Here is a 42,455-nt window from a genome sequence, read left to right on the forward strand (position 1 = left end):
AAACGCGCCCCTCGCAGCCGTCAACGCCATGATTTATATGCGAAATATCACGATTACGACAGCGAAATCAGCGACTTACTTGGAGAATGTGGGATGACAAGGCTTATTGCGCACCATTTACCGCCGATACCGGCGTGGTGGTCAAACAGGATACGACCGGCCCGACCGAAGGCGCAATCGCCGCGCAGGTCAAAAGCGGAAAGCCCGCCTGGGACGTCGTGGATACCGATCCCTTCTCGGCGCAGGCGCTGGGTCGTCAAGGCATGATCGAGCCGATCGATTATACCATCGTCGACAAGTCCAAGATGCGCGAAGGCTTCAGCTGGGAATATGGCGCCTCGAGCTTTTTCTACAGCTATATCATTGCCTATGATGCGGCGAAATTCGGGGACGATCCGCCCAAGGGCATGGCCGATTTCTTTGATCTCGAAAAATATCCCGGCAAGCGCGGCATGTATAAATGGGGCGCCGGCATGTGGGAGGCGCTGCTGATCGCTGATGGCGTGAAGCCGGAAGAACTCTATCCGCTGGATATCGAACGGGCGCATAAGAAACTTGCCGCGTTCAAGGAAAATGTCGCCTCGTTCTGGGGCGGCGGGGCCGAGTTCCAGTCGCTGCTGCTGAATGGTGATGCGTCGATGGTGCTTATCTGGTCCACGCGGTCCCGGATCCTCGAAGAGGATAGCGGCGGTGACATCAAGACGACCTGGGCTCAGGGGTTCCTTGCGCCCGGTGCCTTTGCTGTGGTCAAGGGCAATCCGGCCGGTCCGAAGCTTGCGATGGAATTCATTGCATCCGCGCAGGATCCCGAACGTCAGCTGGTGATGTTCAAGGAATTCGGCCATGGGCCCGCGAACCCCGCGACGGACGCCCTGCTTCCGCCCGAGCTCAAGGCTTATAACCCGGTCGATCCCGAAAATGCGGCACAGCAGATCGCGCTGGATATGGCCTGGTATGATGAGCATTACAGCGCCGCGCTTGATGCCTATCTGAAGGTCATTTCGGCCTAATTTTCCCCATATAGCTCGTCCCGGATCCGGGACGAGCCCTTCCTGATAGGAGGCAATCGTGTTCCGGCTACAACGTTCAAGCTGGTTACTGGCGCCGATGCTGGCCTTTATGGTCGTCGCATACCTTGCGCCATTTCTGGGTGTCGTCAGCTGGAGTGTCACGCTGCCCGAGCCTGGCTTTGGGCAGTACAAGGCGGCCCTGACCGATCCGCTGGTTCAATCCGTATTCCTGCGCACCCTGCGCATTTGCGGCGCCGTGGCGGTCCTGTCGGTTCTTGGCGCATATCTGATCACCCTGATCTGGGTCAGAGGCACGCCTCGTCAGCGCCTGGCAATCGAGCTTTGCATCCTCGTCCCGTTCTGGATTTCGGTGCTGACGCGCGCCTTTGGCTGGCTGGCTCTGCTTTCAAATCACGGGATCATCAACAGCACGCTCATGTCCCTTGGCCTGATCAGCGAGCCGCTTGAGCTGGTGCGCAATCAGTTCGGGGTCATCGTCGGTATGACGCATTTTCTGATCCCCTTCGCGGTGTTCCCGCTTGCGACCAGCATGCGCAATATCGATGAGCGCGTCATGTTGGCGGCGCGCGGGCTTGGCGCCAGCCGGACCCGGATCTTTTGGCAGGTGTTCCTTCCGATGACCTCGTCGGGCGTGGTCGGCGCCCTGATCCTTGTGTTCGTCTTTGCCCTGGGCTTCTTCGTGACGCCATCGCTGCTTGGTGGCGGTCGCAGCGTGATGGCGGCGGAACTGGTCTATCTGCGTGTGTTCCAAAGTCCCGATTGGGGCCTCGCCTCGGCGATCAGCGTGATCATGATGGTCTGCATCACGGCATTGCTGATGCTGATCATGCGGCAGGACCGCGTGGGAGGTGGAAAATGAAGATGGTCAAACCCAGCACGCTGACCCTGACGCTGGCCATTCTGGTCGCGATCTTTCTGGTGATGCCGCTATTTGCCGTCATTCCGGTGTCCTTTACGCCAAAGCGCTTTCTCAGCCTGCCTGACGGAGAGTGGTCCTTGCGCCATTACCGCGCGCTGATCGAGAACCCGGAATGGCTGCAAAGCGCGCTCACCTCCATTTCCATCGGCGTTGTCAGCGCGCTGGTGGCGACGGGCATCGCGCTTTTGTTCTGCATCGGCATGTGGATTTCGCAGCCGCGCTATCGTGGGCTTTTGACCGGGATCGCGCTGTTGCCGATGGTCGCGCCGCCTGTCGTTTCGGCCCTGACGCTTTATTTCTTCCTGATCACCCTGGGCAAGATCAACAGCGTCATCGCCTATGATGCCTGGGGGGGCGTCGTGCTGTCCCATGCGGTGATGATCGCGCCCTATGCGGTCGTGATCATCACGGTCGCATTGTCTCAGGTGGATCGGCGCATCGACCTTGCCGCGCGCGGCATGGGCGCCACGCTGACCCAAAGGGTGGTCCGCGTGATCCTGCCCAATATCAAGTTCGGGATCGCATCCGCCCTGCTCATGACATTCATCCTGTCATGGGAAGAAATCGGGGTCTCGCTCTTTGTGACCTCGGTCAATGTCGTGACGCTGCCAAGATTGATGTGGATGGGCCTTCGCGACAATATCGACCCTGCCATCGCCGCTGTTTCGGTTGTGCTGATTTTCCTGGTTGTGGTTGTTATCGTGACGAAAACCTTGTGGGGTTACAGGCGCTCAAACGGGTCGGTTTAGCCCGCCGCAGTTCGGCGTGAACGGGATGGCCTTGCCGCAGGCAGGGGCGTCCCGGACCGCGCCGGCCGCTTGTTCAGGCGGGGTTTCCCGTCAAGGCGGCGGCGCGCCACGACATCGGGCCGGGCAGGGATTGCGACGCGGCGCCTCGGTGTCGCGTCGCATCTGCGTGCCCCCCGATGGGCCGGTGGTGCCGGACCCGCGGCCTCTGTCCGCGGTTGGGCTTGCAACATGGCCGGACCCGCGTCAGGTAAGCCCTGGCCGGAACGCTGTGGCAAAGGCCGCGGGCGATCATTAACTTCGTTGCACAGAGGTGCAAAGACGCACAGGAGGTCGGTTTGCGACAGGAACGGCGCAGCTTTTGCAGGGAAACGCCCGAACAGCGACGCGAGGATCTCATATCCGCCACGCTTGAGGTCATCAGCGCCGGCGGCGCAAAAGCGGCGAGTGTCCGCAACATCGCCGCACAGGCCAATGTGACAATGGGGCTGATCCGGCACTATTTCTGCAGCAAGGAGGACCTCATCAATGCCGCCTATGAGGTCTATCTGACCCGGATCATCGATCTGGCCATGTCGCCGGATCAGTTGATCGAACTGCCGGCCCGCGTCAGGTTGCGCAAGCTGATCGAGGCGAATTTCACCGAGCCGGTGTTGTTGCCGCAGTCGATGACGCTCTGGGTGGCCTTTATCGAAATGACCGGCCAGATCCCCGAGATGGCCCGGATTTACGCCCGCATCTATACCGAGGCCCGCAGCCGGCTGGAGCGGCTGATCGGAGAGGTGCTGAGCGAGGCGGGGCGCGAACCCGCCCCGGAGGAATGCCTGACCATGGCCATCGCCTGTAACGCGGTCATCAACGGACTGTGGATCGAGGCGGTGCGGATGCCGCCCGCGCCCGAGGAAAACATGTACGCGCCGGTGGGGTTGGTGGCGATCTCGTCGATTGTCGGCGTCGATCTGTGCGCGCCCGACGGACAGTGATCCGGTGATCGGGCAGGGCGCTGATCTCTGACAGGTCTTGTCCCCCGACCGGATTCGCACCCGTTCCCTGACATCCTGCGGGCGGCGATCTGGCCGTCTTTGGCGAAATCGGCGCCGTTGACCGAATAGCATTCCTCCCGCCGCGAGCGTCCGCTCAAGGCCATGCGTCGCCACGCCCGTCAAGAACGGGCGCGCTGCGCGAACGGTGGTGCCACCGTTGAAATTTCCATCCACAATCGCAGCCTTTCGATGACCGATCCGCCCGGGCCGCAAGGGGCGGGGATCGCCGCTGTCATCCCTGTGTCGTCGATACGGAACACCTGCCCGGACCCATCAATCCGCCGCCCGCCGATGCCGGGTTGTCGTTTTTATGCGACCGAATAATAAAGCTTGCGAAGTTTGTTATTCGATCGCATAACAATGTCAGAAACGCGCTTGTATTTGGGGGATGGGGATGCATTTCGCGCTGACGGAAGAACAGGAAATGATCGCGGGCACGGTCCGCGCCTTTGTCGAAAACGAGATCTATCCCCACGAGGCCGAGGTCGAACGGACCGGCATGGTCGATCCCGCCGTGGCCGAGGATATCAAGCGCAAATGCAAGGATCTGGGCTTTTACGCCTGCAACTTCCCCGAAGAGGTCGGCGGGGCCGGGCTGGGCCATGTGGATTTCGCCATCGTTGAGCGCGAGCTGGGTCGCGGTTCGATGGCGCTCGCGCATTTCTTTGGCCGTCCGCAAAACATCCTGATGGCCTGTCAGGGCGACCAGATTGAGCGTTACCTGTTGCCCGCCGTGCGGGGCGAACGCATGGACGCGCTGGCCATGACCGAGCCGGATGCCGGCTCGGACGTGCGGGGGATGAAATGCACCGCCCGGCGCGACGGCGGCGACTGGATCGTCAACGGCACCAAGCATTTCATTTCCGGTGCCGAACATGCCGATTTCATCATCGTCTTCGTCGCCACCGGCGAGGATCAGACCGCGCATGGCCCGAAGAAACGCATCACCGCCTTTCTGGTCGATCGCGGCACGCCGGGCTTTGAAATCGCGCCCGGCTACAACTCGGTCAGCCATCGCGGCTATAAGAACATGATCCTGCGGTTCGAGGATTGCCGCCTGCCCGACGCGCAGGTGCTGGGCGAGGTCGATGGCGGGTTCGAGGTGATGAACACCTGGCTTTACGCCACCCGCATCACCGTCGCCACCAATTCGGTCGGCCGGGCGCGGCGCTGTTTCGATTATGCGCTGAACTATGCCGCCGAGCGCAAGCAGTTCGGCCAGCCCATCGGCAAGAATCAGGGCGTCAGCTTTCAACTGGCCGACATGATCACCGAAATCGACGCGGCCGAATTCCTGACCTTCAACGCCGCCTGGCGTCTGGATCAGGGCCTGCCCGCCAACCGCGAGATTGCCAGCGCCAAGGTCTATGCGTCCGAGATGCTGGCCCGCGTCACCGACCGCACCTTGCAGATCTTTGGCGGCATGGGGCTGATGGATGATTTTCCCATCGAACGCTTCTGGCGCGATGCCCGGGTCGAGCGGATCTGGGACGGCACCTCCGAAATCCAACGTCACATCATCAGCCGCGAACTGCTACGGCCTCTGGGGGCATAATGCGTAAACTCGATCGTCTTTTCCGGCCGAAATCGATTGCGATTTTCGGCGGCGGCTGGTCCACGAGTGTGGTCCAGCAATGCCAGAAAATGGGATTCAAGGGCGATATCTGGCCTGTTCACCCCAAGCTGACCGAAATGGCCGGGCTGCCCTGCTATGCCAGCGTGGCTGACCTGCCCGGTGCGCCGGATGCCAGCTTCATCGGCGTCAACCGCAACGCCACGATTGATATCGTGCGCGATCTGTCGGCGCGCGGTGCGGGCGGCGCGGTCTGTTTTGCCTCGGGTTTTCGCGAGGTGGCGGACGGGGCCGAGTTGCAGGACCAGCTGATCGAGGCCGCCGGCGACATGCCGATCCTTGGCCCGAACTGCTATGGTTTCATCAACTATGTCGAGGGCGCGCTTTTGTGGCCCGACCAGCATGGCGGTCGTCCGGTCGAACGCGGGGCGGCGATCATCGCGCAATCCTCGAACATCGCGATCAACCTGACCATGCAGCGCCGCGGCCTGCCGCTGGCTTATGTGATGACCGTCGGCAATCAGGCCCAGACCAGCCTTGCCAATATGATCGACGCGCTGATCGACGACCCGGCGGTGACCTCGATCGGCCTTTATATCGAGGGTCTGGGCGATATCGCGGCCCTGGAAGGCGCGCTGCGCCGTGCCCATGAAAAGCGCATCCCCGTGGTGGCGCTGAAAAGCGGCCGGTCCGAGGCCGCGCAGGCGATGACCCTGTCGCATACCGCATCGCTGGCCGGCGCGGATGAATTGGTGTCCGAGTTCCTGGCGCGGATGAATGTCGCCCGCGTCAAGTCGCTCGACGAGATGGTCGAGACGCTGAAGCTTGTGCATGTGCTGGGGCCCTCCAAGGACTTTACCGTCGGTTCGCTGGGCGTGTCGGGGGGCGAGGCGTCGCTGATCGGCGATCTGATCGAGGATACCGATCTGGTCCTGCGCCCGCTGACCTCTGACGAGGCCGCCAAGGTCAAGGCCACGCTGCACGACATGGTCACGATCTCGAACCCGCTGGATTATCATACCTTTAGCTGGCACGATCCGGCCGCGCTGGAAAAGACATATGCGGCGATGATGTCATGCGATTACGGCCTGACCATCCTGATCTTTGACACACCGCGCAGCGACCGGTGCGAGGATAATGGCAGCGCCGCCGCCACCGAGGCCGCCATTCGCGCGGCGCAGGCCACGGGCGGGCGGCTGGCGATGATTTCGTCGCTGCCGGAAAACACCACCGAGGAACTGGCCGAGCGGCTGGTCAGCCTGGGCATCGCGCCGCTTTGCGGTTTGCAGACGGGGGTGAAGGCCGCCGAATATGCCGCCCGGATCGGGCAGGGCTTTCAGAAGCCGTTGCCTCAACCGGTCCTCTTGCCGGCGGATGGCGGCGCGGCCGGCACGCTGGAGGTGGTGAACGAATACGACTCCAAGCGCCTGCTTAAGGCCGCGGGCATCCAGATCCCGGAAAGCCAACTGGTGCAGACCGTCGACGAGGCCGTCGCCGCCGGCGAAAAGCTGGGCTATCCCGTCGTTCTGAAAGCGGTCAGTTCGGATCTGGCGCACAAGACCGAAATGGGCGCGGTCAAGCTGAACCTGCGCGATGCGGACCAGTTGCGTGACGCGGCGCAGATGCTGTCGGCCTTTGGCGTGCCGATGATGGTCGAACGCATGGTTCAGGGCGGCGTGGCCGAGCTGATCCTGGGCGTTGTCCGCGATGCGCAATTCGGCCCCTACCTGACCGTCGGTCTGGGCGGGATCATGGTCGAGCTGTTCAAGGATGCGCGGGTCATGCTGTTGCCCGTGGACCGCGAGGCGGTGCGCGCCGCGCTGATGTCGCTGAAAACCGCGCCGCTGCTGACCGGTTTCCGGGGCCGCCCGGCCGCCGATCTTGAGGCGGTGATCGACGCCGTGATCGCGCTGGCCGGTTTCGTGCAGGCCAATGCGGCCACCATCGAAGAAATCGACGTCAACCCCCTGATCGTCTGTGAAAAAGGCGCTTTCGCCGCAGACGCGCTTATCCGCAGAAGGAGCCTGTGACATGTCGGACCCGGTCAAGACCCATCGCAACGGTGCGATTTTCGAGATCACGCTGGACCGCCCCAAGGCCAACGCGATCGACGTCACCAGCAGCCATCGCCTGGGCGAGGTCTTCGCCCAGTTCCGCGATGACCCCACGCTGCGCGTGGCGATCCTGACCGGCGGCGGGTCGAAATTCTTTTCGGCCGGCTGGGATCTGAACGAGGCGGCCGAGGTCGGCGGATCCGGCTTTGCGGGCGATTACGGGCAGGGCGGCGTCTTTGGCTTTCCCGAATTGCCGGGGCTGGAAAAGCCGGTGATCTGCGCCGTCAACGGCTATGCCATCGGTTCGGGATTCGAGGCGATGCTGGGCGCCGATCTGGTCGTCGCGTCGGAAACCGCACAGATGTGGCTGCCCGAAACCCAGCTGGGCTTTGCGCCCGATGTCGGCACCTTCCGGCTGCCCAAGGTGCTGCCGCCGGTGATCGCCAATGAAATCCTTTACGCCGGGCGCCGCCTGAGCGCGGCCGAGGCAGCGGGGCTTGGCCTGATCAACCGCGTCGTGCCCGCCGATGCGCTGATGGATGCGGCGCGCGACATGGCTGCGACCATCGTGCGCTCGGCCCCGCTGGCCGTTGCCGCCGTGAAACAGACCATTCGGATGCAGGCCAATATGACCGTGGCCCAATGCTATGCCGCCGTCCGCAATGGCGATTTTCCGATGTTTGCCCGGATGATGGAAAGCGCCGACGCGCTGGAAGGTCCGAATGCCGCCATCCAAGGCCGTGAACCCGTTTGGAAGGGGAAATGAAATGAAGGCTCTTGTCGTATCCGCCACGCCCGAACCGCAATCCTTCGTCGCGTCGATGGCCCGAACCTCATGCGAGGTTCTGGAACGCAAAGGCTACGAAGTCGCGACCTCGAACCTTTATCAGATGAACTGGAATCCCGTCGCCAGCGCCGATGATTTCGGCCGGCGCGCCAATCCGAACTATCTGACCTATGCGCTGGAACAGCGGAACGGCGTTCAGACCCAGACCATCGCGCAGGATATCCAGCAAGAGCTGGACAAGCTGATGGCGGCCGATCTTCTGGTGCTGAACTTTCCGATCTACTGGTTCTCGACCCCGGCCATTCTGAAAGGCTGGATCGACCGGGTGCTGGTTTCGGGCACCGCCTATGGCGGCAAGCGCATCTATGACAAGGGCGGGTTGACGGGGAAAAAGGCCCTTGTCGGCGCGGCCCTTGGCGGTCGTCCGCATATGTTCGCGCCGGACGGCATCCATGGCCCGGTCCATGACATGCTGCGGCACCTCTTGCGCGGGACGCTGGGCTATTGCGGCATGGGTGTGCCGCAGCCGTTCTTTGCCTGGCATGTCCCCTATATCACGCCCGAGGCCCGCGACGAGATGATGGCCGATTACATTGCCCATCTGGAATCGGTCGAGGATCTGCCTTTGATGGAGTTTCCGCATATGGCGGATTTTTCCGAAACGATGGAGCCGATCAGAAAGCAATGAATGACTGTTCCGATGGTCGGGCGCCGTGCTTGCGGCGCCGATCATCGGATGTCACCGATGGGGTGGATATGTCGATGGGCTGGCCGGTTTCTGTCCCCCGGTCAGATACCGGCAGAACGGTTCCATCGCCGCCACCCTATGGCGGGCCGGTATCGCCAGCCATGTGAATTGGGGGTCGTGGCACATCCGCGCCCCCCAAACCCGCCCTGGAATTTCGCATTCAGGCCCGGCATCAAGGTCGCGCCCGTCTTTGCCCGCATTTAAACAAGACCGGCCAGATGCAGGGCGATCCCACCGAGTGCGGCGGCGGCAAGCAATGTCACCATGCCGATATTCAGCCGGAATACCGCGATCAGCGCCAGCACCGAAAGCGCCGCCGCGACCGGGTCGACCGATCCCGGCACCGGCAGTTCCAGCGATAGCGGCCCAAGCGTGACCTGCGCGACCTCACGCCAGATGACATGGATGGCGAACCAGATCGCCAGATTCAGGATGACCCCCACCACCGCCGCCGTCACCGCGCTCAGCGCGGCCGCCAATGCCTTGTTGGCGCGCAGCCCCTCCATGAAGGGGGCGCCAAGAAAGATCCAGGCAAAGCAGGGCGCAAAGGTGACCCATGTCGTAAACAATCCGCCGACCGTGCCCGCCAGCATCGGCATGGCCCAGCCCGCCTCGCGGAACGCGCCCATGAAGCCAACGAATTGCAGCACCATGATCAGCGGCCCGGGCGTGGTCTCGGCCATGCCCAACCCGTCCAGCATTTCGCCCGGGCGCAACCAGCCATAGGTGCCGACCGCCTCTTGCGCGACCCAGGCCAGCACCGCATAGGCGCCGCCAAATGTCAGCACCGCAAGCTTTGAGAAATAGGTGGCGATCTCGGTAAAGACGCTGTCGGGCACAAGCCAGACCAGCCCCGCCACCGGCAACAGCCACAGGATCAGCGCGACCGCCCCGGCGCGGAACGCCGCCCTTCGCGCCGCACCCGAAAGCGGCCCGCCTTCGCGGCCCAAAAGCGTCTGGGCGTCGTCGACATGCGTGCCGCCCGACCTGCCATGCCCGCCGCCGCCGCGAAACGCCGCCAGACCGGCCCTTGCGCCCAGCCAGCCGATCATCGCGGCCAACGCCACGATCAATGGAAACGGCGCGCCAAAGGCAAAGATCGCGACAAAGGATCCGGCGGCGATGGCGCGCATGGCGTTGTTTTTCAACGCCCGCCCGCCGACCCGCACCACCGCCTGTAGAACGATCGCCAGAACCGCGGCCTTCAACCCGAAAAACAGGGCCGATACGAAACCCACATCGCCATAGGCGGCATAGATCCAGCTCAGCCCCATGATCGCCAGCACCCCGGGCAGGATAAAGAGCCCGCCCGCCACCAGCGCCCCCCGCACGCCATGCATCAGCCAGCCGATATAGGTCGCCAGCTGCTGGGCCTCGGGGCCGGGAAGCAGCATGCAGAAGTTCAGCGCATGCAGAAAGCGGTCATCGCCCAGCCATCTGCGTTCCTCGACCAGGGTGCGATGCATGACCGCGATCTGTCCGGCCGGGCCGCCAAAGGACAAAAGGGCGATGCGCGCCCAGATCCGCGCGGCCTCGGAAAGGGACGGGAATGCGGCCGGCCGGTTGCCGGGTTCCGTGTGCGGTGTCCCGGTGCGGGTCGTCGATTGCGGGGCGGGCATGGGCACTCCTGTTCTTGAAGGCAGGAACAGCACAGGCCTGCGCCCGCCCGAAATGCAGACAGCGCCGGCCTTGCCCGCAGCATGTCCCGGTTTCCCGGGACCCTGTCAAGGCGAAGCGCCGGCAGGGCGAACCGGGCCTGTGAGGCGCCGCGCCGCATGCGAGGCGCGCCGGATGAAAGACAGCACCCCACGGCGGGGAGGGCAATGCCGAAATCGCCGGCGCTGTCACGGTTGCTGGAAAGCCTCCTGGGCATGACGGCTTCAGCGTTGCCGGAACAATCAAACCGTATCCAGATAAAGCTCGACCGTTTCCTCGTCTGACAGCTCGGCCATATAGTGCAGTTCCTGCCGCTTGGTCATGACGAAATTCTCGATCAGATGTGCGGGGAAGATCCGTCTGATCTGTGGGCTGGTGGCAAAGGTCTCGATCGCTTCGCCCCAGCTGGTCGGCAATTGCGCCAGCCCCTGTTCATAGGCGTTTCCGGTGATCGGGGGCGGGGGCTCGGTGCCGTCCTCGATGCCGTTCAGCGCCGCGCCCAGTACTGCCGCGACTGTCAGATAGGGGTTCACGTCGCCACCCGCCACGCGATGTTCGATCCGCCGCGCCTTGGGCCCCGAGGCCGGGATGCGGATCGCCGAGGTGCGGTTCTCATAGGCCCAGCCGATGCCGGTGGGGGCATGGGAATCGGGCACCAGCCGGTCATAGCTGTTCTCATGGGGCGCAAAAAGCAGGGTCGAGCCGGGCATCGCATCCAGACAGCCGGCCACCGCATGGCGCAGCGCCGCCGATCCCTCATCGCCGCCATTGTCAAAGATATTGTTGCCATCCCGGTCCAGCACCGAGAAATGCATATGCATCCCCGAGCCGTTCCAGTGCTCATAGGGCTTGGCCATGAAGGAACCGGCAAAGCCGAATTGCCGCGCCAGCCCCTTGATCAACAGCTTGAAAAGCCAGGCATCGTCCGCCGCCTTCAGCGGATCGGCCTGATGCATCAGGTTGATTTCGAACTGACCAAGCGCGGCCTCGGAAATGGCGGTGTCGGCGGGAATGTCCATCGCCTCGCAGGCATCGTAAAGCGAGGTGAAAAAGCGGTCGAACGCGTCCAGCGCCCGCAGCGACAGGGTCTCGGCCCCGGTGCGGCGCTTGCCCGAACGCGGGCTCGGGGGCACGCGCAACTGTCCGCCGCTGTCATCGATCAGAAAGAATTCCAGCTCGGTCGCGACCACCGGGGTCAGGCCGGCGGCCTTGTAGCGGTCGACGACGCGGGCCAGCGCCTGACGGGGATCGCCCTCATAGGGACGGCCATCGGGGTGAAACATCCATAGCGGCAAAAGCCCGGTCGGCGCCTCAAGCCAGGGCATGGGCATGAAGCCCCGCTCGGTCGGCAGCAACAGCCCGTCCGGGTCGCCCGCCTCAAAGACCAGCGGGCTGTTTTCGATATCCTCGCCCCAGATGTCCATGTTCAGGACCGAGAACGGGAATTTCGTGCCCTCGGTCAACAGCTTTTCGGCAAAGCGGGCGGGGATACGCTTGCCCCGGGCGACGCCGTTCAGATCGGCGGCGGCCACGCGGATGGTTTTGACTTCGGGATGCTCGTGCAGCCAGTCCATGGATCACCTGACAAGATTGGGACGATAGCGCAGCTTTTTCGCGGCCCCCGGCAAATGGCGGTTCAACCGCGCATTCATGACCCCGAAAATCGCGATCAGGCATAGCGTGACCAGGATGAAATAGCCCGCGACGATCGGATAGGCGACAAAGGGGTTGAAGGTCTTGTCGGCGAAATAGCTGGCGTAATAAAGGCTGTCGCCCTGTTGCCGAAAGGCGGGAAATCCCGAAAAGAACACCAGCGTCGTGGCGTGGAACAGAAAGATTGCCTCATTGGTATAGGCGGGCCAGGCCAGCCGCATCGCGGTGGGCCAGATGATGCGGCGATACCGGGTCCAGCCGGACATGCCATAGGCGTCCGCGGCCTCGATCTCGCCCTTGGGCAGGTTGCGCAGCGCGCCATAAAAGATCTCGGCCGAATAGGCGGCGGTGTTCAGGATCAGGACCAGAAGCGCGCCGGCCCAGGCCTTGGTCATCCAGCTTGTCTGGACGGTGATGCCGAAAATGTCGATGCCGGCGCGTGGCAGCATGACCAGCGTTTCATAGGCCAGAAAGAACTGGATGAAGAGCGGGCTGCCCCGAAAGACAAAGATGAACCATTCGGCGGGTTTGCGCAGCAGCGGGTTGCGCGACATCTTGGCCACGGCCAGCGCATTGGCCAGGAAAAAGCCGAAAAACAGCGCCAGCGCCCCGAAATAGATGTTCCAGATCAGCCCCGAACCGATCAGTGTGATCTGTTCGCAAAGCGTGAATTCGCTGCGCGGCAACAGCTTTTCGCCAATGCCCAGCGACCGCAGGCCGTAATCCTGAATGGTTTGCAGGCACTGGCTCATGTCGCGGCCTTTCGCATGGCCTCGCCGGCGGCGGTGGCCTGACCGGCGGACAGGCGGGCGCGGATGCGGTCGAAGATGCGTTCCGATCCCCAGGTCATCAGCAGATAAAAGATCAGGATCGCCAGGAAATAGTACAGCCGCCAGTCGGGATGGGGATAGGCATAGGCGCTTGTCTTGGCGCCGCCCAGCTCGCGCGCCCAATAGACGATGTCCTCGACCCCCAGAATGAACAACAGCGGCGTGGCCTTGATCAGGATCATCCACAGATTGGCAAGGCCGGGCAGGGCATAGGTCCACATCTGCGGGATCAGGATGCGCCGGCTGACCTGTCGGGGGGACATGCCATATGCTTCGGCGGTTTCCAGCTGCGCGCGCGGCACCGCGTTCATGGCGCCGTAAAGCACATTGGCAGCAAAGGCGCCAAAGACGATGGAAAAGGCCACCACGGCCAGAAAGATGCCATAGCTTTGATGGACCCATTCCGGGGCCGAGGACAGCGGCAGCTTGGCCTGCGCACAGACCAGAAACTCATTGCCCTGTCGGATCGGCACCGAGGGTTCGCAATAGGCCTTGGCGCGCAGCCATTCGAAGCCCTGATCCAGTGCGATGGGCACGAACAGGAAAAAGATGATGTCGGGAACGCCCCGCACCATCGAGGTATAGATGCGCCCGAACCATCGCAGCGGCGCAAAACGCGACCGCGAGGCCAGCGCGCCGCCAAAGCCGAACAGCAAGGCGATCGGCGCGGTAATCGCCAAAAGCAACAGCACCGTGCCGAAGGACAGATAGAACAGGATATGCTTGCCCGAGGTCAGGTAGCACATCAGCCATGAAAGCCCCTGAAGGCTGCCGGGGTCGGCGCATTGTTCAAGCATGGGTCACCCTGAATGCCGCCCGGCCGGAACCGGGCGGCGCATGATCACAACACCGGACCGATCAGAAGACCAGCGCGTCGTCGCCGAACCATTTCTTGATCATGGTGTTCAGCGTGCCATCGTCTTTCATGGACTGGATGGCGGTGTCGAACTTGGCTTTCAGCTCGGTATCGGATTTGCGCATGCCGATGGCGATGCCTTCGCCGATCACGACCTTGTCCTTGCCATTGACCCAGACCAGCTGGCCATTCGATTCCGTGACATAGGGCGACAGGAAATCCTTGTCGGCAAAGACGGCATCGGCCTCGCCGTTGCGGACGGCGGCGATGGTTTCCTCGCCGGTGGCGAATTCCGAAAGCGTGGCGCCGCTTTCCGCGACGAACCCGGCCTGAATGGTGTTGATCTGGGCGGCGACGACGCCCTCGATATTGGCGTCGGCGCTGGCGGCGGCATAGGCCGAAAGCGGCGGCGGCGTATAGGGCAGGCTGAATTCGATCGCCTTCTTGCGCTCGTCCGAGATGTTCATGCCGGCCATGATCGCGTCATAGTTCGAGCTGACGAGGTTGGGGATGATCGAATCCCAATCATTGGTCACCCAGGTGCATTCCAGCGCCGCGCGCTTGCACAGCTCGTCGCCCAGCTCGATTTCAAAGCCGGTGACCTTGCCGCTGTCATCCACGAAGTTGAACGGAGGATAGGCGCCCTCGGTGGCGATGCGCACGGTCTGTGCCATGCCCATTCCCGCGGTCAGCGCCAGGGCGGCGGCGGCAAGCATGATCTTCTTCATTATGAACTCTCCTGTTGGTCTTTCATTCGGCCATGCTTGCGCTGAGAAACTGGCGCAGGCGTTCGGACCGGGGCGCGCCGAAAAGCTGCGCGGGCGGTCCCTCTTCCTCGATCCGGCCCTGATGGAGGAATACGACATGATCGCTGACATCGGCGGCCAGCCGCATGTCATGGGTGACCAGCAGCATGGTGCGGTGTTCGGCGGCCAGATCCTTGATGACGCGCACGACCTCTTGCTGCAATTCGGGGTCCAGCGCGCTGGTCGGCTCGTCCAGAAGCAGGGCGCGCGGCTCCATGCAGAGCGCGCGGGCGATGGCGGCGCGCTGTTGCTGGCCGCCCGAAAGCTGCGCGGGCCAGGCGTCGGCCTTGTCGCCGATGCCGACCTTGGCCAGCAATTCGCGGGCGCGGGCCTCGACCTGGGCGGGGTCGCGCCTGAGCACATGGATCGGCGCCTCGGTCACGTTTTGCAGGATGGTCAGGTGCGACCACAGGTTGAACTGCTGAAACACCATCGACAGGTTGGTGCGCAGCCGCGTGACCTGGGCGCGGTCGCCGGGCACGCGCGCAAGGCCGGTGCCGCGCCATTGCACGGCCTCGCCCTCGAACAGGATGTCGCCCTGTTGGCTGTCCTCAAGCAGGTTGCAACAGCGCAAAAGCGTCGATTTCCCCGAACCCGAGGATCCGATCAGGCTGATCACATGGCCGCGCGGCGCGCTCAGGCTGACGCCCTTGATCACCTCAAGCTGGCCATAAGCCTTGTGCAGGTTGCGAATCTCGATGACGGGCCGGTCGGCCGGTGTCGTCTTGCCGGGGATATGTTCGGTTTGGCTCATGCGGATATGAGGCGATATTTGCCGCGTGAATGCAACGGTTTCGTGGCTGCCGTTTCAGGCAGGCTGGCGAATGCGGGGATTGCCCGCCCGGCGGACATGAGAACGGGCATGGAAACTGGCGTTGGAGCGGTCATGGATATGGGCATCGGGGTGGGCATGGGAAATGGTGCGGGCGATCACGACCCGGAATGCCCCATCGTTTCAAGCGCGCGCTGCCGTGCCAGCGCCGAATCGCGGTCATTGATGCCCAGCAATCCGGCCACCAGCCGCACCAGCGATTCCTCGTCGGCGCTGCGCTTGCCATCGGCATAGGCGACCTCCCACAGGGCGGCGATGATGTCGTGGCGGTCGGCCAGCTCGACCCGGTCCTTGATGGTGCGGGTGAAGCGCACGGTATCCGGGGCCTCGGCCTCGATCATTTCGGCGGCGGCGCGACGTTCGGCGGCGGCCGCGTGGTCAAGCCCGCGGCGCCGGGCAAGTACCTGATCTATGCGCGTTTTTTCGGCCTGCCCATAGCGGTCATCGGCCTTGGCCAGACGCACCATCAGGGCGGCGATGGCCACCTCGGCGTCCTGACCGTTCAAAGGCGTCGGCGAGGTCGACTCGAGCAGCCGGCTGAGAAGGTTGCGAAACATGCGGCGATATTAGGCGATTTGGACGAAAGAACAATACGCTGCCGATCAATTATCAGGCTGTTTCGTAACCTTCGACAATGGTGAGGTCGGCCGCCGAACAGGGTTGACGCAGGGTCAGCGCGGCCTGGTACTCGGGGCTGAAATAGCAGGCGCGAGCGGTTTCGAGATCGGCGAATTCGACGACGACGCTGCGCGGGCGCATCGCGCCCTCGATGATGTCCTGCGCCCCGCCGCGCACAAGGAACCGCGCGCCATATTTCGCGAATGCGGCGGCATTGGCCTGGCGATAGGCCTCATAGGCGGCGGGATCGTCGACCGTGACATGGGCGATCCAATAGGCTTTGGGCATGGCGGCTTCTCCGGCAAGGGACGGGTCTGGACCCGTTCTTGCCGGGAATGCCCCGACAGGCAAGCTCTGACAGGCAAGCTCTGCCGCGCAGGTCTCGGGCGGGATCAATAGCGCTGCGGCACATAAAGATCGTGGGGCAGGACGTCGCGTTCGTAATCGGGCTTGAAGACGCGCTCGGGCAGCACGACCTCGTCATGCGGAACCTCCTGATAGGGGATCTGTTCCAAAAGATGGGCCATGCAGTTCAGCCGCGCGCGCTTTTTGTCGTTGCCGGGCACGATATACCAGGGCGCTTCGGGGATGTTGGTGCGCTCGAACATCTCTTCCTTGGCCTTGGTGTAATCCTCCCAGCGGATGCGCGATTGCAGGTCCATGGGCGACAGTTTCCACTGTTTCAGCGGGTCGTGGATGCGGATCAGAAAGCGCATCTGCTGTTCCTCGTCGGTGATCGAGAACCAGTATTTCACCAGCCGGATCCCCGACCGCACCAGCATGCGTTCGAATTCCGGCACGTCGCGAAAGAACTGCTCGACCTGATCCTCGTCGGCAAAGCCCATCACGCGCTCGACCCCGGCGCGGTTATACCAGCTGCGGTCGAACAGCACGATTTCCCCCCCGGCGGGCAGGTGGGGGACATAGCGTTGAAAATACCATTGCGTCTTTTCGCGATCCGACGGCGCGGGCAGGGCGACGACGCGGGCCACGCGCGGGTTCAGGCGCTGGGTGATGCGCTTGATCGCGCCGCCCTTGCCGGCGCTGTCGCGCCCCTCGAAGAGCACGACCACCTTTTCGCCGTGATAGGCGACCCAGTCCTGCAACTTGATCAGTTCCGATTGCAGACGCAGCAATTCCTGGAAATACAGCCCGCGGTCCATCTGTTCGGGATGGGTGTCGCGATAGATCTGCTTGATCTCGCGGCTCAGGACGGCGTCTTCCAACTCGATCTCGTAATCCTCGTCGAGCGTGTCCTGAAGCTCTTCTTCAAGCCAGTCCTTCGGCGGCCGATCCTGCATTTCCTGTTGCTCCCTGCTGACGTGGCGGACATAGCCCGCCTTTATGACAATCCCGTGTCGTTTCTGCCGGTTCCCGGTCGCGGCGTGCTCAGAAGAGGCCGGCGCAGCTGCGCGTGACCCCAAAGGCGAAGCCGCCGCCATCCGCCGCAGCCACCGTCCCGCACCAGCGGCCATCGCTGGAAAACAGGCTTTTGCTGCCGCGCGGGCGATATGCCACCCGTTTGCCGGCCACATCGAACAGGTTCAGCGTACCGGCATCGCTTTGGGCGTAATAGCCGATCACGGCGCCGTCTGCGGTAAAGATCACGCGCTTCTCATTGGCCGGGTTGCTTGGCGAATTGCCATAGGCCGAGGATCGGTTGGCCGGGCTTGCGGCCGAATTCGCCGCCGCATTGGGGGAATTCGACTGCCGCGAGGGCGCGTTCTGGGGCGCGCCGGGGCCAAGGTCAAAGGGAAGCTGGCTCTGGTCCAGCACGAAAAGCGGCGCATCGGCCAGCGCCGGCATCGCGGCAAGGCTCAGGGCGAATGCCATGGCGGGGGCGGATCGCAGCGGCAAAGGGGGCATGGCCATATCCGGGGCTGTTTCGTCGGGTGGCGGCGATTGTGCCGCAATCGCACCGCTTTGTGGAGGGGGGCTGCGGGCACTTGGCGCAGGGCGCCCTTGCACTATATAGGCATGCGCAACGGGGGCCTTCGCCGGGCGCCCGATCCCGCGAGCCAACCGAGCCAAGGCCAAACCAAGCCAAGAAAGACCATGCTGGACCAAGCCGACCGATTGTCCGTCGCGCCGATGATGGATTGGACCGACCGCGCCTGTCGTGGGTTTCACCGGCTGCTGTCGCGCCGGGCGCTGCTTTATACAGAAATGGTGACCGCGCAGGCGGTGGTTCATGGCGATCGCGGCAAGCTCTTGGATTATGATGCGGCCGAGCATCCGCTGGCCCTGCAACTGGGCGGATCGGATCCGGCCCAGCTGGCCGAGGCCACGCGCATCGGCGCGGATTGGGGGTATGACCAGATCAATCTGAATGTCGGCTGTCCCAGCGACCGTGTGCAATCGGGCTGTTTCGGCGCGGTGCTGATGACGCGGCCAGAACTGGTGGCGGATTGCGTCGCGGCGATGATCGCGGCCAGCCCGGTCGAGGTCACGGTGAAATGCCGCATTGGCGTCGACGATCAGGATTCCGAAACCGTGCTGCCCGATTTTCTGCGCCGCATGCGCGGCGTTGGCGTGCGCCGCGTGACCGTCCATGCCCGCAAGGCCTGGCTGCAAGGTCTGTCGCCGCGCGAAAACCGTGAAATCCCGCCGCTGGATTATCCGCTGGTGCATCGGATGAAGGCGGAATTTCCCGATCTGCACCTGTCGATCAATGGCGGCATTACCTCGCTGGATCAGGTGCGCGATCATCTGCGGGTGATGGACGGGGTCATGGCCGGACGCGCCGCCTATCACCAGCCATGGGACATTCTGGGCGCGGCGGACGCGCTTTGGGGGGATGCGCCGCCCTTTGCCGACCCGCTCGATGCCGCGCGCGCCATGCGCGACCGCATCGACGCCCATCTGGCGGCCGGGGGCCGGCTGCATCAGATCACCCGCCACATGCTGGGCCTGTTTCATGGCCGGCCCGGTGCGCGGGGCTGGCGCCGGCAACTGTCCGAGGGCGCCTCGCGCGCCACGGATACGGCCAGCGCGTTGGCGGTCTATGACGCCGCGCTGGCCGAGGTCATGGCCCCGGCGTGATCGCCCAGTCGCGCAGGCAGCGCGCCAGCGCCTGCCGGCGCACGGGCTGACGCGCGGTGTCCAGATAGACCTCCATCGCCATGATCCCGATCATGAAGCGCAGAATCGGCAGTTGATCGGCATCGATCAGGCCGGGCACGTTCACCAGCGCGGCATATTCCCCGGCGGCAATGCCGTTCAGCGTGTCGCGGGCGCCGCGCTGGCGCCGGCTTTCCAGCCAGACCAGCAGCCGCGACATGTCGCGCACGATTGGGATGACGGCACGGGGCTGGATGTCGATGCCAGTCAGGTGCTGGGGCGTGACGCTCAGATCCAGAAACAGGTTGTCGGGGGTCATGTCGCCATGGGTCGCCGCACGCTCGACGCTGCGTCCGCGCAAGGGCTCGGCCTCGGCGCGCATCTGGGCCATATGGGCGGCGACCAGATCGCGGTCGATCCAATCGGCACTGGCCGCGGCAAGCCGCTCATCAAGCTTGCCGAGCCAGTAGAGCGCACCGAAACTGCCGCGTTCGCGCCCGCTCGCGCCAAGCCGGGCAAGCCACTGCCCGGTCCGAGTCACCAGCGCCGCGCGTTGCGCGGGCCGCGCCCGCAAAAGCAGCCGTGACAGCGCCTGACCCGGCGCCGCCTCGGTGACGATAACGCCGTGATCGGGCAGCGCCAGCAGCGGCAGGGCAACCGCATCCGGCCCTTGCCCCAGCACCTCGGTCGCCTCGTGCAGCCTGGCGACGCTGGCCCGGACCATCGCTGCCGGATCGCCTTGCCGGAACTGCTTGAGGAATGCCCGCTGCCCGTTCAGCCGGATCTCGATCACCAGCCGTTTGGGGATATCGCGCATCAGGCCGACGAACTCGGCCCCGGCAAGTTCGGGCAGGGCGGCCAGTGCCTCGATGGGATCAGGCGCGTTCGGCGGCTTTGGCGTCATTCCAAAGGGTGTCCATCTCGGCAAGATTGCTGTCCTCGGGGCGGCGGCCGGTCGCGGCCAGCGCCGCCTCGATCGCACGAAAGCGGCGGGTGAACTTGGCGTTGGCCATGCGCAGCGCCTCTTCGGGGTCGATGTCCAGATGCCGGGCCAGATTGGCCATGACGAACAAGAGATCGCCGAATTCCTCGGTCAGATGGGCGTGATCCCCGCTGTCCCGCGCGTCGACCAGCTCGTGGCTTTCCTCGGCGATCTTTTTGAGCACATCGGCCGGACCGGGCCAGTCAAAGCCCACCCGGGCCGCGCGGTTTTGCAGCTTGAGCGCGCGCGTCAGCGCCGGCAGGCCAAGCGCGACACCGTCCAGCACGCCCTTTTCCGCCTTGGCGGCGCGTTCCTTTGCCTTGATCGCCTCCCAGTCCCGGACCTGTTGTTCGGCGGACTTGTCGCGGGATTCGTCGCCAAAGATATGCGGGTGGCGGTCGATCATCTTGGTCGAGATATTCTCGACCACCTCGGCGAAACCGAACATCCCGGCCTCATCGGCCATCTGGGCGTGAAAGATCACCTGAAGCAGCAGATCGCCCAGCTCGCCCGGCAATTCGTCCCAGGCCTTGCGGGCGATGGCGTCGGCGACCTCATGCGCCTCTTCGATGGTATAGGGCGCGATCGAGGCGAAATCCTGCTCGATATCCCAGGGACAGCCGGTCTTGGGGTCGCGCAGCGCCGCCATGATCGCCAGAAGGCGCGCGATGCCGGTCCTGTCTGTGTCGTCGATCCGCAATGCCGGGTGATCCGCGCCCTGCGCCTTGTCCTTGGCCATTGCCGTTCCCTGTCAAACCTGTCGGATATGGGTGCCACAGCGCGGCTGTCATGTCCATGTTCCGGGAAGGTCACTTCTGCCGGCGGTGTGAACCGGCGCTTTCTTGCCATTGTCCGGCCTCGCGGATAGGGTGCGCGCCAAATCCGCCGGGGGATGGCCCGGAAAACCTTTAGCTCAGGGATGAAACCATGTTCGTCACCCCCGCCTATGCCCAAGCCGCAGCCCCCGCCGGAGGCGCCGCCGGTCTTGCCTCGTTCCTGCCGCTGATCCTGATCTTCGTGATCATGTATTTCCTGATGATCCGCCCGCAGCAAAAGCGCGCAAAGGAACATCGCGCCATGGTCGAGGCGCTGAAAAAGGGCGATGAGGTCGTGACCCAGGGCGGTCTGGTCGGCAAGGTCACCGCCGTCCGCGATCAGGAGCTTGAGGTCGAGATCGCGCCGGGCGTCAAGGTCCGCGTCATCCGCGCGACCGTCACCGGGCTGGTCAACCGCACCCAGCCCGCAGCCGCCAACAGCTAAAAGGCCGCGCGATCCGCCATGCTGGACATCCCATTCTGGAAGCGTCTGCTGATCCTGGGGCTTTTGGCTCTGGGATTGGTCTTCGCGATGCCGAACCTGTTCTACAAACGGGTCGAGGCGCATAACGATGCCATCACCGCCGCCGAACGCAGCGGTTTTGAATCCCCCGAACAGGCGCAGGCGCGCGCCGGCTGGCCCGACTGGCTGCCGGCGGGGCTGGTCAATCTGGGCCTGGACCTGCGGGGCGGCGCGCATCTTCTGGGCGAGGTCCATGTCGCGGATGTCTATAAGGCGCGCATGAACGGGCTGTGGCCCGAACTGCGCGACGCGCTCGCGGCCCAGCGTGACACCCTGGGCGCCATCCGCCGCGTGCAGGCCCCCGATGGCCAGCTTGCGGTCGAGATCGGCAATCCCGACCAGATGGCGCGTGCGGTGGAAATCGCCCGCGGCCTTGCCGCGCCCGTCGCCTCGCTGACCGGGGCGGGGCAGACCGATCTGGCGATCACCGCCAGCGGCAATCGTCTGACCATCGCCCTGTCCGAGGCCGAGCGTGCCGCCGTCGACGAGCGCACGGTCCAGCAAAGCCTTGAGATCATTCGCCGCCGCATCGACGAGGTCGGCACCCGCGAACCCACGATCATGCGCCAGGGCGAGGACCGGATCCTGATCCAGGTTCCCGGCATCGGCTCGGCCGAGGAGCTCAAGCAGCTGATCGGCACCACGGCCAAGCTGACCTTCAACCCGGTGGTCGGCCGCACCTCGGATGCCAATGCGCGTGCCGGTTCCGGCAATGTCGTGCTGCCTTCGATGGACGAACAGGGCATCTATTACATCATCGAGGAAAGCCCCGTCGTCACCGGCGAGGATCTGACCGATGCGCGGCCGAGCTTTGACCAGAACGGCGATCCTTCGGTCGATTTCCGTTTCGGTCCGGCCGGCGCCAAGCGGTTCGGGGCCTATACCTCGGCCAATATCGGCCAGCCTTTTGCCATCGTGCTGGACAATCAGGTGATTTCGGCCCCGGTGATCCGGCAGGCGATCACCACCGGCTCGGGACAGATTTCGGGCGCTATGAACCTTGAGGAATCGACGCGTCTGGCGGTGCTGCTGCGCGCGGGCGCGCTGCCTGCGGAAATGACCTTCCTCGAAGAACGCACCATCGGCCCGGAACTGGGGCAGGATTCGATCGATGCCGGGCGGCTTTCGGCCGTGATCGCGACGGCCGCCGTGGTGGCCTATATGATCGCAAGCTATGGGCTTTTCGGGGTCTTTGCCTCGGTCGCGGTGATCGTGAACGTCGTGCTGATCCTGGCGATCATGTCCACGATCGGCGCCACGCTGACCTTGCCCGGCATCGCCGGGATCGTGCTGACCGTGGGTACGGCGGTCGATGCCAACGTCATCATCTTCGAACGCATCCGCGAGGAATTGCGGGCCGGCAAGCGGGTGATCAAGGCCATCGACGATGGGTTCAGCGAGGCCATGTCGGCCATCATCGACGCCAACGTGACCACGTTCATTTCGGCCATGGTGATGTTCTTTCTGGGCTCGGGCCCGGTCAAGGGCTTTGCCGTCACGCTGACCATCGGCATCGCCACCTCGGTCTTTACCGCGATCTTCCTGACGCGTCTGATGATCGTGCTGTGGCTGGAATGGCGCAAGCCGAAGCAACTGGTTCTGTGAAGGGGGCAGGAAAATGGCATTCCGTCTGAAACTTGTTCCTGACGAGACTCATTTCAACTTTTTCCGCTGGCAATGGCTGACCTTCGGCATTTCGGCGGCGGCGATGGTGATGTCGGTCGTGGCCGTGCTGGTCATGGGGCTGAACTTTGGCATCGACTTCAAGGGCGGCACCACGATCCGCACCGAAAGCACGACCAATTTCGATGTCGGCGACTATCGGCAGGCGCTCGAAGAGCTGAAACTGGGCGATGTCTCGATCACCGAGGTGTTCGATCCCAGCTTCGGCACGGAAAAGCATGTGGCGATGATCCGCATCGGCACCCAGGACACCACCGGTTCGGTCACCCCCGACGAGCTGAACCGGATCGAGGGCGCGCTGAAAAAGGCCGATCCGAATGTCGCCTTCACGGCGGTGGAATCGGTCGGACCCAAGGTCTCGGGCGAGTTGATCATGACGGCGGTCTATGCGGTGGGTGCCGCGACCATCGCCATCATGTTCTATATCTGGCTGCGCTTTGAATGGCAGTTCGCGCTGGGGGCGGTGGTCTCGATCGCGCATGACGTGCTTTTGACCATCGGCATCTTCGCGGTGTTGCAGCTGAAATTCGATCTCAGCACCATCGCGGCCTTGCTCACGACGCTGGGCTATTCGGTGAACGACACGGTCGTCGTCTTTGACCGGCTGCGCGAGAACCTGATCAAGTCCAAGACCGAGCCGCTGATCGACGTCATGAACCGCACAGTCAACGAAACGCTGTCGCGCACGGTGATGACGGCGGTGACCACGGCGCTGGCGCTTGGGGCGATGATGATCTTTGGCGGCGACGTGATTCGCGGCTTTGTCTTTGCCATGCTGTGGGGTGTCTTTGTCGGTGCCTATTCCACGGTCTATGTGGCCAAGAACATCGTGCTTTGGCTGGGCGTGAAACGCGACTGGTCCAAGCCCGAGCCGGGCGTCAAAGTCGATGAGGTGCCGGCGGCCTTCCGGGACGCGCCCTGATGCCGATGATGGAGCCCAGCGATTTTTCGGGGGCCGTGCCGGTGGACGGCTACGGCCCCGGCTTCTTTCGGGTCCGGGGCCTTCTGTATCGCGGCCCGGTTCTGGTGACCGAGCGTGGCGCAAGCGACTGGGGCGGGCTGACGGATGTGCGGCCGCTTCTGGATCTGGCCGGCCGGGTCGATGTGCTGTTTCTGGGCATGGGCGCCGATATCGCGCCGCCGCCGCGCGACCTGATCGCGGCGCTTGAGGCCGCGGGCATCATGCCCGAGGCGATGAACACCGCCTCGGCCGCGCGCAGCTATAACGTCACCCTGTCCGAGGGCCGGCGCGTGGCCTGCGCGCTGCTGCCGCTATGATACGGCTTGCGGCGCGCGATCTGGCCGTTGCGCGCGGTGGGTTGCGCGCTGTCGAGGGGCTGTCCTTCGACCTGTCCGCCGGTCAGGCGCTGGTCCTGCGCGGCCCGAACGGGATCGGCAAGACCACGGTCTTGCGCAGCCTGGCCGGGCTGCAACCCGCCATCGCCGGCACGATCACGGCCGCGCCCGAGAGCCTTGCCTATGCCGGCCATGCCGATGGGCTGAAATCGGCGCTGTCCGTTTCCGAAAACCTGCATTTCTGGGCCGATGTCTTTGGCGGTCCCGGGATCGACACGGCGCTGGACCGGATGAACCTGCGCGATCTGGCCGCGCGCCCCGCGCATGCGCTGTCGGCGGGGCAAAAGCGCCGGCTTGGCCTTGCGCGGCTGTTGGTGACCGGGCGCTCGGTCTGGTTGCTGGATGAGCCGACGGTGTCGCTGGACGCGGCCTCGGTCGCGCTTTTTGCGGGGGTGTTGCGCGATCATCTGGCGCAGGGGGGGGCGGCGCTGATCGCCACCCATATCGACCTTGGCCTGCCCGAGGCCGAGATCCTCGATCTGACACCCTATCGCGCCGGGCCGGTGCGGCGCGATGCGCGTCCCGCCGGCTTTAACGAGGCATTCGCATGACGGGCATTCGCATGATCGGGGGACGGGCATGAAATCGCTGCTGCTGCGCGATCTGCGTCTGGCCACGCGCGCGGGCGGCGGCTTTGGTCTGGCGCTGGCGTTTTTCCTGATCGTCTGCACGCTCGTGCCCTTTGGCGTCGGCCCCGAGGGCGGCACCTTGTCGCGCATTGCCCCGGGGATCCTGTGGGTGGGCGCGCTGCTGGCTTGTCTTTTGTCGCTGGACCGGATTTTCGCGCTGGATTTCGAAGATGGCAGTCTTGATCTTCTGGCGACCTCGCCCTTGCCGCTTGAGGGGGCGGTCGCGGTCAAGGCTTTCGCGCATTGGCTGACCACCGGCTTGCCGCTGGTGATCTTTGCGCCGGTGCTGGGGGTGCTTTTGCACCTGCCGGGGCCGGCCTATCCGTGGCTTCTGGCCTCGCTTGCCATGGGCACGCCGGCGCTGTCGATGCTGGGCGCATTCGGGGCGGCGGTGACCGTGGGGCTGCGGCGCGGAGGCTTGCTGATGTCGCTTCTGGTGCTGCCGCTTTATGTGCCGACGCTGATTTTCGGGGCCGAGGCGGTGCGGCGGGGCGCGGCCGGTGCCGATCCGGTGACGCCGCTGGTGTTTCTGGCCGGGATCACGCTGGCGGTGCTGGCGCTGGTGCCCTTTGTCTCGGCGATGGCCTTGCGGGTCAATCTGCGATGAGGGCGGGGGGATGCGACCAATGCGCACTTGAGCGGCGCCGGGACGCAGGTTAGGGAGGCAGCCATGTCGATCTGGGAATACGCCAACCCCGTCAAGTTCATGCGCGTCTCGGGCGCGGTCCTGCCATGGGTCGTGGCGGGGGCGGCCCTCTGTACCCTGACCGGGCTGGTCTGGGGCTTTCTGACGCCCGAGGATTACAAGCAGGGATCGACGGTCAAGATCATCTTCCTGCATGTGCCGGCGGCGCTGATGGCGATCAATATCTGGCTGATGATGCTGGTCACCTCGCTGATCTGGCTGATCCGGCGCCACCATGTCAGCGCGCTGGCCGCCAGGGCGGCGGCGCCGGTCGGCGCGGTGATGACGCTGATCGCGCTGATCACCGGGGCGATCTGGGGCCAGCCGATGTGGGGAACGTGGTGGGAATGGGATCCGCGGCTGACCAGCTTTCTGATCCTGTTTCTGTTTTATCTGGGCTATATGGCGCTTTGGGGCGCGGTCGAGGATGCCGACAGCGCCGCCGATCTGACCGGGGTGCTGTGCCTTGTCGGTTCGGTCTTTGCGCTTTTGTCGCGCTATGCGGTGAATTTCTGGAATCAGGGCCTGCATCAGGGGGCGTCGCTGTCGATGGCGCCGGGCGAACGGATGAGCGCCGTCTATCGCTATCCGCTTTACCTGACGATGCTGGGCTTCTTTTTGTTGTTCGTCGCGCTTTTGCTGATCCGCACCCGGACCGAGATCCGCCGCCGCCGTCTGGCCGCGCTGCTGGCAAGGGAGAATCGCGCATGATCGAGCTTGGCAAATATGCCACGACCGTGGTCGCCGCCTATGGCGCGAGCCTGGTCTTGCTGGTGGGGATCGTGGTGCAGAGCGTCATCGCCAATGCCCGCGCCCGGCGCGCATTGAAGGAGCATGAGAACCGTGGCTAAGCTGTCGCCGATGATGTTGCTGCCGATCGCGGTTTTCGCCGGTTTCGCGGGCATGGCCGCATGGGCGCTGATGCGGGACAATCCCGATGTCGTGCCCTCGGCCATGGTCGGGCGCGAGGCGCCTTCGGTCGGGGCGACCACATTGCCCGGCAAGACCCAGTTGACCGACGAGATGTTGCGCCAGCCGGGGGTGAAGCTGGTGAATTTCTGGGCCAGCTGGTGCCCGCCCTGCCGGGCCGAGCATCCGACGCTGACCGAACTGTCCAAGCGCATGCCGGTTTACGGTGTCGATCTGAAGGATCCCGAAAGCGCGGCGCTGGGATTTCTGTCCGAGCATGGCGATCCGTTTCACGCGCTGGCCACCGATCCGCGCGGGCGCATCGCCATCGACTGGGGTGTGACCGCGCCGCCGGAAACCTTTATCATCGACGGCAAGGGGCGCATTCTTTATCGCCATGCCGGGCCGCTGGTGCGCGAGGATTATACCAACCGTTTCCTGCCCGAGCTGGAAAAGGCGCTGGCCGCCGAATAAGGCGCCAAATCGCGCGCCCAATCGCGCGCCATGTCTTTGGCCATGGTGCCGGTTGCGCCGTCGCATGGATATTTGAATGAAGAAGAAAGCCCCGCCGTCCGTTCCGGGATGACAAGGCTTTCCAAGCCCAGCCGCCGGCGATATGAGAACAGGGCTTGCAAGAGGCCCATCATGTCGCAGAACCCCCCGACCATCGCCCCGCAACCCGGAATCATGGAGATTTCGCTGTATGAGGGCGGGGCCTCAAAGGTGGCGGGGGTCGAGAATGTGGTCAAGCTCTCGTCAAACGAGAACCCGTTCGGGCCTTCGGACAAGGCGCGCGAGGCGGTGATCCGCGCCGCGCATGCGATGCATCGTTACCCCAATACCGATCACGTCAGCCTGCGCGCCGCCATCGGCGAGGTGCATGGGCTGGATCCCGACCGCATCATCTGTGGCGTGGGATCCGACGAGATCATCCATTTCCTGTGCCAGGCCTATGCCGGGCCGGGGACCGAGGTGCTGTTCACCGAGCATGGTTTTTTGATGTACCGCATCAGCGCCCATGCCGCCGGCGCGACGCCCGTCCAGGTGCGCGAGCGCGATCGCGTCACCGATATAGACGCGCTGATCGCGGGGGCGACCGAGGCCACGCGGCTGATCTTTGTCGCCAATCCCAACAATCCGACCGGCACCATGATCGGTCTGCCCGATCTTGAGCGGCTGGCGCGCGCCGTGCCGCAGGCCATTCTGGTGGTCGATGCCGCCTATGCCGAATATGTCGAGAATTACGATGGCGGCGCCGAGCTGGCGACGCGCTTGCCCAATGTCTTCATGACGCGGACATTTTCCAAGATTTACGGGCTGGGCGGGATGCGCATCGGCTGGGGTTACGGTCCGCGCGCGATTGTCGATGTGCTGAACCGCATCCGCGGGCCTTTCAATCTGTCGCAGCCGGCGCTGGATGCCGCCGAGGCCGCCATGCGCGACCGCGATCATGTCGCGCGCTGTCAGGCCGAGAATGCGCGCATGCGCAACTGGCTGGCCGAGGCGCTGGCGGAAAAGGGGGTGGCTTCGGACACGTCCTGCGCGAATTTCATCCTTGCGCGTTTTGCGGATGCGGAAACCGCCGGGGCCTGTGACGACTATCTCAAGGGGCAGGGGCTGATCGTGCGGCGCGTGGCCGGCTATGGCCTGCCCAATTGCTTGCGCATCACGGTGGGCGACGAGGCGTCCTGTCGGCGGGTGGCCCATGTCATCGGCCAGTTCATGGCCGAACGCGCGGAGGCGGGTTGATGGCGGTGCTTTATGATCGCGTGGCCTTGATCGGTCTGGGGCTGATCGCGGGGTCGATGTCGCTGGCCATGCGGGCGGGCGGGCTTGCCGGCGAGACGGTGGGCTATGCGCGCAGCCCCGAGACCCGCGCCGCCGCCCGCCAGATCGGGCTGGTCGACCGGGTCGCCGAAAGCGCCGCCGAGGCGGTCGCGGGCGCCGATCTGGTGGTGCTTGCGGTGCCGGTCGGCGTCATGGGCGCGGTCGCGGCCGAGATCGCGCCGCATCTGAAACCCGGCGCTACGGTGACCGATGTGGGCTCGGTCAAGCAGGCGGTGATCGAGGCCGTGGCGCCCCATATCCCGGCGGGTGTGCATTTCGTCCCCGGCCATCCCCTGGCCGGGACCGAACATTCCGGCCCGCATTCGGGCTTTGCCGCGCTGTTTCGCAATCGCTGGTGGCTCTTGACCCCGCCCGAGGGCACCGATCCCGAGGCCACGGCGCGTCTGGCCGCGCTGATCCGTGCCATGGGGGCCAATGTCGAGGACATGGATGCCGCCCATCACGATCTGGTGCTGGCGGTGACTAGCCATACCCCGCATCTGATCGCCTATACGATGGTGGGCGTCGCCGATCACCTCAAGCGGGTGACGGAAAGCGAGGTCATCAAATATTCGGCCGCCGGTTTTCGGGACTTTACCCGCATCGCGGCCTCGGACCCGACCATGTGGCGCGACGTGTTCTTGCAGAACAAGGAGGCGGTGCTGGACATCCTTGGCCGCTTTACCGAAGAGCTGTTCATGTTGCAGCGCGCGATCCGCATGGGCGACGGCGCGCAATTGCACGACTATTTCACCCGCACCCGCGCGATCCGGCGCGGCATCATCGAGGCCGGACAGGATACCTCGGCCCCCGATTTCGGGCGGATGCCGGCCGGGGCCGCGACCGGACAGGATTAGCGCAGGCGCGGCGCCGGTCCCAGCGGGATCGGCCCCAGGCTCATGCGCCCCTCCGACAGCGTCAGCGGCAGGCGCAATTCGCCCTGTGCGGGGGCGGGGAAGGTCAGTTCCGGCCCCGTATCCGCAGGCATGGCCGGCATCGGCAATTCGCCCATCCCCTTCAGCATGCGGCCGGCCAGCTTGACCACCCCCTGGGGCAACCAGCCCAGATCCGCCGCCAGCTGCAAGAGCGGTGCGGCATCGGGGGTGTAAAGCGCGATCAGGCCCTGTGCATGGCCCGTTTCATCGGCGCCCACCTGACCGATCAGACGCGCGCCGAGCGGCCCCAGCGTCACCCTCGCCCCCTCAAGCCGCAGCGCCAGAACCGCCGGACGGGTTTCGGGCGTCAGGTGTCCGGGACCGGGCGCCGCGTCCAGCCAGACCCGCCCCTGAGCCTCAAGCTGCAAGGCGCTGGGGATCGCGGTTTCGCGCGAGCCATCCCCCGACAGGGCCGCGACCAGCCGCACCAGATCCAGCCGCCTGACGGAAAGATCGATGTCATAGGCCGCCGCCGCATCCGCCACCCCGGTTGCGGGTGCGACATGGCGGCCATTGAGTTCCAGCCCGTCCGCCAGCGGCGCGCGATCAACCGTCAGCGGCCCCGCACTGAGCGTGATCCGGTCCAGCGCCATTCCGCCCAGCGGACGCAGCCGCATCCGTGCATCGGTGCTGCCCAGCCCCAGCGTGACCGCGCCATGGCCGCTGTCGATAACTGCCTGCGCCGGCAGGTCCAGATGCGCCTCGGTCGGGGCCAGGGGCGAGAGCCACAGATCCGCCTCGGGCAGGTCCAGCGCGCCCTCGGCGCGGGTCAGGTGCAGCCCGCTCATGTGGACGCCGATCCGTCCCGTCTCGCGCAGCTCGGTCACATCGGCGATCGAAAGGGCGGGATTGCCCTCGGCGATCCTGCGCAATTCGCGCGCCAGCAGCGTCTCGCCCCCCAGCCAAAGCCCGCCCAGAACAAGGGCAACGAAAATCGTCAGGGTCAGCAATCGGCGCAAGGCGGTCCCCAAAGTGGCGTGCCGGCTTGGATCGCCGGTCCTGCTGTCCTAAGAGGTTTCCAGATGATTGCAATCAGGGAAGATGGGTCAACTATGGGTGAGCGGCCTGAGCATTGGGTTTTTGCCTATGGCTCGCTGATGTGGGATCCGGGCTTTCCGGTGGCCGAGATGACGCCGGCCCGGCTTGAGGGCTATGCGCGCAGCTTTTGCCTGTTGTCGGTGGTGTATCGCGGCACGGTCGAGGCGCCGGGACTGGTGCTTGGCCTTGATGCGCATCCCGGCGCGCATTGCATCGGATTGGCCCTGCGTGTGGCCGAACCCGATTGGCCCGAGGCGCTGGCCGGGCTGCGCGAACGCGAGCTGACGACCTATGCCTATTCCGAACAGGTCCTGCCGCTGCGCTTGCAGGACGGGCGCGATGTCGCGGCGGTCGGCTATGTCATTCGCCGCGACCATGAACAATATGCCGGCGGGCTGGAACTGACCGAACAGGCGCGGATGATCGCCCGCGCCGAGGGCGGCCGCGGCCCGAATGCCGAATATCTCTTTAATACCGTGCGTCACCTGAACCAGATGGGGGTCGAGGATCTGGATATGGATGCGCTGGCCCGGCAGGTGCGCCTGTTGCTGCAATCGGGCGATGCGGGGCAATAGCGCATCCGATCCGTAAAGCGCCGGTAACCCATTGGCGTAACACGGCTTGGCAGCGGGGCGCCCAGGCCCTAAAGTCGGGCCGGAAGCTGGGGAAGGGGGTCGAAATTGTCCCGATCTGACGCCGAAGGTCCCGTAGACAAGGCGCCCGCCGCCGAACCGGCAGGTGGGGCCGAGGCCGCCGCCGGCCCCGAGGGGCGCCGCGCCCGCGCCGCCCGTCTGGCCGCAACGCGTAACGGCCCCGCGATGCCGGTGCCGTCCCAGCCGCAATTTTCCCAGCCCGTGCGCCAGATCCTGTTGATGCTGATCGTGATGGCGCTGGTCGTGGCCGGGGCCTGGTTCGCCTATGGCCGCATCCTGTCGATCTTTTCGTCGAACCGGTTCCTGAACGGGCTGATTCTGGGGGTGTTCGTCCTTGGGGTGCTGGGCTGTTTCTGGCAGGTTTCGGAACTGGTCAAATCGGTCAGCTGGATCGAGCGTTTCGCCGCCCGCCGGCGCAGCGCCGGTGAACGCGGACTGACCGCGCCCGAACCCGAGGCCGCCGAGGATGCGCCGCGCCTGCTGGCGCCCCTGGCCGCGCTTTTGGGACAGCGCGGCCCGGCGGGGGGCGCGATTTCGACGGAATCGGCGCGCTCGATCCTGGAATCGGTGGCCACGCGCGTCGACGAGGCCCGCGACATCACCCGTTACACCGCCAATCTTTTGATTTTCCTTGGCCTTCTGGGGACGTTCTATGGGTTGGCGACGACGGTGCCGGCGGTGGTCGACACCATCCGCGCGCTGGCGCCGCAAGAAAATGAGACCGGGCTTCAGGTCTTTGAAAAGCTGATGACTGGGCTGGAATCACAGCTGGGCGGCATGGCCACGGCCTTTTCCAGCTCGCTTTTGGGGCTGGCGGGATCGCTGGTGGTCGGGCTGCTTGAGCTGTTCGCAAGCCATGGCCAGAACCGCTTTTACCGCGAGCTCGAGGAATGGATGTCGGGCTTTACCCGCATCGGTCTGGGCGGCGACGGGCAGGGGCTGGGCGAGGCCGCGCTGACCGGTTTTGCCGAGCGGATCGAGGCCCGGATCGCCGGTTTGCAGGATTTTTATCTGCAACGCGACGAATTGCGCGATCAAGAGGCCGCCGCCGCCGATCAGCGCGCGCTGGCGCTGGCGCAGGGGGTCGAACGGCTCAGCGGCCTTCTGGGCGCGGATCGCGACCAGTTGACCGCAAGCCTGATGGCCGAACGTCAGGCCACGGCAGAGGCGCTGGCCGGGCTGGACCGGGCGATTCAGGGGCTTGCCGGCGGGTTGGCCGAAGGGTTGGCCGGGGCACGGCCCCCGGATCCGCGGCCGGCGCTGGACCGGATCGCCGAGGGGCAGGCGCGGCTGATCGCGCTGGCCGAAACCCCGGCCGATCCGGGGACGCCCGCCGCCGATCCGCGCCTGATCGCGGCTCTGGACCGCTTGGTCGAGGGGCAGGCGCATCTGGCCCGTCTGGCCGAGGCGCCCCGTCTGGCCGAGATCCCGCCCGCGCCTGTGGCGGCCGCGCCCGATCCCGTGCTGATCGCCGCGCTGGAGCGTCTGGCCGAAACCCAGACGCAACTGGCCGCGCGGGTGCCGGCGCCGGCTTTGGCCGAATCGGGCGACGGTCGCGACGGCACGCTGATCCGGGTCATTCGTCGCCTTGCCGCCGGACAGGACCGTCTGATCGAGGTGACCGAGGGCAAGGCCGCCGCCCCCGACGATCCCGAAACCCGGATGCGGCTGCGCTCGATCGACGAATTGCTGGGCCGGCTGGTCGAGGAATCGGCCAGCGGGCGTGACGGCCTGATTTCGGAACTGCGCGAGGATATGGCCGCGCTGACCCGCGCCATCCGCAATCTGGAGCGGGGCGATGGGGCTTAGCCGGGGCGGCAGCCGGGGCGGTGGCAACCGCTTTTCGGCCACCATCTGGCCGGGATTCGTCGATGCCATGACCGCGCTTTTGATGGTCATGATGTTCGTGCTGACCATCTTTTTGCTGGTGCAATCGGTGCTGCGCGATCAGATCACGACGCAGGACAGCGAGTTGGATCAGCTGGGCGCACAGGTTGCGGATCTGTCGCAGGCGCTGTCCACATCGCAGGCGCAAGCCGCCGGGCTGGAACGCGATCTGGTCAGCGAGCGCGACCGCCTGCGCCGTTCCGAACAGGCGATCGCCAGCGCCCGCGCCGAAATCGATGCCCAGACCGAGGCCGCGCGGCTTGCCGCCGCCCGGCGCGAGGCGCTTGAGGCGCTGATCGGCGATCTGCGGCGCCGCAATGCCGACACCCAGACCCGGCTCGACACGGCCGAGGCCGGGCGTCTTGCCGATGCCGCCGCCGCCGAGGCGCTGCGGGCGCGGCTCTCGCAATCGGATGCGGAACTTGATGCGGCGACACTGAACCTTGAGGCCGCGCGCAAGCGGGCCGAGGAAACACTGACCCTTTTGGCCGCCGCCGAGGCCGCGCGCGACGACCTGGCCGCCGCCCGCGACAGCCAGACCGCCGAGGCCACGCGTCAGGCCGGGCTGCTGGCGCTGGCGCAGCAAAAGCTGTCCGAGCAAGAGGCGCTTTCGACCGAGGATCAGCGTCGGGTCGCCCTGCTGAACCAGCAGGTCGCCCAGCTCAACACCCAGCTTGGCAGCCTGCGCGCCGTGCTGGATGCGGCCGGCGAGGACAAGCGCGCATCGGATCTGCGTGCCGAGGATCTGGGCGAGAAGCTCAATCTGGCGCTGTTGCGTGCCACCGAGGAAGAGCGCAAGCGCCGCGCGCTTGAGGAAGAGGCCCGCGCCCGCGCCGAGGCGGCGCAGAGCCGGGCCGAGAATGAGGCCCGCGATCTGGCCCGCTATCGCTCGGAATTCTTTGGCCGGCTGTCGCAGATCCTGGCCGGCCGCGAGGGCGTTCAGGTGGTGGGCGACCGCTTTGTCTTTTCCTCCGAGGTGCTGTTTCCGACCGGCGAGGCCGCGCTTTCGGATGAGGGCAAGGCCCAGATCGCCCGCGTGGCCGAAATGCTGGGCCAGATCGCCGATGAGATCCCGCCCGAAATCGACTGGGTGATCCGCGTCGACGGCCATACCGACAACCGGCCGCTGTCGGGGCAGGGGCGTTACCGCGACAATTGGGAACTGAGCCAGGCCCGGGCGCTGGCGGTGGTGCGCTATATGGCCGATGATCTGGGCTTTCCGGCGAATCGTCTGGTCCCGGCGGGTTTTGCCGATACCCGCCCGGTCGCCGAGGGCGAGAGCCCCGAGGCCATGGCCCGCAACCGCCGGATCGAGCTGAAGCTGACCGAACGCTGATCCGGTTCGCGCGGCGGGCGCGGGCCGGGGCATTCCGTGACGCAGGTGCCAGAAAACGCCGTTGCGGACCTCAGGCGCGCGGATCGACCAGCGTATAGGCGTCGGGAAAACGGTTCAGATAGCGCATCATCGCGCCGGCCGCGCGCCATTGCCGGAACAGCGCTGCACGCAGCGCGCCGGGGCTGGGCCAATGCCGGCGCTCGGCCTCGGGGACCGGCGGCACATGCGGGAAATGCTGGCGCAGGACCTGTCCAAAGGCCGCGCGCATCCGCATCGGCACGATCCCCTGCGACGAGGCCAGCCAGGGTTTGCGCGTGCCGATGAAATGGATCAGGCAGGGATCGGCCATCGATGTCAGATGCGTCGAGGCATTGGTGAATTGCCAGTTCCACAGCGGGCTGATTTCGGCCCAGTCGCCTTTCAGCATGCCGTTCATCAGTGCCTGATCGCGGCCAAGCCCGGCCAGATGGTTGCGGGCAAAGGCCTCGGAGCGGGCGGGCAGGTCCTCGGCGGCAAAGCCTTCGGTGTCGATCATCACCACGCCGGCGTTGAAATAGGGATGCGCGGGTTCGCCCAGCTTCTGGAATTCGGCCACCTTGCGGCCGGGGCTGCGCCATTGCCGGTTGTCGCGCACCGCCGCCACCGCATGGCCCAGCATGTCGGCCCGCATCAGCCGTGCCGGATCGCCGCGTTCATAAAGAATGTCGGCATCGATCACCAGAATGCGCCGGTAATGCCCGCGCAACGCATTGCCCAGAAACAGTTCCATATAGGTCGCAAGCGAGCGGCGCGCGTCCAGCGGCAGCGCGTCCAGCAGCGCCTCGTCGCGGGCGGCGACATGGCCGATGCCCGCGGCGCGCAGGGGGGCGGGCATCTCGACCGGCTCGGGGCCGCCGATCAGCACGTCATATTCGCGACCCGGCTGCGCGGCCATGGCCAGCGCCGGCGTCGCCGCATAAGGCAGATAATTCGCGTCGCAGGCGACAATGACGGCCAGATCGGATTGCGGCCGGAAATCCGGGCTGAAGGTGGGGCTCAGACCCATGCGGTCCTCGGGCGGATCATGGCGCATCCTTTGACATGGCTTTTCAATGCCATCTAATCCGGTCGCGCCCGCCGTATCAACGCCCCGTTCCCCCCCCTGTCGGTGATGCGCATCGACGCCCCGTGCCGACACGGGATGTTTGCTGCGCATATCCGCGCCACCGCCGACCGCCCGGCATCCTTGGCAAGGACCGGGCGGTACAGCGGGAAAGGTCCGACGCCTCAGGCGTCCTGACCGGGGTTTTCGCGCGGCGGGCGGCCGATCACCTCGCGCAGCGCGTCCAGTTCGATGAAATTGTCGGCCTGGCGGCGAAATTCATCGGCGATCATCGGCGGCTGGCTGCGCATGGTCGACACGACCGAAACGCGCACCCCCTGTCGCTGCAAGGCCTCTACCAGCGGCCGGAAATCGCCGTCGCCCGAAAACAACACCGCGTGATCCAGCCGGGGCGCAAGCTCCATGGCGTTGACCACCAGTTCGACATCCATATTGCCCTTGACCTTGCGGCGGCCGACGCCGTCGGTGTATTCGCGGGCCGGTTTGGTCACCATGGAATAGCCGTTGTAATGCAGCCAGTCGACCAGCGGGCGGATCGGGGAATATTCCTCGTTTTCCAGCAGGGCGGTGTAGTAATAGGCGCGGATCAGTTTCCCGCGACGTTCGAATTCTTGTCTTAGCAACTTGTAGTCGATATCGAAGCCCAGCGACTTTGCGGCAGCATAGAGATTCGAACCGTCGATGAACAATGCCAGCCGGTCGTCCTTGTAAAACACGTTTCCCCCGATGTCAGGTCAGCCAATTCAAGACGCAAATCTAGCTCTGCTCGCGCTCGGCGCAAACCTGCCTAGTTCGGCAGGTCCGCCCAGGGTGACCATACGTAAATCTCTGTCAGAGCTTGCGAAAAGCCCCGGAATACGGGTGCTCGCGGTCAGCAGGTTCTGGCGGACGCCGGCTTTTCCGGCCGGATCCGGTCCCGATTTCGTGAACGCCGCCGCGCTCTTGCACAGCCGTTTGCCGCCAGATGCGCTCTTGGCAGAGCTGCACCGGGTCGAGGCCGGGCTGGGCCGCCTGCGTCAGGGCGCTCGCTGGCAGGCGCGGGGGATCGACCTCGATCTTCTGGCTTATGGCGATCTTGTGCTGCCCGATGCGGCGACCCATGACGCCTGGCGCGCCCTGCCGCCCGAGCGTCAGGCCGAGCGCGCGCCCGAGGGGCTGGTGCTGCCCCATCCCCGGATGCAGGATCGCGGCTTCGTGCTTGCGCCCTTGGCTGAGGTCGCGCCGGGCTGGCGTCATCCCCGGCTGGGCCGTAGCGTGGCGCAGATGCTGGCCGATCTGCCGGCGGGGACGCTGGCCGAGATGCAGCCAGGGGATACTTGACAATTCCGGCAGGGGGCGCCAAATATCCGGCTTCGCCCTGCACCCCGATTCCAGCTGATAAGGTGACCGATGGCCCGCGTTACAGTCGAAGATTGCGTCGACAAGGTTCCGAACCGCTTTGACCTGGTGATGCTGGCCGCCCATCGTGCGCGTGAAATCGCCTCGGGCAGCCCGCTGACCGTCGACCGCGACAATGACAAGAATCCCGTCGTCTCGCTGCGCGAGATCGCCGACGAAACCCAGCCGGTGGACGAGCTGCGCGAGCGCATGATCGAAGCCACCCAGACCCAGATCGAGGTCGACGAGCCCGAAGAGGACGCGATGGCGCTGCTTCTGGGTGCGGAAATCGACCGTCCGAAACCCGTCGACGAGGAATCGGAAGAGCGCATGCTGCGCATGATGCTGGAAGCGCAGGGCCGGAACTGAGGCAAAAGGTCTTCGTCAGAACATGATCGACGTCGAAGACCTTATCGCGCTTATTCGCAATTACAATCCGCGCACCAATGCGGACCTCATTCGCGACGCCTATGAATATGGGCGTCGCATGCATGAGGGACAGTTTCGCCATTCGGGCGAACCCTATTTCACCCATCCCGTCGCCGTCGCCGCCATCCTGACCGAGATGCGGCTGGACGATGCCACGATCATCACCGCGCTTTTGCACGACACGATCGAGGATACGCGTTCGACCTGGGCCGAGGTGGCGCAGCTCTTCGGGCGCGAGGTGGCCGATCTGGTCGATGGCGTGACCAAGCTGACCAACCTGCAACTCTCCGGCGCCCATTCCAAGCAGGCGGAAAATTTCCGCAAGCTTTTCATGGCGATGTCGCGCGATCTTCGCGTGATTTTGGTCAAGCTGGCCGACCGTCTGCACAATATGCGCACGATCAAGTCGATGCGACCCGAAAAGCAGACGCAAAAGGCGCGCGAGACCATGGACATCTTTGCGCCTTTGGCCGGGCGCATGGGCATGCAATGGATGCGCGAGGAACTCGAGGATCTGGCCTTCAAGGTCATCAACCCCGAGGCGCGCAATTCGATCATCCGCCGTTTCGTGTCGTTGCAGCGCGAATCCGGCGACGTGATTCCCAAGATCACCGCCGATATCCGCGCCGAACTGGAGCGCGAGGGAATCGAGGCCGATGTTTATGGCCGCGCCAAGCGCCCCTTCAGCATCTGGCGCAAGATGCAGGAAAAGCAGCTGAGCTTTTCGCGGCTGTCGGATATTTACGGGTTCCGCATCATCACCCGCAACGAACAGGACTGTTACCGGACGCTGGGCGTGATCCATCACCGCTGGCGCGCCGTACCGGGCCGGTTCAAGGATTACATCAGCCAGCCCAAGGCCAACGGCTATCGCTCGATCCACACCACCGTGTCGGGGCGCGACGGCAAGCGGGTCGAGGTTCAGATCCGCACCCGCCAGATGCATGAGGTGGCCGAGGCCGGCGTCGCCGCCCATTGGGCATACCGTGACGGCGTGCGCACCGAAAACCCCTTTGCCGTCGATCCGGGCGAATGGATCGCCAGCCTGACCGAGCGTTTCGGCGAGGAAGATCACGACGAATTCCTCGAGCACGTCAAGCTTGAGATGTATTCCGATCAGGTCTTCTGCTTCACGCCCAAAGGCGATGTGATCCCGCTGCCGAAAGGCGCGACGCCGCTGGATTTCGCCTATGCGATCCATACCCGGCTGGGCAATAGCTGTGTCGGCGCCAAGGTGGACGGGATTCGGGTGCCGCTGTGGACGCGGCTGAAAAACGGGCAATCGGTCGATATCATCTCGGCCTCGGGACAGCGGCCACAGGCGACATGGCTCGATATCGTGGTGACCGGCCGCGCCAAGGCCGCGATCCGGCGCAGCCTGCGCCAAGAGGACCGGACCCGCTTTATCCGGCTGGGGGCCGAGCTGGTCCGGGTGGCCTTTGAGCATGTCGGCCGCAAGGTCAGCGACAAGGCCTTGCGCACCGCCGCCAAGACCATGGCGCTGCCCGACACGGACGAGCTTTTGGCCCGCATCGGCAGCGCCGAGATCGCCGCCCATGACGTGCTGACCGTGCTTTATCCCGAACTTGCCGCCGCCGGCAGCGAGATCGACGCCAAGCGCGCCGTAGCGGGTCTTGAGGCCGATCAGGAATTCACCCGCGCCCCCTGTTGCAGCCCCTTGCCGGGGGAGCGCATCGTCGGCATCACCTATCGCGGCAAGGGCGTGGTCATTCATGCCATCGACTGCCCGGTGCTGGCCGAGTTCGAGGACAGCCCCGAACGCTGGGTCGATCTGCATTGGCGCGAGGGACAGCACCCGGCCGCCTATTCGACCATGCTGTCGCTGACCATCCGCCACGATGCCGGGGTTCTGGGCCGCATCTGCACCCTGATCGGGGCGCAGGGGGCCAATATCTCGGATCTGGAATTCATGGAGCGCAAGCCCGATTTCTATCGCTTGCGGGTCGAGGTCGAGTTGCGCGACCGCGAGCATCTGCATGCGCTGATGACCGCGCTTGAGGCCGAAAGCGACGTGGCGCAGGTGGCGCGCATCCGCGATCCGTCGGCGCATGTGACCTGACGGGCGGGCGCGCGAGATGTTCAAACGACGCAAACCGCGCAGCTATTCCCAGCTGGCGACCGAAATGATCTATCCGCGCGGCGGGTGGCGGCGGGCATCGCAATATGTGATGCACCGCATCCGCCGCCTGCCGGATCAGCCGCAGCGCATCGCGCGCGGCTTTGCCGCCGGGATCATCGTCTCGTTCACGCCGCTTTTCGGCTTTCACTTCATGAGCGGGGTTCTGGTCGCGCTGTTGATCCGCGGCAATATCGTGGCGGCGCTTCTGGGCACATTCGTCGGCAACCCGCTGACATTTCCGTTCATCGCGGTGCTTTCGGTGGGGCTTGGGCGCTGGATTCTGGGGGTCGAGGGGCGGTTTCAGCCCCATCGCATCCTTGAGGAATTCACCAAGGCCTCGGGCGAGTTGTGGAACAACCTGCTGGCGCCCTTTACCGACCGCGTCGCGCATTGGCAGAATCTGGATTATTTCTGGGACAATTATTTCCTGCCCTATTTCGTGGGCGGGTTCTTTCCGGGGCTGATCGCCTCGGTCGTCGGCTATTACCTGACGCTGCCGCTGATCCGCGCCTATCACAAGCACCGCGCCCGCAAGATGGCCGAACGCATCGCGCGCGTGCAGGCTCCGCGCCCGCCCGATGGCGATGGTCCCGGCGGTCCCGGTTAAAACCCCAGTCGATCGCGCAGCGAATACCAGCCCATGCCCGCAACCAGAAGCGGCCAGCGGAACATGCCGCCGCCCGGAAACGGGCGCGAGGGCAGGGCGGCCATGGTGTCGAACCCCTGTGCCTGCCCCTGAACCGCCTGCGCCATAAGCTTGCCCGAAAGCGTCGCCAGGGCCACGCCATGGCCGGAAAAGCCGCTGGCCGACAGACAGTTCGGTGCCGGGCGGATGAAACAGGGCATGCGGTTCATGGTGATGGCAAGCGTGCCCCCCCAGGCATGGGTCAGCTCGACATCGGCAAGACCGGGATAAATCTCCAGAAGCGGCTTGCGCACCTTGGCGGCGATATCGGCCGGAAAGCGATAGCTGACATTTTCGCCGCCGCCAAAGATCAGCCGCCCCTCGGGGTCCAGCCGCCAGTAATTGACCACGAATTTCGTGTCATGGACACCAATGTCTCGTGTCAGAACCTCGGCCGCGCGCGCGCCCAGCGGCGCGGTCGCGACGATGAAGTTGTTGATCGGCATGACCCGGGCCGCGACCTTCATGTCCAGATGGCCCAGATAGCCGTTCGCGGCCAGAATCACATGATCACAGAGCACCCGGCCCTTATGGGTCTGGACAATGGTCTTTTCGTCCGCGCGCCGGGCATGGCGGATCTGGTGGACATGGCTCATTTCATAGAGGCGCGCGCCCGCCGCATCGGCCAACCGCGCCATCCCCAGCGCCAGGTCCAGCGGGTTCAGATGCCCCGCGCCATGATCCAGCTCGCCCGCGAGATAGGCCTTTGAAGGGACCAGCGCCCGGAATGCGTCACGGTCCAGCGCCTCGATGCGGCCATAGCCGTAATCGCGCGCCAGCCTGTCGATCATGGCGCGCGCATGATCGTATTCGCCGGGATTTCGAAAGGCATGCGCGATGCCGTCCGCCACCGGCACGCCGGCGCGCGCGGCCAGATCGCGGGTCAGGGCCTTGGCCTCTTCGGCCATGTCCCAAAGCCGGTGCGCGGTCTCGGCGCCGGCCATCTTTTCCAGCTCGTCGACCTCGAGCCGCTGACCCGAGCCAAGCTGACCGCCATTCCTGCCCGAGGCACCAAAGCCCATGCGATGCGCCTCAAGCAGCATGACATCCAGCCCCGCCTCGGCCAGATGCAGCGCGGCGGAAAGCCCGGTATAGCCGCCGCCGACGATCACGACATCGGCCCGCGCCTCGCCACGCTGTTCGGGAAAAGGCGACAGGGCCGGGCGGGTCGCGGCATAAAGGCTGGGCGGATATTCCCCGCGCCGGTCATTGGCGAAAAGCAGATTCATGGCGGCACCATTGCGGGGCCCATCCCCGCATCGCCCGGCATTGATGCCAGAGCGCGGCGAAAACCACCAGCATGAAGGGATTCCCGCTTTGGCGCCGGGTCGGTTGGCGCCGCCGGATTCGCGGGACACCGGGGCAAAGCCCGCGATGTCAATCGCGGTGCCGGGAACCCTATGTTCTGTTTTTAAGAACGATATATGCTTTGATCGTTCTGTTTTGCGAACTATCTATCCGGCAGAGGCAATGGGGCGGATGACAAGGATCCCCGCTCTGGCTGCCCAGGACATGTTCATGAAAGGACAAGCGATGAGTGCTCCCGCCAATTTCAACGGCCAGCTTCCGGTGATCGATCCCGATGACGCGGTCATGCTGTTGATCGACCATCAAAGCGGCCTGTTTCAGACCGTCAACGACATGCCGATGACGGCGCTGCGCCGCCATGCCGGGGCGCTGGCCTCGATCGCGACGCTGGCCGGCATCCCTGTGATCACCACGGCCTCGGTGCCGCAGGGGCCGAACGGGCCGCTGATCCCCGAAATCCACGCCAATGCGCCGCATGCGAAATACGTTGCCCGCCGGGGTGAAATCAACGCCTGGCACAATCCCGAATTCGTCAAGGCGGTGAAGGAAACCGGTCGCAAGACGCTGATCATTGCCGGCACCATCACCAGCGTTTGCATGGCCTTTCCGGCGATTTCCGCGATTGCCGAGGGCTATAAGGTCTTTGTGGTGATCGACGCCTCTGGCACCTATTCCAAGATGGCCGAGGAAATCACCCTGGCCCGTGTGGTTCAGGCCGGCGCCGTGCCCATGGACACCGCCGCCGTGGCGTCCGAGATCCAGAAAACCTGGCACCGCGACGATGCCGAGAAATGGGCCGAGATCTATACCCAGATCTTCCCCGAATACCGGCTGTTGATCGAAAGCTATCAACCCACATTCTCCAAGTAAGTCGCTGATTTCGCTGTCGTAATCGTGATATTTCGCATATAAATCATGGCGTTGACGGCTGCGAGGGGCGCGTT

43 protein-coding genes and 1 pseudogene are annotated in these 42,455 nt (G+C 64.9%); 28 read left to right on the forward strand and 16 right to left on the reverse strand.

All coding sequences use genetic code 11. The features are described from left to right. The first annotated feature begins 86 nt into the window (after positions 1 to 86). From ACFOMH_RS19000 to ACFOMH_RS19035, 8 genes are all read left to right on the forward strand, one after another. Complete coding sequence (locus tag ACFOMH_RS19000; protein ID WP_377746477.1) at positions 87 to 1,010, forward strand: ABC transporter substrate-binding protein; 924 nt, start codon at positions 87 to 89, stop codon at positions 1,008 to 1,010. Between the two features lie 58 nt (positions 1,011 to 1,068). Continuing rightward, positions 1,069 to 1,890: an ABC transporter permease gene (locus ACFOMH_RS19005; RefSeq protein ID WP_377746478.1), complete on the forward strand. Its 822-nt coding sequence runs from the start codon at positions 1,069 to 1,071 to the stop codon at positions 1,888 to 1,890. A gap of 2 nt (positions 1,891 to 1,892) precedes the next feature. Continuing rightward, complete coding sequence (locus ACFOMH_RS19010; protein WP_377746480.1) at positions 1,893 to 2,699, forward strand: ABC transporter permease; 807 nt, start codon at positions 1,893 to 1,895, stop codon at positions 2,697 to 2,699. Between the two features lie 335 nt (positions 2,700 to 3,034). Next, positions 3,035 to 3,679 carry a TetR/AcrR family transcriptional regulator gene (locus ACFOMH_RS19015; RefSeq protein WP_377746482.1) on the forward strand — a complete coding sequence of 215 codons (645 nt, stop codon included), beginning with the start codon at positions 3,035 to 3,037 and terminating at the stop codon, positions 3,677 to 3,679. Between the two features lie 454 nt (positions 3,680 to 4,133). Continuing rightward, entirely contained in the window at positions 4,134 to 5,294 is a 1,161-nt protein-coding gene (locus ACFOMH_RS19020) for an acyl-CoA dehydrogenase family protein (RefSeq protein WP_377746484.1), read from the forward strand. Continuing rightward, positions 5,294 to 7,342, forward strand: coding sequence for an acetate--CoA ligase family protein (locus tag ACFOMH_RS19025; protein ID WP_377746485.1), 2,049 nt, complete (start codon positions 5,294 to 5,296; stop codon positions 7,340 to 7,342). The genes ACFOMH_RS19020 and ACFOMH_RS19025 overlap by 1 nt, the downstream gene beginning before the upstream one ends. A gap of 1 nt (position 7,343) precedes the next feature. Continuing rightward, a complete protein-coding gene (locus ACFOMH_RS19030; protein WP_374427526.1) occupies positions 7,344 to 8,132 on the forward strand; it encodes an enoyl-CoA hydratase-related protein in 789 nt (262 codons plus the stop codon). Between the two features lies 1 nt (position 8,133). Further along, positions 8,134 to 8,841: an NAD(P)H-dependent oxidoreductase gene (locus ACFOMH_RS19035; RefSeq protein ID WP_374427523.1), complete on the forward strand. Its 708-nt coding sequence runs from the start codon at positions 8,134 to 8,136 to the stop codon at positions 8,839 to 8,841. 260 nt (positions 8,842 to 9,101) lie between these two features. Here the strand turns inward: ACFOMH_RS19035 and chrA are convergent, their stop codons facing one another. The 10 genes from chrA to ACFOMH_RS19085 form a co-directional block, all read right to left on the reverse strand. Continuing rightward, the gene (gene chrA, locus ACFOMH_RS19040) at positions 9,102 to 10,520 is read right to left on the reverse strand and encodes a chromate efflux transporter (RefSeq protein WP_377746487.1); all 1,419 of its coding nucleotides are present in this window, start codon (positions 10,518 to 10,520) and stop codon (positions 9,102 to 9,104) included. A 279-nt stretch (positions 10,521 to 10,799) separates the two neighbouring features. After that, positions 10,800 to 12,131, reverse strand: coding sequence for a glutamine synthetase family protein (locus tag ACFOMH_RS19045; RefSeq protein ID WP_374427485.1), 1,332 nt, complete (start codon positions 12,129 to 12,131; stop codon positions 10,800 to 10,802). A gap of 3 nt (positions 12,132 to 12,134) precedes the next feature. Continuing rightward, entirely contained in the window at positions 12,135 to 12,962 is an 828-nt protein-coding gene (locus ACFOMH_RS19050) for an ABC transporter permease (protein ID WP_374427482.1), read from the reverse strand. Then, positions 12,959 to 13,837: an ABC transporter permease gene (locus ACFOMH_RS19055; protein WP_377746489.1), complete on the reverse strand. Its 879-nt coding sequence runs from the start codon at positions 13,835 to 13,837 to the stop codon at positions 12,959 to 12,961. The genes ACFOMH_RS19050 and ACFOMH_RS19055 overlap by 4 nt, the downstream gene beginning before the upstream one ends. Before the next feature lie 61 nt (positions 13,838 to 13,898). Next, a complete protein-coding gene (locus ACFOMH_RS19060) occupies positions 13,899 to 14,624 on the reverse strand; it encodes a transporter substrate-binding domain-containing protein (protein WP_374427476.1) in 726 nt (241 codons plus the stop codon). 22 nt (positions 14,625 to 14,646) lie between these two features. After that, a complete protein-coding gene (locus tag ACFOMH_RS19065; RefSeq protein ID WP_374427473.1) occupies positions 14,647 to 15,456 on the reverse strand; it encodes an ABC transporter ATP-binding protein in 810 nt (269 codons plus the stop codon). 176 nt (positions 15,457 to 15,632) lie between these two features. Next, complete coding sequence (locus ACFOMH_RS19070) at positions 15,633 to 16,091, reverse strand: tellurite resistance TerB family protein (RefSeq protein ID WP_374427470.1); 459 nt, start codon at positions 16,089 to 16,091, stop codon at positions 15,633 to 15,635. Positions 16,092 to 16,143: 52 nt separating this feature from the next. Further along, positions 16,144 to 16,440, reverse strand: a complete 297-nt coding sequence (locus tag ACFOMH_RS19075; protein WP_377746492.1) for a DUF1330 domain-containing protein — start codon at positions 16,438 to 16,440, stop codon at positions 16,144 to 16,146. A 104-nt stretch (positions 16,441 to 16,544) separates the two neighbouring features. After that, positions 16,545 to 17,453 carry a polyphosphate kinase 2 gene (gene ppk2, locus ACFOMH_RS19080; RefSeq protein WP_374427464.1) on the reverse strand — a complete coding sequence of 303 codons (909 nt, stop codon included), beginning with the start codon at positions 17,451 to 17,453 and terminating at the stop codon, positions 16,545 to 16,547. A gap of 88 nt (positions 17,454 to 17,541) precedes the next feature. Continuing rightward, positions 17,542 to 17,985 carry a hypothetical protein gene (locus tag ACFOMH_RS19085; RefSeq protein ID WP_377746494.1) on the reverse strand — a complete coding sequence of 148 codons (444 nt, stop codon included), beginning with the start codon at positions 17,983 to 17,985 and terminating at the stop codon, positions 17,542 to 17,544. A gap of 222 nt (positions 17,986 to 18,207) precedes the next feature. Here ACFOMH_RS19085 and dusA point away from each other — a divergent pair, with 222 nt between their 5' ends. Beyond that, complete coding sequence (gene dusA, locus ACFOMH_RS19090) at positions 18,208 to 19,194, forward strand: tRNA dihydrouridine(20/20a) synthase DusA (protein ID WP_377746496.1); 987 nt, start codon at positions 18,208 to 18,210, stop codon at positions 19,192 to 19,194. Here dusA and ACFOMH_RS19095 read toward each other — a convergent pair. Next, a complete protein-coding gene (locus ACFOMH_RS19095) occupies positions 19,178 to 20,116 on the reverse strand; it encodes a phosphotransferase (RefSeq protein WP_377746498.1) in 939 nt (312 codons plus the stop codon). The two genes, dusA and ACFOMH_RS19095, sit on opposite strands and share 17 nt — an antisense overlap. Continuing rightward, positions 20,088 to 20,933: a nucleoside triphosphate pyrophosphohydrolase gene (gene mazG, locus ACFOMH_RS19100; RefSeq protein WP_377746500.1), complete on the reverse strand. Its 846-nt coding sequence runs from the start codon at positions 20,931 to 20,933 to the stop codon at positions 20,088 to 20,090. Before mazG ends, ACFOMH_RS19095 begins: the two co-directional genes overlap by 29 nt. Positions 20,934 to 21,121: 188 nt before the next feature. Here mazG and yajC point away from each other — a divergent pair, with 188 nt between their 5' ends. From yajC to ACFOMH_RS19155, 11 genes are all read left to right on the forward strand, one after another. Beyond that, positions 21,122 to 21,454: a preprotein translocase subunit YajC gene (gene yajC, locus ACFOMH_RS19105; RefSeq protein WP_374427449.1), complete on the forward strand. Its 333-nt coding sequence runs from the start codon at positions 21,122 to 21,124 to the stop codon at positions 21,452 to 21,454. 18 nt (positions 21,455 to 21,472) lie between these two features. Then, a complete protein-coding gene (gene secD / locus ACFOMH_RS19110; RefSeq protein ID WP_377746502.1) occupies positions 21,473 to 23,137 on the forward strand; it encodes a protein translocase subunit SecD in 1,665 nt (554 codons plus the stop codon). Between the two features lie 13 nt (positions 23,138 to 23,150). After that, the gene (secF, locus tag ACFOMH_RS19115; protein ID WP_377746504.1) at positions 23,151 to 24,137 is read left to right on the forward strand and encodes a protein translocase subunit SecF; all 987 of its coding nucleotides are present in this window, start codon (positions 23,151 to 23,153) and stop codon (positions 24,135 to 24,137) included. Further along, positions 24,137 to 24,493, forward strand: a complete 357-nt coding sequence (locus tag ACFOMH_RS19120; protein ID WP_377746506.1) for an Mth938-like domain-containing protein — start codon at positions 24,137 to 24,139, stop codon at positions 24,491 to 24,493. Before secF ends, ACFOMH_RS19120 begins: the two co-directional genes overlap by 1 nt. Further along, positions 24,490 to 25,122 carry a heme ABC exporter ATP-binding protein CcmA gene (gene ccmA / locus ACFOMH_RS19125; RefSeq protein ID WP_377746508.1) on the forward strand — a complete coding sequence of 211 codons (633 nt, stop codon included), beginning with the start codon at positions 24,490 to 24,492 and terminating at the stop codon, positions 25,120 to 25,122. Before ACFOMH_RS19120 ends, ccmA begins: the two co-directional genes overlap by 4 nt. Positions 25,123 to 25,150: 28 nt before the next feature. Next, positions 25,151 to 25,807, forward strand: a complete 657-nt coding sequence (gene ccmB, locus ACFOMH_RS19130; RefSeq protein WP_377746510.1) for a heme exporter protein CcmB — start codon at positions 25,151 to 25,153, stop codon at positions 25,805 to 25,807. Positions 25,808 to 25,870: 63 nt separating this feature from the next. Beyond that, positions 25,871 to 26,596 (forward strand): heme ABC transporter permease, encoded by a 726-nt coding sequence (locus tag ACFOMH_RS19135; protein ID WP_374427434.1) that lies wholly within the window; start codon positions 25,871 to 25,873, stop codon positions 26,594 to 26,596. Continuing rightward, on the forward strand, positions 26,593 to 26,736 hold the full coding sequence (gene ccmD, locus ACFOMH_RS19140) for a heme exporter protein CcmD (RefSeq protein ID WP_374427431.1): 144 nt from the start codon (positions 26,593 to 26,595) through the stop codon (positions 26,734 to 26,736). The genes ACFOMH_RS19135 and ccmD overlap by 4 nt, the downstream gene beginning before the upstream one ends. 13 nt (positions 26,737 to 26,749) lie before the next feature. Beyond that, positions 26,750 to 27,268, forward strand: a complete 519-nt coding sequence (locus ACFOMH_RS19145; RefSeq protein WP_377746530.1) for a DsbE family thiol:disulfide interchange protein — start codon at positions 26,750 to 26,752, stop codon at positions 27,266 to 27,268. Positions 27,269 to 27,439: 171 nt separating this feature from the next. Then, positions 27,440 to 28,543 (forward strand): histidinol-phosphate transaminase, encoded by a 1,104-nt coding sequence (hisC, locus tag ACFOMH_RS19150; RefSeq protein ID WP_377746513.1) that lies wholly within the window; start codon positions 27,440 to 27,442, stop codon positions 28,541 to 28,543. Further along, positions 28,543 to 29,478 carry a prephenate/arogenate dehydrogenase family protein gene (locus ACFOMH_RS19155; protein WP_374427426.1) on the forward strand — a complete coding sequence of 312 codons (936 nt, stop codon included), beginning with the start codon at positions 28,543 to 28,545 and terminating at the stop codon, positions 29,476 to 29,478. Before hisC ends, ACFOMH_RS19155 begins: the two co-directional genes overlap by 1 nt. Here ACFOMH_RS19155 and ACFOMH_RS19160 read toward each other — a convergent pair. Next, entirely contained in the window at positions 29,475 to 30,506 is a 1,032-nt protein-coding gene (locus tag ACFOMH_RS19160; protein ID WP_377746515.1) for a DUF2125 domain-containing protein, read from the reverse strand. The two genes, ACFOMH_RS19155 and ACFOMH_RS19160, sit on opposite strands and share 4 nt — an antisense overlap. A 102-nt stretch (positions 30,507 to 30,608) precedes the next feature. Between ACFOMH_RS19160 and ACFOMH_RS19165 the strand changes: the two genes are divergently transcribed. The 3 genes and pseudogenes from ACFOMH_RS19165 (at position 30,609) to ACFOMH_RS19175 (ending at position 34,470) form a co-directional block, all read left to right on the forward strand. Next, positions 30,609 to 31,169, forward strand: coding sequence for a gamma-glutamylcyclotransferase (locus tag ACFOMH_RS19165; protein ID WP_374427420.1), 561 nt, complete (start codon positions 30,609 to 30,611; stop codon positions 31,167 to 31,169). Between the two features lie 243 nt (positions 31,170 to 31,412). Further along, positions 31,413 to 32,178 (forward strand): annotated as a pseudogene (locus ACFOMH_RS20590) (hypothetical protein); the annotation flags it as partial. A gap of 867 nt (positions 32,179 to 33,045) precedes the next feature. Further along, positions 33,046 to 34,470 (forward strand): peptidoglycan -binding protein, encoded by a 1,425-nt coding sequence (locus ACFOMH_RS19175; RefSeq protein ID WP_377746519.1) that lies wholly within the window; start codon positions 33,046 to 33,048, stop codon positions 34,468 to 34,470. A 70-nt stretch (positions 34,471 to 34,540) separates the two neighbouring features. Here the strand turns inward: ACFOMH_RS19175 and ACFOMH_RS19180 are convergent, their stop codons facing one another. Together ACFOMH_RS19180 and ACFOMH_RS19185 are read right to left on the reverse strand one after the other, a co-directional pair. Beyond that, a complete protein-coding gene (locus ACFOMH_RS19180; protein ID WP_377746521.1) occupies positions 34,541 to 35,542 on the reverse strand; it encodes a glycosyltransferase family 8 protein in 1,002 nt (333 codons plus the stop codon). A 194-nt stretch (positions 35,543 to 35,736) separates the two neighbouring features. Then, positions 35,737 to 36,288, reverse strand: coding sequence for a LabA-like NYN domain-containing protein (locus ACFOMH_RS19185; protein ID WP_377746523.1), 552 nt, complete (start codon positions 36,286 to 36,288; stop codon positions 35,737 to 35,739). 10 nt (positions 36,289 to 36,298) lie between these two features. Here ACFOMH_RS19185 and folK point away from each other — a divergent pair, with 10 nt between their 5' ends. The 4 genes from folK to ACFOMH_RS19205 all read left to right on the forward strand — a co-directional run bounded on the left by folK (position 36,299) and on the right by ACFOMH_RS19205 (position 40,125). Continuing rightward, on the forward strand, positions 36,299 to 36,892 hold the full coding sequence (gene folK / locus ACFOMH_RS19190; RefSeq protein WP_377746525.1) for a 2-amino-4-hydroxy-6-hydroxymethyldihydropteridine diphosphokinase: 594 nt from the start codon (positions 36,299 to 36,301) through the stop codon (positions 36,890 to 36,892). A gap of 69 nt (positions 36,893 to 36,961) precedes the next feature. Next, positions 36,962 to 37,318, forward strand: a complete 357-nt coding sequence (gene rpoZ, locus ACFOMH_RS19195; RefSeq protein ID WP_374425276.1) for a DNA-directed RNA polymerase subunit omega — start codon at positions 36,962 to 36,964, stop codon at positions 37,316 to 37,318. A 22-nt stretch (positions 37,319 to 37,340) separates the two neighbouring features. Next, entirely contained in the window at positions 37,341 to 39,458 is a 2,118-nt protein-coding gene (locus ACFOMH_RS19200) for a RelA/SpoT family protein (protein ID WP_377746527.1), read from the forward strand. Between the two features lie 16 nt (positions 39,459 to 39,474). After that, entirely contained in the window at positions 39,475 to 40,125 is a 651-nt protein-coding gene (locus ACFOMH_RS19205) for a DUF2062 domain-containing protein (protein WP_374425278.1), read from the forward strand. On the opposite strand, the gene ACFOMH_RS19210 is transcribed toward ACFOMH_RS19205, so the two are convergent. Next, entirely contained in the window at positions 40,122 to 41,432 is a 1,311-nt protein-coding gene (locus ACFOMH_RS19210) for an NAD(P)/FAD-dependent oxidoreductase (protein WP_377746528.1), read from the reverse strand. The genes ACFOMH_RS19205 and ACFOMH_RS19210 overlap by 4 nt on opposite strands. Positions 41,433 to 41,736: 304 nt before the next feature. Between ACFOMH_RS19210 and ACFOMH_RS19215 the strand changes: the two genes are divergently transcribed. Further along, a complete protein-coding gene (locus tag ACFOMH_RS19215; RefSeq protein WP_377746529.1) occupies positions 41,737 to 42,381 on the forward strand; it encodes a hydrolase in 645 nt (214 codons plus the stop codon). Positions 42,382 to 42,455: the final 74 nt, after the last annotated feature.

The sequence above is a fragment of the Paracoccus mangrovi genome, from assembly GCF_042648425.1.
Taxonomy (GTDB): Bacteria; Pseudomonadota; Alphaproteobacteria; order Rhodobacterales; family Rhodobacteraceae; genus Paracoccus; species Paracoccus mangrovi.

Excerpts from the sequence above, each read along its gene's own strand:
- ACFOMH_RS19000 (WP_377746477.1), top strand. The coding sequence starts at position 87 with ATGTGGGATGACAAGGCTTATTGCGCACCATTTACCGCCGATACCGGC.
- ACFOMH_RS19010 (WP_377746480.1), top strand. The coding sequence starts at position 1,893 with ATGGTCAAACCCAGCACGCTGACCCTGACGCTGGCCATTCTGGTCGCG.
- ACFOMH_RS19020 (WP_377746484.1), top strand. The coding sequence starts at position 4,134 with ATGCATTTCGCGCTGACGGAAGAACAGGAAATGATCGCGGGCACGGTC.
- ACFOMH_RS19025 (WP_377746485.1), top strand. The coding sequence starts at position 5,294 with ATGCGTAAACTCGATCGTCTTTTCCGGCCGAAATCGATTGCGATTTTC.
- ACFOMH_RS19030 (WP_374427526.1), top strand. The coding sequence starts at position 7,344 with ATGTCGGACCCGGTCAAGACCCATCGCAACGGTGCGATTTTCGAGATC.
- ACFOMH_RS19035 (WP_374427523.1), top strand. The coding sequence starts at position 8,134 with ATGAAGGCTCTTGTCGTATCCGCCACGCCCGAACCGCAATCCTTCGTC.
- chrA (WP_377746487.1), bottom strand. The coding sequence starts at position 10,520 with ATGCCCGCCCCGCAATCGACGACCCGCACCGGGACACCGCACACGGAA.
- ACFOMH_RS19045 (WP_374427485.1), bottom strand. The coding sequence starts at position 12,131 with ATGGACTGGCTGCACGAGCATCCCGAAGTCAAAACCATCCGCGTGGCC.
- ACFOMH_RS19050 (WP_374427482.1), bottom strand. The coding sequence starts at position 12,962 with ATGAGCCAGTGCCTGCAAACCATTCAGGATTACGGCCTGCGGTCGCTG.
- ACFOMH_RS19055 (WP_377746489.1), bottom strand. The coding sequence starts at position 13,837 with ATGCTTGAACAATGCGCCGACCCCGGCAGCCTTCAGGGGCTTTCATGG.
- ACFOMH_RS19060 (WP_374427476.1), bottom strand. The coding sequence starts at position 14,624 with ATGAAGAAGATCATGCTTGCCGCCGCCGCCCTGGCGCTGACCGCGGGA.
- ACFOMH_RS19065 (WP_374427473.1), bottom strand. The coding sequence starts at position 15,456 with ATGAGCCAAACCGAACATATCCCCGGCAAGACGACACCGGCCGACCGG.
- ACFOMH_RS19070 (WP_374427470.1), bottom strand. The coding sequence starts at position 16,091 with ATGTTTCGCAACCTTCTCAGCCGGCTGCTCGAGTCGACCTCGCCGACG.
- ACFOMH_RS19075 (WP_377746492.1), bottom strand. The coding sequence starts at position 16,440 with ATGCCCAAAGCCTATTGGATCGCCCATGTCACGGTCGACGATCCCGCC.
- ppk2 (WP_374427464.1), bottom strand. The coding sequence starts at position 17,453 with ATGCAGGATCGGCCGCCGAAGGACTGGCTTGAAGAAGAGCTTCAGGAC.
- ACFOMH_RS19085 (WP_377746494.1), bottom strand. The coding sequence starts at position 17,985 with ATGGCATTCGCCCTGAGCCTTGCCGCGATGCCGGCGCTGGCCGATGCG.
- dusA (WP_377746496.1), top strand. The coding sequence starts at position 18,208 with ATGCTGGACCAAGCCGACCGATTGTCCGTCGCGCCGATGATGGATTGG.
- ACFOMH_RS19095 (WP_377746498.1), bottom strand. The coding sequence starts at position 20,116 with ATGACGCCAAAGCCGCCGAACGCGCCTGATCCCATCGAGGCACTGGCC.
- mazG (WP_377746500.1), bottom strand. The coding sequence starts at position 20,933 with ATGGCCAAGGACAAGGCGCAGGGCGCGGATCACCCGGCATTGCGGATC.
- yajC (WP_374427449.1), top strand. The coding sequence starts at position 21,122 with ATGTTCGTCACCCCCGCCTATGCCCAAGCCGCAGCCCCCGCCGGAGGC.
- secD (WP_377746502.1), top strand. The coding sequence starts at position 21,473 with ATGCTGGACATCCCATTCTGGAAGCGTCTGCTGATCCTGGGGCTTTTG.
- secF (WP_377746504.1), top strand. The coding sequence starts at position 23,151 with ATGGCATTCCGTCTGAAACTTGTTCCTGACGAGACTCATTTCAACTTT.
- ACFOMH_RS19120 (WP_377746506.1), top strand. The coding sequence starts at position 24,137 with ATGCCGATGATGGAGCCCAGCGATTTTTCGGGGGCCGTGCCGGTGGAC.
- ccmA (WP_377746508.1), top strand. The coding sequence starts at position 24,490 with ATGATACGGCTTGCGGCGCGCGATCTGGCCGTTGCGCGCGGTGGGTTG.
- ccmB (WP_377746510.1), top strand. The coding sequence starts at position 25,151 with ATGAAATCGCTGCTGCTGCGCGATCTGCGTCTGGCCACGCGCGCGGGC.
- ACFOMH_RS19135 (WP_374427434.1), top strand. The coding sequence starts at position 25,871 with ATGTCGATCTGGGAATACGCCAACCCCGTCAAGTTCATGCGCGTCTCG.
- ccmD (WP_374427431.1), top strand. The coding sequence starts at position 26,593 with ATGATCGAGCTTGGCAAATATGCCACGACCGTGGTCGCCGCCTATGGC.
- ACFOMH_RS19145 (WP_377746530.1), top strand. The coding sequence starts at position 26,750 with ATGTTGCTGCCGATCGCGGTTTTCGCCGGTTTCGCGGGCATGGCCGCA.
- hisC (WP_377746513.1), top strand. The coding sequence starts at position 27,440 with ATGTCGCAGAACCCCCCGACCATCGCCCCGCAACCCGGAATCATGGAG.
- ACFOMH_RS19155 (WP_374427426.1), top strand. The coding sequence starts at position 28,543 with ATGGCGGTGCTTTATGATCGCGTGGCCTTGATCGGTCTGGGGCTGATC.
- ACFOMH_RS19165 (WP_374427420.1), top strand. The coding sequence starts at position 30,609 with ATGGGTGAGCGGCCTGAGCATTGGGTTTTTGCCTATGGCTCGCTGATG.
- ACFOMH_RS19175 (WP_377746519.1), top strand. The coding sequence starts at position 33,046 with ATGGGGCTTAGCCGGGGCGGCAGCCGGGGCGGTGGCAACCGCTTTTCG.
- ACFOMH_RS19180 (WP_377746521.1), bottom strand. The coding sequence starts at position 35,542 with ATGCGCCATGATCCGCCCGAGGACCGCATGGGTCTGAGCCCCACCTTC.
- folK (WP_377746525.1), top strand. The coding sequence starts at position 36,299 with ATGTCAGGTCAGCCAATTCAAGACGCAAATCTAGCTCTGCTCGCGCTC.
- rpoZ (WP_374425276.1), top strand. The coding sequence starts at position 36,962 with ATGGCCCGCGTTACAGTCGAAGATTGCGTCGACAAGGTTCCGAACCGC.
- ACFOMH_RS19200 (WP_377746527.1), top strand. The coding sequence starts at position 37,341 with ATGATCGACGTCGAAGACCTTATCGCGCTTATTCGCAATTACAATCCG.
- ACFOMH_RS19205 (WP_374425278.1), top strand. The coding sequence starts at position 39,475 with ATGTTCAAACGACGCAAACCGCGCAGCTATTCCCAGCTGGCGACCGAA.
- ACFOMH_RS19210 (WP_377746528.1), bottom strand. The coding sequence starts at position 41,432 with ATGAATCTGCTTTTCGCCAATGACCGGCGCGGGGAATATCCGCCCAGC.
- ACFOMH_RS19215 (WP_377746529.1), top strand. The coding sequence starts at position 41,737 with ATGAGTGCTCCCGCCAATTTCAACGGCCAGCTTCCGGTGATCGATCCC.